Genomic DNA, 57,671 nt, shown 5'->3' with positions numbered 1-57,671 from the left:
TCCACGCAGGTGCCTGTCAGGGAGCACGCAATGGTGCTTGCCGGGAAGTGCACCGGCGTCCAGCCATTGGTCTTCTGCTGCCTTGTGGCTAATAGTGGGGATACATTTTGTTAACAACTGTATATTTTTCTTTAAATTCAACTATATAAAAGCTAGATGAGGTTGTGTATAAGTTGCGGAAAAGACGATGATAAGTGGTTGATTAACTGTGAGTTAATGCCCAGCGATAATGAACAGTAAGCTGTCGATCAGCACTTGGAATATCTATCAATTCGACACCTGAAAAGTTTTCCACAGCTTATTAAAACGCCCCAGTCCTGTGTGGATAACCACGCCGTTGGACGCTACAATGGTCGGCCTTTTTCAACCGATGGTGAGATGTGTGTCACTCGCGCTTTGGCAACAGTGCCTGAATTACCTGCAGGACGAGCTGAGTTCGCAGCAGTTCAACACGTGGATACGTCCACTGCAGGCTGAAGATAGTGAGGCTAACGAGCTGCGCTTGTTGGCGCCTAACCGCTTTGTGCGCGATTGGGTGAGTGACAAGTACGCCAAGCGGATTAGCGAACTGATGCGCGAGCTTGCCCCTTCGAAACCTCCCAAGGTTAGCCTCACGGTAGGTAGTCGACGGCCAGCAGCACCTGCCCCCCAACCCCGTGATCTGGGTAATCCGGTCTCGGCCTCTCCGGCACCGCGTGCGTCGGCGGCTGTTCATACGCCGCCACGGGGCGATATTGCTGACGAGCGTGAAATCGATCAGCTACGCGAGGAGGGAAGTGGTTCAGACCGGCGTTCGAACGAGCGCCAGGTTCAGGTTGAGGGTGGGCTCAAGCATACCAGCGGGCTAAATCCTAACTTTACTTTTGATACTTTCGTGGAAGGTAAATCCAACCAGCTCGCGCGCGCGGCTTCTCGCCAGGTTTCCGAAAATCCGGGTGGGGCCTATAACCCGCTATTCTTGTATGGCGGTGTTGGTCTGGGTAAAACCCACTTGATGCATGCCGTTGGTAATGGTCTGGCGTTGCGCCGTGAAAATGCGCGTGTGGTCTACCTTCACTCAGAGCGTTTCGTGGCCGATATGGTGAAGGCACTACAGCTCAATGCCATCAATGACTTCAAGCGTTTTTACCGTAGTGTTGATGCGTTACTCATTGATGATATTCAATTTTTTGCCGGTAAAGAGCGCTCTCAGGAAGAGTTCTTCCATACCTTTAATGCGTTATTGGAAGGCGGTCAGCAAATGATTCTGACGTCGGATCGCTACCCCAAGGAAATCAGTGGTGTCGAAGAACGCCTGAAATCACGCTTTGGGTGGGGCCTTACTGTCGCTATTGAGCCGCCTGAGTTGGAAACCCGTGTGGCTATTTTGATGAAAAAAGCGGATCAGGCCAAAGTCGACTTGCCCCATGATGCGGCGTTCTTTATTGCCCAGAAGATTCGATCGAACGTGCGCGAGCTTGAAGGTGCCCTCAAAAAAGTGATTGCTGACTCGCACTTCATGGGCAAGACCATTACCCAGGACTTTATACGTGAGTCGCTTAAAGACTTGTTGGCGCTACAAGACAAGCAGGTGGGCGTCGACAATATCCAGCGAACGGTAGCGGAATATTACAAAATCAAGGTTGCCGATTTATTATCCAAACGGCGTTCCCGGTCGGTTGCAAGGCCCCGTCAAGTTGCCATGGCGCTTGCCAAGGAATTGACCAATCACAGTCTGCCTGAGATTGGCGATGCGTTTGGCGGTCGTGATCACACGACGGTGTTACATGCCTGCCGCAAGGTGAAAGTGTTGCAGGAAGAAAACGCCGATATTCGCGAAGACTATAAGAACCTGTTACGCCTACTGACCAGTTAATCAACCAGGACGGACCTGTTTCAGCAGGTCTTTCAGGATAGACAACGGAGTATTGATGAAATTTTCGATTTCCCGAGAGGCGCTGCTACGTCCGCTTACCTTGGTAGCAGGGGTGGTAGAGCGCCGTCAGACATTGCCTGTTTTATCGAATGTGCTGATCCAGGTAGACGGTGACCAGGTGGCCCTGACGGGCACTGATCTGGAAGTCGAATTGGTTGGCCGCACTGTCGCCAGTCAGGTGGATCAAGAAGGCTCGGCAACCGTGCCGGCCCGCAAGTTGATGGATATTTGTAAGTCGCTCCCTGATCAGTCAGATATACAGCTAGCGGTTGAAGAGGGTCGCGCTGTCCTGAGGAGTGGTCGGTCTCGCTTCACACTGTCGACGCTTCCCGCCGCTGAGTTTCCATCTATTGAAGATGCCGAAGGCAGCCAGGAATTGAGTGTTCCGCGTGGTACACTGAAACACCTGATCGAAGCGACATCCTTCGCCATGGCCCAGCAGGATGTTCGCTATTATCTGAACGGTATGCTGCTCGAGATTCAGAGCAACCTCCTGCGCACCGTGGCGACTGATGGGCATCGCCTGGCGATGTGTTCGCGGCCGGTGGACGTGACCGTTGATCAGTCACAGAAGCTCATTGTTCCCCGTAAAGGGATTCTCGAATTGTCCCGTTTGCTTGACGATAGCGATGAGCCGGTGAGCCTGACATTAGGATCCACGCATGTGAGGGCGCACACCGGTGATTTTACGTTCACGTCCAAGCTGATTGATGGAAAATTCCCCGACTATGAGCGTGTGGTACCGCGCAACGGTGACAAGGTTTTAATTGCTGAGCGCGCCGAACTCCGCCAAGTGCTTTCCCGCACCGCTATCCTGTCCAATGAGAAGTACCGTGGTGTACGCCTTTATCTCGAGGAAAATAACCTCAAGGTAATGGCCAATAACCCTGAACAGGAAGAAGCGGAAGAGAACATTGCCGTTGAATATACGGGCTCGGCCATGGAAGTTGGTTTTAACGTCGGCTATCTGGTCGATGTGATGGGCGTACTGGATGAAGACCGCGTACAAATCACCCTTGCAGACCCCAATAGCAGTGCGCTTCTGGAAGAGCCGGGTGGGGGTGACGCACTCTACGTTGTCATGCCGATGCGTCTATAAAGTCCTCAGTTGGCGATAATTTACCGAGTGACGGCGTATGGGCGCCGTCGCTATGTTTCAGGGCGCACAAAATAAGTGACGGGTGAATGGGTCTTCTTCAGCTTAATTTCGATGGTCTTCGCAACTTGCAGCCTGTGGATATGGCACCGTCGCCCGGTATCAACGTGATTAATGGCGTTAACGGAAGCGGTAAAACAAGCTTGCTGGAAGGCATTCATATCCTGGGCATGGGCAGGTCATTCAGGACACGTCAGCTCAAGCATGCGATTCAAACGGATGCGCCCCACGTAACGCTGTATGGCCGTTTGTCCGGAGAGCCTGATGTTGCACTAGGGGTCCGTCGCTTGCGCGCCACCAGCGAGCTGGAACTGCGTATCAAGGGTGATAAGAACGCCCGCCTAGCGGATCTGGTGGAAGCCATGCCGCTTCAACTCATCAATCCTGATGCTTTTCGCCTTTTGGAAGGTTCCCCCTCAGGTCGTCGTGAATTCCTGGACTGGGGTGTGTTTCACGTGAAACATGGTTTTCTCGAAATATGGAAGCGAACGCGTCGAGCGTTGAAACATCGGAATGCCTTGTTGAGGCATGGTAGAATAGAGCCTCAGGAGTTTGCCATCTGGGAGCAAGAGTTTGCTAACTGGGGTGAGCAAATAGATACGCTAAGACGGGACTGGTTCGCTGAGTTTCTCCCTGTATTTGAAGAAACCCTCGAATGGCTACTCCCACTACCCGGTTTAACGCTTCACTATGCGAGAGGCTGGGATAAAAGAAGGTCGTTGGTTGATGTACTGCAGGCTAGCCGTTCAACCGATCAGCAAATGGGCTTTACGCAGCAAGGCCCTCAGCGAGCAGACTTGCGCATCAAGCTTAATAAGCAACCTGCGATAGAAGTTCTTTCCCGAGGCCAACAAAAACTGGTGGTGAGTGCGCTCAAGCTAGCGCAGGGTCGGCTTCTGGAAAGAGCGTCACAGCGGCATTGCATCTATTTGATTGACGACTTGCCCGCCGAGCTAGACAAGTTGCATCGGTTAAGGTTTTGTCAATTACTGGAAGATATGCAGTGCCAAGTATTTATTACCAGCGTCGAACCTGATGCTTTAAGGCAAACATGGCAGGCTCAAACCCATGTAAGGATGTTTCACGTGAAACATGCGGATAATGGATTGAGTCAGTTAATGCCTGAAGGGTAGACGACACGGATAGAGACAGACTTCACGACGGAGTGGTCAATGAGCGAGCAGGCTTACGATTCATCAAGCATCAAGGTGCTCAAGGGGCTGGATGCGGTACGCAAGCGTCCAGGCATGTACATCGGCGATACAGACGACGGCACCGGGCTGCACCACATGGTCTTCGAGTTGGTGGATAACTCCATCGATGAAGCCCTGGCTGGCCACTGCAGCGAAATTCGTGTGGTTATTCACCCTGATGAATCCGTCACGGTCAGCGATAATGGACGCGGTGTGCCTACCGAGATTCACGAAGGTGAAGGCGTATCGGCCGCTGAAGTCATCATGACCGTCCTGCACGCAGGCGGTAAGTTTGACGATAATTCGTATAAGGTTTCCGGGGGGCTCCATGGTGTGGGCGTTTCCGTGGTCAACGCCTTGTCCGAAGAGCTGCGGCTGACGATCTGGCGCCAGGGAGACGTTTTTGAACAGGTTTATCACCACGGTGTTCCCCAAGCTCCCCTCGCCGTTGTGGGCACGACAGAAAAGAGTGGTACGCGAGTGCATTTCCGGCCTTCACCGGAGACGTTCACCAGTATCGAATTCCACTATGATATTCTGGCGAAACGGCTAAGGGAGTTGTCCTTCCTGAATTCTGGCGTTGCCATCCGCTTGATGGATGAGCGCAGTGGCAAGGAAGAGCTTTTCCATTATGAAGGTGGTTTGAAAGCGTTTGTTGACCACCTCAACCAGAATAAATCAGTGCTCAACCCGGTGTTTCACTTCAACGCGGTTCGTGAGGACGGTATTGAAGTGGAAGTGGCCATGCAGTGGAACGATACCTTTACAGAGAGTATTTTCTGCTACACCAACAATATTCCCCAGCGCGATGGCGGTGCGCACCTGGCTGGCTTTCGCGCGTCGTTAACGCGGACGCTGAACCATTACATCGAGGCTGAAGGTCTGCTCAAGAAGGCCAAGGTCAATACCTCGGGTGATGATGCGCGAGAAGGCTTGACCGCGATTATTTCAGTAAAAGTGCCTGACCCGAAGTTCTCCTCACAAACCAAGGACAAGCTGGTCTCCTCGGAAGTTAAGACCGCGGTAGAACAGGAAATGGGCCGTCTATTTTCTGACTACTTGATCGAGAAGCCCAACGAAGCCAAAGCAATCGTCAATAAGATGCTTGATGCAGCACGGGCGCGTGAAGCGGCTCGTAAGGCGCGGGATATGACACGCCGTAAAGGGGCGCTGGATATTGCCGGGCTGCCTGGCAAGCTCGCCGACTGCCAGGAAAAAGACCCCAGCCAGTCGGAGCTGTATCTGGTGGAGGGTGATTCGGCGGGTGGCAGTGCCAAGCAGGGCCGTGACCGTCGCACGCAAGCGATTTTGCCGCTTAAAGGCAAGATACTGAACGTCGAAAAGGCGCGTTTCGACAAGATGCTATCGTCAGCGGAAGTTGGCACGCTAATAACCGCGCTGGGCTGCGGTATTGGTCGCGAAGAGTTTAATCCCGACAAATTACGATATCACTCCATCATCATCATGACAGACGCTGATGTTGATGGCTCGCATATTCGAACGCTGCTGCTTACGTTCTTTTTCCGTCAGATGCCCGAGCTGATCGAGCGCGGTCATGTGTTTATCGCGCAGCCACCGCTTTACAAGATCAAGCGTGGCAAGCAAGAGCTTTACCTCAAAGACGAGCAGGCGATGGTTGATTACCTGACGACCACGGCCCTTGACGGTGCTGGGCTCCATGTCAATGCCGATGCGCCGGGTATCGCCGGGTCGCAGCTTGAATCGTTGGTTAACCAGTACCGCAATGTGATGAAGCGTATTGATCGCCTTGCACGGGTATACCCCATCGAAGTGCTCAAGCAGGCTGTTCACGCCACCGCTCTTGAGGGTGAAGCAAGCCTTAAAGATCGCGTTACCATGGAAAACTGGATTGCCGAGCTGCAAAAAGCCATGGATGACATGGTGGCCTATGAAGGCGGCCCGCGTTATCAGTTCTATCTCAACGAAGACACGGAGCGTGATCTTCACCTGCCCGCCGTATCGCTCATTGCTCATGGTGTGACGACCGAGTATGTATGGGGTCTGGATTTCTTTGAAAGTGCAGATTACCGCGCCATTGCGGCGCTGGGTGGCACGATTAACGGTCTTCTTGAAGAAGGTGCCTATATCGCTCGAGGCGAGCGCCAGAAGCCGGTTGCCCACTTCTCTGAAGTGCTGGCCTGGTTGATGCAGGAAGGTCAGCGTGGCCTTTCTGTGCAGCGTTACAAAGGCCTTGGTGAGATGAACCCGGAGCAACTCTGGGATACCACGATGGATCCTGATAGTCGTCGTATGCTGCGGGTCACCATTGAAGACGCGGTGGCGGCTGACATGATGTTCAACACCTTGATGGGTGATGAAGTTGAGCCGCGGCGTGACTTTATTGAATCCAATGCGCTGACGGCGAATATCGATATCTAGCACGCTGTTTCACGTGAAACAGTCGGTGCTTTGCCTGATGAAAAACGCTGCCCGCTCAGGAGCAGCGTTTTTTTATGGCTGAGGAACTATCTGTTGTTGGTCACACAGCCAATCAGCAAACTCTGCCAGATCGCGGTAGACCAGTGCCTTCTCCAGACCTATATTCCTGGAGAGCGTTTTTTCCCCTTTGCCCGTTTTGACCAGTACCGGTCGACAGCCAACCGCTTCACCTGCTTGAAGATCTCTCAGGCTATCACCGACCATCCAGCTGCCCTCAAGGCTCTCCAATTCCAGTTTTTCCTGTATTTCAGCAAGCAGGCCGGGTAACGGTTTGCGGCAATCGCAGTGATCGTCTGGTCCATGTGGGCAGTAGGCGATATGGGCAATTTGGCCACCTTTGGCATTTACCCGACTTTGAAGATGGTCGTGCATGGCTTGCAGCGTCGATTCATCGTAAAAACCCCGGGCAATGCCCGATTGGTTAGTGGCAATCGCAACCGTGAAGCCCGCGCGGGATAGCTTGGCGATGGCCTCGATAGCGCCGGGTAAGGGGACCCATTCACTCAAAGATTTGATGTAGGCGTCAGAGTCATGGTTGATAACGCCGTCGCGATCGAGAATGACCAACTGGTGAGCACTCGGCATAGGTATCCTTGGGTGATGGTGGTGCTTTCGCTTTAGCCTTAGATTAAAAGCGGATCAATAAAAGCGCGAATGTTTCACGTGAAACAGTGCTGTGGGTATAAAAAAGCCCGGCAACCTGGGTGCCGGGCTTTCCGTGTTTCAAACCGTATCAGATACTGGGGTGGCGTTATTGAGGCAATTGGGCGATGTCTGCCACTTCAAGGAATAGCGCCTGAAGACTGGCAAGCAATGCAAGGCGATTACGGCGAATGGATTCATCATCGGCCATCACCATCACCTGATCAAAGAAATTATCCACCGGCTCGCGCAACGTTGCCAACGCATCAAGCGCCTGCTGGTAATCACCAGCGGCAAACAGCGGAGTCACCTGCTGCTGGCTGCGGGTTACTGCATTGAACAATGCTTGTTCCGCCGGCTCTTGCAGCAGGCTTTGATCGACCTGAGTGCTGCCGTCATGTTCCTGCTTGCTGAGAATATTAGAAACACGCTTATTGGCTGCGGCCAGGGCAGCCGCCTCCTCACGCTGGGCGAAAGCTTTGACGGCACGCAGGCGGCGAGCGAAATCGAGCGGCTTGGTCACCGGGCGGGCGCGAACAGCCAGGTACATTTCGGCGGTGATGCCTTCTTCCTGGCCCCAGGCGCGGAAACGATCGAGCATGTAGGTCAGGACATCATCGATTAGTCCTTCCGCCTTGGGGAGATCCCGGTACTGTTCAGCGGCCACGTTAAGCAGCTCACGAAGGTCGAGATTGAGCTCGCCTTTGACCAGGATGTTCAGCACACCGATAGAGGCGCGACGCAATGCAAAGGGGTCTTTGGCGCCAGTCGGCCGCTGACCAATACCGAAAATGCCAACCAGGGTGTCCAGACGGTCAGCCAGAGCAAGCGCCTTGCCTGTCGCACTATGGGGAATGGCATCGGTCGCAAAGCGGGGCAGGTACTGTTCTTCAAGTGCCTGGGCAACGTCAGCGGGTTCGCCATCCTGCTCGGCGTAGTAACGCCCCATGATGCCCTGAAGCTCAGGGAATTCCAGTACCATCTCGGTCACCAGATCACACTTGGCAAGTGCAACGGCGCGTTGGGCATGGGTGACGTCACCGCCAATCCTTTCGGCAATGTGGCTTGCGATAGCACTGCTGCGGCGTGCCTTGTCGGCCAGGGTCCCGAGTTGCTGCTGGAAGACCACGCTTTCCAACTGGGGAATACGCAAAACAAGGGTACGCTTACGGTCGGTGTCGTAGAAAAACGCCGCGTCGGCCAGGCGCGGGCGAATGACCTTTTCATTACCTGAAATCACCTGCTGAGGATCAGCGCTGTCGATGTTCGAGATGGTAATGAAAAGTGGTTTGAGCTTGCCCTGATCATCCAGTAAATGAAAGTACTTCTGGTTGGCCTTCATTGAGGAAACCAGACATTCGGCGGGCACTTCCAAGAAGCGATCGTCAAAGCTGCCGGTCAGTGCCACGGGCCACTCAACCAGACCGCTGACTTCGACCAAAAGGTCTTCGTCGATTACCGCGTTGGCTTCCTGTACTTCCGCCTCTGCCAGCACCTGCTCGCGGATACGCTCCCGGCGCTGTTGACGGTCGGCCAGCACAAAGGCGTTTTCCAGTGCGCCAAGGTAAGCATCGGCATGCTCAAGCTGAATGGCATCCGGGGCGTGGAAGCGATGACCATAAGTGGTACGGCTGGCTTGCAAACCCAGTGCCTCGGCGGCAATGACATCGCTGCCGTAAAGGGCCACAAGCCAATGAACCGGGCGGGAGAACTCTATTCGCGAGGTACCCCAGCGCATGTTTTTGGGCACGGGCAGCGCGCTGATCGCTTTGCGCAGAATATCGGGCAGTAGCGTCTGTACACTTTCACCCGGCTGATGTTCGCGAAAGCCAAGCCAGGTGCCCTTGTCGGTTTCCAGGTGGATCAATTCATCCACGCTGACACCGCAGGAGCGCGCAAAGCCTTCTGCCGCCTTGGTGGGCGCTCCCTCTTTGAAGGCGGCTGCCAGGGCTGGACCACGGCGCTCGACTTCACGGTCAGGTTGTTTGTCGGCTAGGTTTTTCACCTGCACCGCCAGACGGCGGGGTGTCGCATAAGCCGTAACGCCCTGAAAGGGAATGTCAGCTTCCTGCAGGCCTTTTTCGATCCCGACCGCGAAGGCATCTGAAAGCGCATCCAGGGCCGTCGGCGGCAGCTCTTCAGCGCCCAGTTCCAGTAGAAGCGTATCAACAGCCATTATGCGTCTCCCTGATCGGCGAGTAGTTCGTTGCGCAGTGATTCCGGGGCCATGGGGAAACCTTCAGCTTTGCGCGACTCAAAATAGGCAGTGGCGACGTCCCGTGCCATGGTCCGAACGCGTAGAATAAAGCGTTGGCGCTCGGTGACCGAAATGGCGTGACGCGCGTCTAACAAGTTGAACGTATGCGACGCCTTCAGCACCTGTTCATAAGCGGGCAGTGGAAGTCTGGCTGCCAGCAATTTGCTGCACTCTTGTTCCTGATGGTCAAAGTTAGCAAATAACTGGTCAACGTCAGCGTGTTCGAAGTTATAGGCGGATTGTTCGCGTTCATTCTGCAGGTAAACGTCGCCGTAGCTGACTTCGCTGCCGTCGGGGGCAATGGCCCAAACCAGGTCATAGACGCTGTCGACGTTTTGCAGGTACATGGCGATGCGCTCAAGCCCGTAGGTCAACTCGCCGGTGACCGGGTAACATTCGATACCGCCGGCCTGCTGGAAATAGGTAAACTGGGTGACTTCCATGCCGTTCAGCCAGACTTCCCAGCCAAGCCCCCAGGCGCCAAGGGTAGGGGATTCCCAGTTGTCCTCGACGAAGCGCACGTCATGGATCAGCGGGTCCAGTCCTAGGCGTTTCAATGAGCCAAGGTACAGGTCCTGGAGATTGCTGGGTGACGGCTTCATGACCACCTGAAATTGATAGTAATGCTGCAGGCGGTTGGGATTTTCGCCGTAGCGGCCGTCTGTAGGGCGGCGAGACGGCTGGACATAGGCAGCGTTCCAGGTCTCCGGCCCAATGGCACGCAGGAAGGTAGCGGGGTGAAAAGTGCCTGCACCAACCTCCATATCGAGCGGCTGGAGAATGACACAGCCTTGTTCTGCCCAATACTGTTGCAGCGCAAGGATCAAGCCTTGAAAGGTCGACACATCAGGCGTCGATTGGTTTGTCGAGACACTCATCGCGGAAAGCACCGTTGGCCATGAATTCATAAGCCGTCAAGTATACAATCCCAAGCAGATAGGTTATAGGCACGAGAGCCAACAGAGCCGTTTTTGGTAAGGAGAATGAAATGATTGTCATAACAGGCGGTGCCGGTTTTATCGGGGCCAACTTGGTCAAAGCGCTGAACGCCCGCGGCCGGAACGATGTAATGGTTGTTGATGATTTGCGCGATGGCACCAAATTCGTCAATTTGGCTGACTGCACCCTGGCGGATTATCTTGATAAAGACGATTTTCTCGCCAGGGTAAAAGCGGCATTGCGGGGGGAGAGCGTCGATCTACCCAAGATCGATGCTATTTTCCATGAGGGCGCCTGTTCCGATACGACGGAATGGGACGGCCACTATATGATGGAAAATAACTTCGAGTACTCCAAAGTACTGCTAAATTACTGCGAGCTGCGGGGAATCCCCTTCTTGTATGCCTCATCAGCTGCCACCTATGGCGGTAGCGAGGTATTCAAGGAGGTGCCTGAGTGTGAAAAACCGCTCAACGTGTATGGCTACTCCAAGCTGCTGTTCGATCAACATGTGCGTACTCGCTGGGATGAGCTGACAACCCAGGTTGTGGGGTTTCGGTATTTCAATGTGTATGGCCCCAGAGAGCAGCATAAAGGCAAGATGGCCAGCGTGGCGTATCATCACCACCTGCAAATCCGTAATGGTGAAACCCTGAAACTGTTTGGTGCCTATGATGGCTATGAGGCCGGTATGCAGAGCCGTGACTTTGTGTATGTAGGCGATGTTGTCGACGTAAACCTGTGGTTTCTGGATAACCCAGGTGCCTCGGGTATTTTCAATCTGGGTACCGGCCGCGCGGAACCGTTTAAGGCGATTGGTGAAGCGGTCATCGATTTCTACGCCAAGGGGCAAATCGATTACATCGATTTCCCGGAAGAACTGAAAGGGCGTTACCAAAGCTATACCCGTGCTGACATAAGCAATCTGCGGGAAGCCGGTTGCGATGTCGAATTCAAAACGGTTGCCCAGGGTGTCAAAGCGTATCTGGAGTGGCTCAATGGCTAATTCCGCCATGCGGCTACTGGTTATCGGGCCTTCCTGGGTGGGCGATATGGTGATGGCCCAGAGCCTGTTCATGACCCTTAAAGCACGTTATCCCAATGCCACCATCGGGGTGGTCGCACCCGCATGGTCACAGCCTATTCTGGAACGAATGCCCGAGGTGGATGAGGTGCTGCCCCTGGCAGTAGGCCACGGCGAGTTTGGTCTTGTCAGTCGGCGCGAACTTGCCAATCGTCTGAAAGGACGTTTTGATCGGGCGATTGTGCTGCCCCGGTCCTGGAAAGCCGCATTGGTGCCCTTTATGGCACGTATTCCTGAGCGTATCGGATTTCTCGGAGAGCATCGCTATGGCCTCTTGAAAGAGCGCCGCAAGCTGGATAAGCAAGTATTGGATCAAACCGTGAAGCGATTTGTCTCGTTAGGGTTGCCGCTTGATGAGGCGGCGACAGGGGATTTTGCGATCCCCAAGCCGCGCCTGACCATTGACCGGGACAATCTGGTCAATTTACGACTGGCCAATATGCTTTCATCCCGTCCGGCGATAGGCATGATGCCGGGGGCTGAATATGGACCGGCGAAACAGTGGCCACTCGACTACTTTCGACAATTAGCCCAAAAGCTTATTGCCGATGGCTATGAAATACGTGTTTTTGGTGGTCCCAAAGACCATGAAGGCGCTGACACGATTGTGAAAGGGCTCCCCCAGGCCCACAATCTATGTGGTAAGACGGCCCTGGCAGATGCGGTGGACCTGCTTGCCGACTGTCGCCAGGTCGTGACCAATGATTCGGGTCTTATGCACGTAGCGGCCGCAGTCGGTGTGCGGATACATGCGCTTTATGGTTCTTCTTCGCCTGCTTACACACCACCGCTTACCGATAATGCGGTGATTCATTATCTTGAACTTTCCTGCTCCCCATGTTTTGAGCGTACCTGCCCATTGGGCCATACTAACTGCTTGAATAAGTTACACGTAGAATCCGTCTATCAGGCAATTTTGGCCGACCGGCAGCGTGAAAAAGTGATCGTTAACGCATAATGTCGACTTCATCGGTTCGGTCTGCCGGCGTTTCAATCACCTGCTCCTGTGGAGAGGGACTGGGTTCCTGACGCTGGGGTGCCAGCCCCTCCCACAGTCGGTGCTGCAGGGCGGTTTCCTCTCGTAAGTGCTCGTTCAAAGTATCCAGGCCATGACGCTCCACCAGGGTTTCCTGATCGCTCAGCAGCGAGACGCCCAGCCCCGCTCGGTGTCCATCCAATGTGAAGTCGAGAGCCTCAAGAATCGTGGGGAAGGCATCCAGCATGGTGGCATTTCGCTGAATTCGCTGGGGAGGCAAATGGTCACCCAGTAGCATGAAGGTGTTTTCACGATCCATCGTGGTCAGCTCGTCCCATACTGATACGCGCATGGTGAGGTGATCACTCATGATCGCCACGACGGTGTCATCCAATAACCCTTCATTGTTCAGGCGATTAATCAGATCGCGTGCCAGCCAGGCAGAGCACTCAACTGAGTAAAGAATGTCTTGCTCATCAAAAGGGCCCTGACGTTCGCGACAGCGCTGGGCAGGAAATCCGTTGGGGGCATGGCCTGAAATACTCAGCGTCACTACCCCCCAGGGGCCGTTATCTGCTTCGTCAAGCCGACGAATTTCTTCAACTGTCATGTCATAAAGGCTGTCATCGTAGATTCCCCAACTGTTGACGTAGTCCGGGTCATCGAGTCGCTGTACGAGCTCTTCCTTGCCTTGAACGCGTTGAAACTGATGGCCGCGGTAGAATAAGCCTTTGCCAGCAAACTCCGTGCTGGCCCCACCCAGGTAGCTGAGTCGGTATCCTTGGGCGGCTAGAATATCGCCCAGGCAGTCAATACCTGGAACAACACTCTTCAATGGTTCGAACTGACTGTCATGGAGAAGCCCCGCTGGCATCAGGGGAACACCGCATTGACTGGCGATCATACCGGCCATGGTCCAGCCGGTATTCTCCATTTGCTGAATACCCTCAAAGACAACGCCCCGTTCACCGAGGCGGTTAAGGTCATCGTAAGCATCGCCAAACTGGGTGGCATCATAAGTGCGCTCGATGCTTTCCAAATAAAGTACAAGCAAGTTAGGGGCTTCTTTCTGATTAGATGTAGGTGGGGCTACATAGCGCTGATCCAGCCAATCAGCGTTGTCGGCCACCACTGCCGCGCTGCGCTGGCCCAGCCCGAAAAGCAAAGGATTACTGGCGAGAAGCCCAATCGCCAGAAAGCGTTCTATCAATCGCCAACGTTGATCATGGCGGGACAGCCAGGTGACAGAAGCCAATACAGCAAGCATGCTCAGTGTATAAACAAGGGCGGTAATCATCTTGCCTGCACCGCCATGCTCAGCCATGCCTGCCTGGAGATGGAAAAAAACAGCCCCCAAGTCGACATTACCGAAGCTGTCTGCCAGGTAGATATAAACACCCCATAGACTTAACGGCGCAAGCGACCACGGCCATACTTTGCGGTAACGTGCATTGAGAGGCCGCCCCCAGCGTAACTTTATACCGACGCTTAACCAGGCGAGAGCAAACAGGAACAGCGTCCACAAGGGTAGGCGGGTTAGCACGGTGATCGCATAGCCAAGGGAGAGACCGATCAGGGTGATGGCAATGATGGCTAACCTAACGTTATCCAGTTTAGAGAAAAAGCGATAATGAATGATGACATTTACCTGATTTAAATAGTGAGAATCAAATTGAAGCGAGATCGGTGGATGTTAATAATAGCGTTAATGAGAGAAAAATTGATGGGTACGCTCGAAATATTTTTGCATAACCAATAGGCCAACCAAACGTTCTTTTTCGGTATCCATAAATTGATCTACGTAACGGTTGGCATTGCGAATAATCTCTTTTGCTTCGCAGGGGTGTTCCCGGTAGTAGATGATTTTATCTTCAAGGTCAGAGTAATCATCCTTGAGTAGCACATAGTGATATCCAGGCAGCAATGTGCCTTCCATGAACCATGTTTCAAAGCGTGGTCGTCTCATGAAGCACAGTGAGTTAGAGGCCATTATCCATTTGAGATTGGTTGCAACATCCTTGCCTTCGATACTCATCACAAATTTATACTTCAATTGCGCCGGGACCGACATGAAATGTTTATGCCAAGGCTGGCCAAGCGCATTTTTGTGAATGTCACCCACATTACATAGCGGATGATCGTAAAAGTCTCGGATGAATTGACGCCGATGCTCTTGATGGCAAGAACCACGCCATACCACGAGGTCAAGCTTGGCATCATAGCGGTAAGGATCTTTTACTGTGTAGTAATGACGAACGCGGTTTAACTTAAGTAAAACAGAGTTTTGATTGTGGTCACTGATGGGGCGGCTTTTAACCAAGGTTGGCACGTCGGGCACAGTGGTTACATCACCAAAGCGATGACAGAAGCGTAGCTCAGGTGGAAAATAGCGCAATACGCTGAGTAAATCCAAGTAATAAGTGCCACTTTTCTCACGCTTGAAACTAGATAGCGTTATGGCCTGCTCGGGAAGTTCAACGTTATCATTCAGTTGATTGCAGTAATTAACACGATTAAGTATTATTTGCCGCTCGTCCTCTGAAAAGCTCTTAAGCTTGCGAAGCAAGTTTTTTCGTTGACGCTGAAGAAAAGCCCCTGGAATCAGGCGGTGAAAGGTATGTCGGGCATAAAAGCTAAGCTTGTGAAAGTTTTTATGTGCTTTTGCAGACGTTGCAAGCATAATGTTAATTCACTATTGATTGATAGAGATGCCAGTAAGATGCTGCCATTGACTGAGGGCTGTATTGATCCAAATGCTCAGTGGCCTCTTGAGCTAACTGTTGACGAAGAGCTGGATCTTCACGTAAACGAATAATCCCTTTAGCCAGCGATTCAGCATCGCTGGAGGGAATAAGTAATCCCGTATGCTCATGTTTGACGATATCGGGTATGCCGCCTACATCAGTGGCAATGACGGGGATGCCTAGCTGCATGACATCCAGAATAACAGAACCCAATCCCTCATTACGTGACGGAAATGCAAATATATCCAGGCCAGCCAGATAATTGGCAATATCGCTTTTAAATCCGAGCCAGGAGACATTGCCAAGCGACGACGACTCTGCTTTTAGTGCCTCTGCATCTTTACCATCACCTAAAAAAATAAAGTGTATATCCGGCGCTTGATGTTCAAGCATCTGCGCAGCCTTCAGTAGCACTCGCTGACCCTTATGGCTATCGACCACGGCGCCTGCGTGGCCTACCAAGAATTTATCCCTAAAATCCTCACGAAAACTGTTGGCGGCCTCAAGTTTAGGCGTCAAACGTGAATAGGCACTCGGTATCAACGTTACATTGCCCCACTGGCTGTCTTCCAGAAGGTGCTTTATAACTTGGGAAAGGGCAACTCGGGCGGATGCATGCGAGTAACTTTGCTGGTTAAACCACTTTTTCCTAACGGGTGCATCAACACGACGAGTAATTAAATAGGGTGTGCCTTTTAAACGATAGTGCAAATAGGCCCAATGAACGCCTTTTGCATCGTGAGCATGTACCAACTGAGTGTCGCCGAGATGAAAGTGTCCGGCCAACTGATGATCGGCCGTCTGAAACGTGAGTTTCGTTACGCCATGCAGGTGTTGACGCATGGGAGAGTCGCGACGGCAAACCAGTGTTTGTGAAAGGTCGTTGTGTGACTGCTCTGCCAATGTCTTGATTAATAACTCAGTTTGGCGCTCGCCGCCACGAAATCCGCGCGCCAAATTGACATGAGTAATGTGCATTGATCACCAAACCTTATTAAAATCTTCCGCTTCAAGCACTTTGGGATCACGTTGATACTCGAGTAGCTTGGCATACTTCAAATAGCTATTGAGCCCCGCGCTGACTGCAACGGTCATGCCATCAACCCCGCCCATAAAGCCGCGCTGTAATACATATTTACGCACAAAAGCATTCAGCCCATGTGCAAACGGTGAGAAAGCGTTAGCCCGCTTCCCTTTCTGGAACATGATTTTGGCCGCGCGACCACTGAAATTACGCCCTGGCTTGGCAAACAGTTGCCCAAGGTTATCAAAAGAGTGGTGTATCATATCCGCATCAAGTCGCTTTGGATTGGCGGCGATGACTTTTGCGTGCTGCTTGACGTCAGCAAAGCGTGCATGGCGATGGTTGTAGAGTCGAATACAGTAATCTGGATACCAGCCGCAGACCTGGATCCAGCGTGATCCAATCATGTTGCGTCGCCGAAAGGCAAAGGCGTCGTGCTCGGTTGCCGCGAGCTCAAGCTGACGAATCGCTTCTACCATCTCTGGGGTAAGACGTTCATCAGCGTCCAGACTCAGAACCCAGTCATACTTGACATATTCAAGTGCAACATTTTTCTGAATGCCGTCGCCCAAGTATGCCTGATGTACCACTCTGGCATCCAACTCGGTCGCAATCGCCACGGTTCGATCCTGGCTGCCTGAATCTACGACGACAACGTCATCACAAACCTGGCGAGCGGAAGCAATACAGTCCGCAATATTGGCTTCTTCGTTAAAGGCAATAATATTAGCCGATATCATGAAACAGGCATCTCTTGCAAAAAGGCAGAAGTAATGTGTGCTGGTGAAAAACGTTCCAGCCAACCTTCATCAATAGCGTAGCCGCCAGCGTCAAGAATGCCATCAACACGGGCTGCTAACGCCTCCGGTGTCATTTCACACAGGTAAGCTTCCAAATCACCGGTCATGATATCACGTACCCCGCCTGGACAATCGACCGAAACAACAGGGGTTTGGCAGGCCAGCGCTTCGAGCAGTACGATGCCAAGACCTTCATGTGCCGAGCTCAGGATAAACAAACGAGCATGGTGCATCCATGGGTAAGGATTTAATTGGCGGCCCGCAAAAATAACGTTCTCAGCAATTCCAAGCTCAATGGCAAGCGCCTCCAGTTCTTTGCGTAATGGCCCCTCGCCGACAATCACAAGCGGGAGGGGCGTTTTCATTTTGGCATACGCCCTCAGCAGGAGGTCATGGTTCTTTTGCGGTACTAAGCGGGCCACGTTGAGTAAATAAGGGAAATTGGGTCGCTCCGGGAAGTCATCTTTCATGGCCTGCTGGATGGCGGCTACAGGGCAGGGATTTGTGATGGTTTTCAATGATAAAGGCTCTACCTTTAGCGCCTGCATTGTCGTCGCTATTTGTTTTTCGACCCCGTGAGAAACGGTAATTAGATGTTTATTATGAAATAGGCAGCGTGCTTTCAGTCGCTCCAACCAGGCATTGTGGCCTAAGGTTGGCTTGACGATATTTTCCAGAACGTAACAGGCGCGCGTGTCCTGGAAAGACCAAACCGTTTCGAAGGTGCCAATACCACGAAAGATAATTCGGTCAAAAGAGCCGTATTGGCGTTCTAGGCGGCGTATTTCGCGCTTAAACAGTTTTCCGCCCCACCATCCTGATAATAAAAAATAGCTTTTGCGTAAAACGCTATTGAACAGGCGTGCGGCGATCTCGATGACGCCGCCTATACCTGATGTCCACATGGCACGTGCAAGCTCGAAATGATGAACATTGACGTGGTCATTGCTCGGTTCCAACTGGGGTGGGCGCGACTTGAAATACATCAAGTGGCTCTCATGCCCCTGTTCTGCAAAGCTGTCTGCGAGGTTCACCGCTACGCGTTCCATCCCACCAATTTTTAACGTACGAACGACAATCAATACCTTCATGAAGGTGAATCCTTTTGGTGTAGCGGAGGTTGCATAATAGGGCTGTATTGGAGCCGCTGGGCGCATCGCGAATTGTGGATCGCGACAGCAGGTGTCTCAGAAATTGCAGTACAGATGTGAAAGATATCCTTGAGAACAGGTGCCAGGGCGTTAGCAAGTCATCAGGCTGATATCGGGAAGTTGCAGGAAGTATCTGTTAGCGTGCCATAGAACCAGCTTACACGAAACAAGCCCTCAGAAGGTTGGATTGGACGTCTATGTGCATAGTCGAGTATCAGGAGGGCTGGTAACTAACACTTGGGGATGGCAAGTTGAGAGTGGGAAGAGTGTTTTTTCTTTAAAAAGAAAGACAAATCCCTGATATGCATTGTTTATGCTACAGCCTGATACCCGAACCTTTTCGAGCCCCGGCAATCAATACTGTGGCGCCCTCATAACCCTAGGAATATTCTGATATGTCATTATTGCCTGTTGTCCTGGCGGGTGGTGTTGGGTCGAGACTATGGCCATTATCGCGTCAATTGCATCCCAAACAATTCCTGTCACTGGATGGTGGGCCTACCATGCTGCAAAAGACGCTAGGGCGTCTGGACGGGCTTGAAACACATGCGCCCATCGTCATATGCAATGAGGAACACCGTTTTCTGGTAGCAGAACAGTTACGCCAGATAGGGTCGGATAATCGTCTCATATTGCTGGAACCGGTCGGGCGCAATACGGCGCCCGCGATTGCATTGGCGGCCATTGCCGCGACACAAGACGGCGATGACCCTTTACTGCTTGTGTTGGCGGCTGACCATCAGGTTCAGGATATTGTGCCGTTCCATGACAGTATCAAGAAGGCGCAGGCTCTCGCAGAGCTTGATTATTTGGTCACCTTCGGTGTGGTACCCACCTTCCCAGAAACTGGTTACGGTTATATTCAGCAGGGGACATCACTGGGGCAGGGCTTTGGTGTCAGGCGTTTTGTCGAAAAGCCTGATGCGGCGACGGCGACTGCTTACCTGGAAAGTGGTGAATATCTATGGAATAGCGGCATGTTCCTGTTTCGAGCGAGCTGCTACCTGCAAGAGCTGGAGCGCTTCCACCCCGATATGCTGCATGCTTGCCATCAGGCAATGGCTCAGCTAGAGAATGACCTGGATTTTACGCGCATCGACAACGAGGCTTTCGCCCGATGCGAGGACATCTCGGTCGATTATGCCGTGATGGAGAAAACACAGCATGCCGCCGTCGTGCCCTTGGCGGCGCGCTGGAGCGATCTGGGAGCCTGGGCTTCCATATGGGAGTTAAGCGATAAGTGTGAGGCGGGTAACAGCTATCATGGTGATGTTATCCAGGAAGATACTCGCAATACCATGCTGCGTTCCGAGAGTCGCCTGGTGGCTGCGATAGGCTTGGAAGACCTGGTCATTATCGAAACCAAGGATGCGGTATTAGTCGCTGATCGGCATAAGACGCAAGATGTTAAAAAAATCGTCGAGCGACTCAAGGCTGAAGGTCGCGACGAGTTCAACAATCATCGCGTTGTCTATCGTCCCTGGGGGCGCTACGAATCGGTTGATAGGGGCCAGCGTTATCAGGTCAAGCGTATTACGGTGAATCCGGGTGCCAAGCTCTCGGTACAGATGCATCATCACCGGGCAGAGCACTGGATATTGGTATCCGGCACGGCGGAAGTGACTAACGGAGAGGCGACCTACCTTGTGTGTGAAAACGAGTCGACCTATATCCCCATCGGCCAGATTCACGCGCTGAAAAACCCCGGCACGCTGCCTCTCGAATTGATCGAGGTTCAGTCCGGCAGCTACTTGGGTGAAGACGATATTATTCGCTTCGAGGATCAATACGGCCGCGTTTGATCAACTCGTAGCGCGATATCCTTGCAGAATAGAGGAGATCGATAGACTGGAATCAAACTTGTGAATGGACCTCTCAAGCCTCTCCAGATTGGCGCTCTGCCACTTCCCCGGTTGGCGCAACCGACAGCGGTCCAGGTCAATCAGCCATGGCGTGCCGCTGGCATCGACCAGAATATTGCGGGCGTTCAGATCGACATGATCAAGCTTGGCACGGTGAAAGCGTCGAATCATGGCACCTACGCGTTGCAAGAGCGCTTCATCTGCCAGGTGGCTGACGATCAACTCGGCGAGCGCTTTTGCGCCGGTGATGCGTTGCGTGATCAAGGCGGCTTCGTAGCTGAGTCCATGGCGAACCACGCAGGTGGCGATAGGGCGTGGAACAGGTAAACCCTGCTCGAATAAATTGGCCGTGAGGCGCATTTCCTGAAAGCCGCGGGTGCGCTCAGCACCTAGCCAGAAATAGCGTTTTTGGCTTAGTTTGGCGACTAGACCGCCTCGCCGGTAAGGGCGTAAAACCCATTGCTCTTCAGGGGAGGCCTGTAAAAAAAGGCTGCTGCCCCGACCAGGGGCTTCGCCGACCACTAAATCGCGGGATCGCCAGTACTCAGCGCTGAACAGGGCGGGATCGGGTTGGTGTGACGTGGCAGCGTCACATAAACTGTCTGCATCATGTAAAATCAGATTATTTCCTTGCCGGAGTGCCGCTAAGCGCATGAAGCCCTCTCTGCCTGCTCAACCTAACCATATTGCGATTCTGCGCCTCTCGGCGTTAGGAGACGTCTGCAACCTTGTGCCCACCGTGCGAGCGTTGCAGCGCCAATGGCCACAAGCGCGCATTACCTGGATCATCGGCAAGGGTGAATACAGTTTACTGGCCGGCTTGTCCGGGGTCGAGTTTGTTGTGTACGACAAAGCGACGGGGCTCAAGGGGATGCGCGCCCTATGGCGCGAGCTGGCGGATACGCGTTTCGATGTGCTTTTGCATATGCAGCAAGCCATTCGGGCGAGTATTTTATCGCTTGGTCTGAAGGCCAATGTGCGTGTGGGCTACGACAAGGCGCGGGCCAAAGATGCCCAGCACCGATTTACCCAACTGCATATTGCGCCCAGGACCAATCCTCATGTACTGGAATCTTTCATGGACTTCGCGCGTTTGATGGGTGTCGAAGAGGGGCCCCTGGAATGGAATTTGGCGGTACCTCCTGCCGCTTATGATGAAGCGCGTTTGATCAGCGGTGAAGCCCCTTATCTGGTGATTAATCCATGCAGTAACGTGCGGCTGCGTAATTTCCGTAACTGGTCGGTGGAAGGGTATGCAAGCGTCATTGAATATGCGTGGGTACAGCACGGACTGAAAAGCGTGTTGACTGGAGGAGGCAGCTCCCTCGAGCGGGAGATCGGGGAGCAAATTGAAATGCTCTGCCAGCCAGGCAGCGTGATCAATGCCATTGGTCAGACGTCGTTAAAAGGTCTTTTAGCGTTGGTTGATGGCGCGCGTGCGGTGGTTTCGCCGGATACCGGTCCTGCGCATATGTCTAACGCCATGGGGACCCCGACACTAGGACTTTACGCGACGACCAACCCGCAGCGCGCGGCGCCCTATCTATGGCGAGATTTCGCCGTTAATGCCTACCCGGAGGCGCTGTATACCTACCAGCAAAAATTGGTGGAAGAGGTAAGCTGGGGACAGCGCGTTCGCCATGCCGACGCCATGGGACTCATCAAAACCGATGACGTGATTGCCAAGTTCGAGGCACTGCTGACACATACGGCTGCGCGCCCAACAACAGGAACCACCGATGAAAGTTGATTTAAACGCCCTGGAGCATGCCCGCGTTCTTGTGGTGGGTGATGTGATGCTAGACCGCTATTGGCACGGTGGCACATCGCGCATATCGCCGGAAGCGCCTGTGCCGGTGGTGCGCGTCGAGGATGCGGATGATCGTCCCGGCGGAGCGGCGAACGTCGCGTTGAATATTGCGGCGTTAGGGGCACGGGTTGGCCTGGCAGGATTGGTGGGCGCAGATGAAAATGCCGAGTTGCTTTCGCATCAATTGTCGGCTTCGAATGTAAGTACTCACTTTCAGTATAGCGGAGAGATACCCACGATTACCAAGCTTCGGGTCATGAGTCGCAACCAACAGTTGCTGCGCCTGGACTTCGAGGAGCGCCTGGACGGTGTCGATACCACGGATTTGCTGGCCCAGGTGGAGCAGGCGCTGCCTGATTGCGACGTGATGATTCTGTCCGACTACGGTAAGGGCACCTTGAACCAGGTGGAGAAGCTGATCGCCCTGGCGCGAGCCCAAGGTAAGCCGGTGCTGGTCGATCCCAAGGGTAGCGATTTCAGTAAGTACCGCGGCGCCAGCCTGATAACGCCGAATTTGACGGAGTTCGAGACAATAGTCGGCCATTGTAGCAGTGATGCAGAGCTCTCAAAGCGTGGTGAAGCATTGCGCCTTGAGCTGGCGTTGGACGCGCTATTGATCACGCGCAGCGAAAAAGGCATGACGTTGATTTACGAGGGGCATGAACCGTTGCATTTACCGACCCGTGCTCAGGAAGTCTTTGATGTGACGGGCGCCGGCGATACCGTGATTGGCCTGATGGGGTTGGCAATGGCGGCAAACCATGAGTTGCCCGAGGCCATGATGCTGGCCAATCTGGGGGCAGGGTTGGTAGTGGCCAAGCCGGGTACTGCTACGTTGTCGATCGCCGAGCTTTATACCGCCCTGCACGGCGATAAGCTTGCTGAATTCGGGGTGATTGAGCCAACCCAACTGGTAGAGGCCGTACAAGCTGCCCAGACCCGGGGCGAGCGAGTGGTCATGACCAACGGCTGCTTCGATATTTTGCACGCGGGCCACGTGGCCTATCTTGAACAGGCAAAACGGTTGGGGGATCGGTTGATTGTGGCAGTCAATGACGATGCCTCCATCGGCCGCCTAAAAGGCCCGACGCGGCCTATCAATCCACTCCATCGCCGTATGCAGGTACTGGCAGGGTTGGGGGCGGTGGATTGGGTCGTCCCCTTCAGCCATGACACCCCACAAGCGCTCATCGAAGCCGTACTGCCGGATATTCTTGTCAAAGGCGGCGACTATCGGCCAGAGGATATTGTCGGTGGAAAAGCGGTGATTGCCAATGGCGGTGAGGTGAAAGTACTGGGCTTTGAAGATGGTGTCTCAACCACAGCGATGATCAGCTCGATCCTGGATCGCGAGCGCTAATGGCGGCACCCAACTGGCCTCGGCTTGCTTACTCAGCGGCACTGTATGCCCTTTCGCCATTGATCATGTGGCGTATCTGGCGAGAGCAAGTACCTACTTACTCCCGTTTGCAGCGCCTTGGTATGTGTCTTGATCCACTGCCTTCAGCGCCGCGCCTCTGGTTGCACTGCGCCTCGGTGGGCGAGGTGCGTGCTGCCCGCCCGCTGATAGAGGGCTTGCTGGAGCGCTATCCCCGGCACAGCCTGCTGATCACTACCATGACCGCCACGGGCGCTCAGCAGGCCCAGGCGCTCATCCATGAACAACCTGAAAGCGAACAGAAGCGGCTTGTTCACCGCTTCCTGCCGCTCGACTATCCAGGCGCGGCCAGGCGTTTTGTCGATCGGGTAAAACCCGCGATGGCGCTGCTGTTTGAAACCGAACTCTGGCCCAACCTGCTACACGCCTGCCGTTGTCAGACAGTGCCTGTGGCCGTGGTCAATGGTCGGCTATCGTCTGGCGCCTACCAGCGTTATCGGCGCTGGCGACCCTTGATGACTGACGCCCTGGCTAACGTTAGCTGGCTGGCTGCCAAGTCACCGGAAGATGCCGAGCGCTTTAACGCGCTGGGTTGCCGCGCTGAGGTAACCAGCGTGGTGGGGTCGCTGAAATTTGAAATCCCCCCTCAGGATAAGGTTTTCGAGGAGGGTGAGTACTTACATCGTCAGTGGGGTGGGCGCCCGGTATGGGTAGCGGGCTCCACCCGTGATGGTGAAGAAACACTATTACTCGAGGCGCATGCTCAGTTGCGTAAGCGCCATCCAAACGCGCTTTTAGTTCTGGTGCCCCGCCATCCCCGGCGGTTTGATGAGGTTGCCTACCTGTGCCGCGATGAGGGCTGGTTGCTCAGCCGTCGCAGCGAACAGCAAGTCGTAACGGAGCAGACCCAGGTCTACCTGGCGGATACGCTGGGGGAATTGGCGCTGCTCTATGCGGCGGGCAGTGTGGCTTACGTGGGAGGCAGTTTGGTCCCCCTGGGCGGCCAAAACGTGCTGGAGCCCGCTGCCCTGGGCAGGCCTGTGTTGAGCGGGCCCTCAATCGAAAACTTTACTGACGTGGCCGAGCCACTGTTAGCCGCCGGCGCCCTCGTTCTAGTGGATAGCCCCGATGCCCTCGCCGAGATGCTGATGAGTTATTTTGACCATCCCTGTGATGCGCAACAAAAAGGCCAGGCTGGCCTGGCGGTAATCAATGCCCAGCAGGGCGCCCTCAAGCGAACCCTGCACGGGCTTGGTAAGCTCGTACCCCAGTCGCTAGCGGTCTCTCCAGATTAACCCTTGCTGGGTTGCAGCATAAACGTTTGGTAAGTCAAATGTTCAAACTCATGGTCCAGTACGGCCAAGCCAACTAAAGATGTAAAAAGAAGCGATAGTGCGTATCCATAACCGTAGAACACTGGGCCGAGAAGTTGACTGAGTAGCGTGAATACAAGGTTGCTTAACAAAAATAGCAGGCAAAGCCAAAGTGCCGGTTTGAGACGGTCAAGATAAAATAGCACGTTCAGGATGGCCATCAGCAGTACTTGGATTCCCACGGCCACAATATCGATATTGAAAAGCGGCAAGTACCAGTGGGAAAACCCCAGCCAGGTAAATAATAGTGGGCCGCTGAGTAGCAGTCCGGCCACCGTGATGCCCTGTACTTTAAAAATATCGTAGATACCGTGGCGAACGCTGGCGACCATTTCACCGCGCAGTGTCTCAATATGTCCCAGTGTGTCTCCACCTCTTATGGCGTCGTAATAGGCATGGCATCGCTCGGCAAAGTCGGTTTCCATGCGCATGATGAATACCGCCATTCCCGGCACAATGGAAAGATAGGCCAAAAAGATAGGCAGGTCGTAAATCGGCGAGGCGCGCAGCGGGCCAATAATGGGCTCGGATGTGGCCGGGTTGAACCAGAACACCAGCTTGTCTGCCCAAATACCGGCCTGATAGAACAGCCCAATGGCGATCAACGAACGCTGGCACTGCCCGGCACGGTGCAACTCGAAGGCCCACAGTCGATCACTTGGGTAATGTCGAATTACCATGGCCAGTAGCATGAAAAGCAGCAGGCTCTGGCCAATCACAAAGCCACCCAGCAGGCCCTCAAGCCCATAATCGTTGAGCAGCATGCCGCCAACAAACGTGGCCCCATAGCCAACGGCAAACGCCAGTAGTACCTGACGGTAGGCTTTTATTCCTGCGACAAACACGGTGACGCACCAGATCATGCAAAGCACCACAAAGCTGACCAGCATTTCCAGTTGATAGAGCCAGGGTGTCTGTCCGAAAGTCCACCACAGCAGGGCGCTACCAACGGAGGCGGCTACCAGCATGACCAACGTCAGCAGCCCCATCACGTTGGGCAGGATCGTGGCATCGCGCTTTTCAAACAGCCGGTCGGCAACAAAGCGGGTAAACAGCAACTGTACCAGTGATGTCAGCAGTAGCGACCCGGCGACAAGCCAGGTGACAGACACCAGAAACGCTGTCACATGGGGGGGGTTGGCGGGGCTAGCTGCTGCTGACAAGATGCCCAGTGCCATGACCGCCAGAATGGACAGCACCCAGGGGCCGGAACTGATCAATCCCGCGTAGCCATAGGCACGCAGCAGGCTGAAATAGCTATCCTGGCGTAGCAACCGCCGCAGTTCAAAACCAATGCCGGCCATCTATATGATCTCCCAGCGCCAAGGGGTTAACGTGCAGTTAATGTTGATAGTGGGCTGCCCGCGGGTGCCGATGAATCGCTGGCGGCTAAAGAGGGTTGCATGACATCTTTATACAGCTGCTGGTAACGCTCCATCATTAAAATATCGGTGTACTGGGCCTCAACGCGGGCAATACCTGTGGCGCGTGCACTGTGCCATACCGCCGGATTAGCAAGCAGATAATGCATGGCACTGGCCGTCGCCATGGGGTTGGCGATCGGTACGATTTCTCCTGCCGCTTGGTGAATATCCTGATGGCCCATGACCAGTTCGCGGCAGGCACCGACATCGCTGCACACCACGGGTACGCCCGCAGCCATGGCTTCGAGCACCACCAATGGCTGTGCTTCGCTAATTGAGGTCAACACTACCAGGCGCACTTGGGCAAGTATGTCTTCGGTGCGTTGGAAACCCAGAAACCGCACGTTCTTTTCCACGCCCAGCTGTGCCACCAGGTCGCGGCATTCTTGGGCATAAGTCGGATCCTCGCTGTCCGGCCCGACAATCCAGCCTTCGGCGTCAGGCAATTGACTGATCAACTGGCGCATAGCGCGGATAAACGTCTTGATATCCTTGATCGGCGTGACGCGACCCAGCAAAGCGACAATGGGCGCTTGGTTGCACGCGGTGGCATCGCGCAACGGGGCAAAGCGCTCAATGTTAATGCCATTGGGGATCAGCCGGGTACGTGCCTCAGTCGCCCCATCCTGCAGTTGACGCAAGCGGTTGCCTTCATGGAGCGTGGTGATTTGCGCGGCACTGGCGTAGGTCATTCGGCCAAGCCCCTGGAAGAAACGGATCCACATCTGGCGAATATAGCCGGTATCGATCTGAAACCCGTGGGACAGCGCATCCCGGGATGTTTTAATCCACTTGGCTTCGAGCAGGTCTATTTGACGCTCTTTGGTATAGATACCGTGCTCGGTGATCACCAATGGCCGCTGATGGATATGGTGTGCCAGCGCGCCTAAGAATCCTGCATAGCCGGTAGAGATGGCGTGTAGACAGTGGCTTTTTGGTAAGGCGTTGGCAATGCGCGCCAACATGAAGAGCGGCGCGTGAATATTGCGCACTGACCAAAAGTAATCGATAAATGAGGGCTCTGTCACATGCTCGAGGTAGTGATCGACAATGTATTGCCATGCTTCCTGGCTGTGAAGAAAATCCTCCTGACTTAAGCCACCCCGCTGGCCAATCATCCGGGCAACGTCGCATAGTGCCCGCTGTTGGTCACTCGCCATTGGTTGACGCAACGTGTCGTGAAGTTCACGGACCTTGACAAAGGTGCTGGCTCGACCTCTGCTAGCTTTGATGGTGCGACGCGGGGACAAGTCTTCCATTAAGTAATGGCATTCTAGATGCACCACATTGGCGGGACGTTCAAACAAAATGCCGTGGTAATGGTCGCGGCTCCCGCCCAGGAAAACCAGCGCGAAACGAAGGTGTGGCAGACCACGAATCAACTGGTCTACCCAGGCACTTACCCCTCCCCGTACCATGGGATAGGTACCTTCCAGCAGCAAAGTAACATCCGCCGGGTCGTCATGTTGACTCAGTGTCGGCCAGTTCATCGCCAGTACTCCATTAGAGGGTGCAACACAGGGTGCTGCTGGGCCGTAGGGCTCAGTCGTGACAAATGATCGCGTAGCATATGGTAGTTGCGGGTTTGAAAGGCCTGTTCGGCGCGATAAGGCGCGAGGTCATCGTCGTGCATGTCGAGCATTTCACATTGGCGAAAGGCCTGTTCGGCGCTTTGCTGATCCTTCAAGGCCAGGTATATACGGCCGCGTAAGAGCTGTCGATGAGCGTGATTGGCTTGGCCGATGGCCTGATTGATGTAGTCAAGAGCTTGGGATAAATAGAATCGCGTCGTGCTGCCTTGGGCGAGGGTAAGGTAATCATATTCCCAGTGGAGGGTCGCCAATGCTTCGGCGAAATGCCCATGCGGGTCACCATCGCGCTCGCGGTGCTGAACGAGTCGTTGGATACGTTCGTCGACATCGCGCTCAATGCCACTGAGCATGGAATAGGCCAGCAGCCTTACGTCATCGGTCGGGTCAGCCAGGCCTAGACGAAGCAGATTGATCGCCTGGCGCCGTGGTAGATGTCGGCAGGCCAGAATGGCTTCCTGGCGCAGCACTGGGCTATCGGAATAGCTCAATATACTGGCTAAGCCTTCCCGCATGGCAGTGGTCTCAGGGCTGGGCGGGGAGAGCGGCTGGTAAGGGAGAGGCGGTAAATTCAGTGCCTGCCAAGACACGTCACGTTTTGGGGTAGCCCCATAAAGTGCGGGAACCACGGCCATCAATAAACCCAGTAAGCCGATACCCGGCAACAGGAAGAGTAATAAAAACAGCAGTAGAAGATTACCCATCAAGGGCTGCTGGTAGCCTGAAGGCAATAGTTGTCGAATACCTTCCGCCATCAGTAGCGCGCCAGCGCCATGTAGCAACATGATGGGTAAAGAAGGCACACTTGCCGTCGCGAACCACATGTGAGCACCCCAGGCTTCAGCACCAAAGCCCGCGGCCAGCCAGAGCATGCCGATTGATAAACGTCTTGCAGGACTAGGCGTGAGCATGGCTTGCCTCGGGGCGAGTATTGGTCGAGAGCAGCTTCCTGGCCGAACGCCGACCGTCAATGACCTGGTAGCTGACATCAATGTATTGGCAGGCCTCGCCGATACCCGGCTGCGCGGCCATGGTTTCTTTTAACCGCTCGGCATACATCGCAAAGGCCGTTTGTTTTGTTAACGGCAGCAGTACATAGAGTCGCTGCGAACCGTCGTCTTTTGGAGTGACCCAGCTACGGTCGAGGCCGCGTTGCGCACTGACGATGCTATCCTTGGCGGAGGTTATCTGGATGTCGCTGAGCTGGGTTGAGAAATCAATGGTGATGAGCAGCGAGGTCAGTTGATGATCGCGGGCGTGTCGAACCCACTGGGCGACGATGGCGCGATGGTCAGTGCTTTCTCCCTGCAGTGTGTGTTGGGTCTGTTGCAACAGATCACCCAACTGAGCCCCCAGCACGGCCAGCAGGTGTAAGTGGCCACGATGAAAATCGATGAAAGGCATAGCGGTAATAGCTACAACAGCGTAGATGCGTTGCTCGACATCAATGAGAGGCACGACGGCAAGCAGTGGCGCGTTATCAATGTTAATTCCTTGATCCATTGCGCTTTTAAGGCAGATCATGCGGCGTTGTTCAAGGCAGGCCAAGAGCATCGGGTCGTTCCACGGAAGCGCAATATCGCCGCCATACCATGTGACAGACTGTGGCTGTAATCGCTGTTGGCGATCGACGGGTATCAACGCTGCCTTTTGGACCCTGGCATGCAGGGCCAGGAAGTTCAGCAGTTCGTTGCCGTGTTGCCTGAGAACATCGACGCCAGGCGCAAGTGCTTGGTACTTGGCTTCAAGGGCTTTCAGGGCATCACGCAGCGTGAACGGGTTGGCCGCCAAGCGCTCGGCCAGTTGATCATGGGAAACGCGCAATAGCTGATAGTGGCGGATAAACTCCTCTAACCGCGTCGACTGAGCACGGTGGACAACCGTCATCTGATGTAAACGCCGCCGCCAGTTATCGGCCATTTCACCTGCCACCATGCCTACCAATATCAGCGCGATGGCCACTGGCAGGCGTTGTGACGAGTCGTTTAGCAGGTCACCGTGGTACCACCATCCCTCAAGCCCCATCAATACGACGCTGACCAAGCCACTACTGAAACCCAGAGCAAAGCCATAGCGCATGCCCACCAGCAAGGGGGCGATAGCCAATAGCCAGGTTAAGCCACTGCCCAGTAGCAAGGGGTCATCTGGGTTGATGAGCCAGCCGATAACCGGAAACCCGAGAGTGATGACGGCGGTTTCTAGAAGCCTTAACCCGCGGGAGGGCAGTGCAGGCTGACGTTCATCGGTCGATAGGATCATTGTGGCCTCACTGCTGTACGGGCAAGGTGTCGACGAGATCCGCCATCAGTTTCTGTGCCACGCCGCTGGTGGTGCTGAAGCCCCAGCCAGACCGTGCGCCGCTGGCGCTCCATAAAATATCCCCTGTGTTGACATCCACTACGCGCAAACTGATGCCAATAGCGGGTTCGCCATCCAGACCGGTTTTGTAATGCCACTCATCCACCGACCCCGTCACCCCATAGCGCGCCCCTTGCTGCTGCGCCCAACTGAGAGCCGCTTGATAGTCCTGCTCACTGGGCAGCGCCAATAAATTTTGCTGGGGCGGGCGAGGCGCCTGGGTCAGGGAACTGATGCCTTGCTGATGCAAAAGCGTCGTAAGGCTGGCTTCCGCCTTCTGCCCTGCCAGCGGTGTTTCCGAATGGTTGGCAATTGGCAGTAATGCCCATTGCGCCTGGCGGCTTAGCGGTTCTGAGCGGTGAACATCCGTGACCGCGCAGCCACTGAGTAATATCACGCCAACAAGAAGTGCCAGCTGTGCCAACGGCCTCAAATGATGAATACGCATCGCTGTATCTCCAGGGCGCTAGCTCGGCGCCTCAAGCAGTGGTGGGGTAACGGCGTTGCCGTTGGGTCGCCCGTGGCATGTTCAGTGCCCCAGGAAGTATTGATAAGTGAGTGAAACGCCCAGGTTAGTGTCGCCATCATTCCCCGTTCCCTGGTCAGCCTCCAGGCTCAGGCTGAGTGCGTCATTACCGAAAAGTCGGCTACCCAAGGCAAAACGGGCGTTAAGGCCGATATCTTTTTCGGGTAGCTGGTAGCCCGCTTCCAACGCTACCTCGAAACTCGGTGAGGCCAGCAAAGGGGAAGTGCTGGCGGGTTCCCCGCGTCGCAGCGCGACGCCGACCCCTACAAAACTCGATTGTTCGGTGAGCAAGTCATCAGCTTGAAAATTGGCTGGTAGTCGCTGGCGGATATCGTCAGGCAACTGGCCGATGGAATAGTCGGCATGATTGGCCAACAAACTGAGATCCAACTGGCGGGTAGCCCCTTTCAGCAGCGCATGGCGTAGCTCGGCATCTACCCGATAGCCATCGCCCAATGTCTGCCGTGTTTCGCGGCTGCGCAGATTCACGTGACGAGTGTCCAGGGTCAGAGTGTCTCGGGCGGTAGGGGTCCATTCCATGCGAATGCCAATCTGGTCTTCGACGGCTAGCAGTCGCATCGAGTCGCTAATATCGGACACATGGCTTATTTCGCCATACAGCGTGCCTGCCAGGCGTGAGGTGGCCTGCCAGCGTTGAGACACGCCACCGTAAAGCCGGTTATTACGGTCAGTGTTTAGCTGGCCCAGCGATAACTCGGTATCAAGGCGCGTACCGTTCCGGCCCACGGTTAATTCGACGGCTTGTTCATCGCGGAGGTCTTGGCTATCGACAGCGTCGTCGTGGTTATCTAGCTGACGACGAACCAGATCAAGCTGGCCCCAGAAACGCTCTCCACTTAGCTGATATGACACGTCCTGTGAGGCGATATCCAGGTCGCCCAAGCGCCGATATTTAGCCGAAGTGGCCAGCCGGTGAGGCATGTCGGCGGCTAGCTCGACGACATCACGCCGTCGGTCCACGCCCTTCGCGGTAAGCCGTTCGGCGAGCGCCCAGGCGTCTTGTCGACGGTCAAGCTGGCGCATAATGGCTAAGCGATCGGTGGCGGAAAGCGCGCGACCCGCATCGCTATCCAATAACCCTTCTAGTGTATCGCGATCGTTTTTTTCTAAGGCCACAGCCAACGTTTGCCAGGCGGGACTGACATACCCCTGTGACTGGGCGCGGAGCAGCAAATAGCGGGCGTGAACGGGCTGTCGCATAGCCATGTGTGCATCGAACAGCCACTCGCTGTCGCTGGGTTGGGGGGGCGTATCGGCAAAGGCGTCTGTCACGAGCTGGTGGTACCAGCTGCGCACGCTCTCAGGGCCATGTCGGTTGGCCACTATTGCCATTGCCTGAGTATGGTCGCGGCGCTGCGCCTCGCTCAGAGGAGACGCTAGCGGTGAGGTAAAGGTTGGCGACAGCTCGTCGAAGGCGGCCAAGCGCATGTTAAATGCCAGCGCTACTTCACCGCGCTGACTGAGGGCATCGGCGTAGTAAAGCTGCTGCCAGGCATCCAATACACCTGCGTCGCTTGCCAAGGCGTACCAGACAAGTGCTTGATCGAGGTTGCCTGAAAAACGTTCCGCGTCGGCCATGGCGCTCATCATGGAAGGCGTCTGAACGGCCTGCTCCTGCCACTCTGTGATGCGCTCGCGTATTGCTTCATCATCCCCTGAGGCGATCAACGCGTATAGCATGCCTGCGCGAAGACCAGGGTCCTGGGGTGAGTGCTCCAGGGCGCGTTGGTAAGCGTTGATCGCTTCGTCAGGTTCTCGCCGGAGCAGCGCTTGCTGTGCCGACGCAGCCCAATAATCCGACGAATTAGCGAATCTTTCAGGGGTTTGTTCTGCCATCGCCAATAGCGACTGGGTCAATGCTGTCTGGCGTTCTCGTTGGGCCAGATAGAGCATTTGAATCAGGGCATCGCCGTCACGTGCCTGGGCCCAGCGGTACTCGGTCACCCGCATGGCAAGGTCGAGGTTGTCATTATCAGCAGCGGTTTGTATGAGCCGGGAGGCGCCTTCTGCGTCCAGGTTATCCTGTTCAAATAACCTGCGATAGGCCGTCATGCTGGCCTGGCTATCGCCTAGCTGCCAGGCTAGCTCGGCGCGTTGCTTGTCATTGCTGGCGCCCATGCTGATGCCATCCGTGGGCGAGCCTAATAGTTGCAAGGCACGATCCAACTGCCAGTTTTGGCTCATCAACTGGTTTTGGGCCTGGATGAACTCAGGCTGTGACCCGTAGCGGACATTGAGTGCCGCCCAACTGTCAGCCGCTTCATCCAGGCGTCCGGTTTGCCCAAGCCAGGTGGCCAGGCGAATACCTAGCGCTTGGTCGTGAATGCCGGATGCCTGCCAGGCTTGGATCTGCTCAATCGCGGCGTCGGGCTCGCCCAATTGTTCAAGCAAATCGGCCCATAAACGACGGTCTTCCAGCGTCAGTTGGCCTTGGCCATCAAGGCGGTTCAAGGCGCGTATGACAGAAGGTCGGTCGCGGACACTCAGTGCCAGCGAAATGACCCAGCGATTATGGCTTTCCTCGCCGGTTTGACGGGCGAGTTGATCAGCGTTTTGCAGTGCGCCCGCGGCATCGCCGGACCACTGCTGAGTTTGGGTCAGTTGCTCCAGGTAAGCGGTGTTGTCTGGGTCTTGGCGGCGTAGCTGGTCGAGCGCCCCCAGCGCGCTGGCTAATTCGTTAAGGCCCAGGGCGATGTTGACGTGGCGTTCTAGGTTCGCGATGTCCGGTTGCTGGTCGATGAGTCGCTGTGACCAGCCAAGCGCCTGCTGAGGCTGGCCGTGGGCCAGTGCGAGGCGAATACCCAGGTCGAGCAGCTCGCGGTCATTGGGAAACGCGGCCAGGTATTCGCGGGCGTATTCGACACCATCGTCCTGCTGGCTCTGTTGGGCGGAGCGTAGCGCTTCCAGAGCTGCAGATCGGCGCGGCGATTCGGCGCTATCATCGCCTTGTTGGGCGTGCGCTGAGGCAATCAGCCAGGAAAGCCAGCCCAGTGTCACCCTGGGCATTTCCGCGACTCGGTAAGCGCGATGCCAGGCGGCGGCCGAGCGCTCCGGGTGACCGGCGCGAAGCCACCAGTAGCCGGCCAGTGATAACCAATGATATTGGCTGTCGACCTGCTGCTCAGCAAGACGCTCATAAAGTGTAGCGGCCTGTGAAGGGGTCTCCGTGGCCAGCCAGTAGTCCGCCATGCGTTCTAAATACGCCGCAGGCAGATGGGCGTTGGTCTGGAAAGCCTGCAGGATGGCTTGAAACTGCTGCACGGCTTGCTGACGGTCTGGTTGCTCCACTTTGATCGCCGCGAGCAATTGCCACTCGATGGACAGGCGCAGCCATTGAATCGTCTTGTCTTCATTGTCATGCAGAGGCATCAGGATAGTGCGAGCCAACGGCGCGTCGCCCACCTGGAGCAGTTTGCTTGCAAGATTGACGCGTAGCTCGACGTTATCCGGGTTGGCGTTTAACAGTGCCTGGGAGTACAGCAGTGAAATACGGCTCGGCATGCTGTCGCTGCTTTCGAGGGTCAGCAGATGGTGGGCAGGAAACAGCAATACCAACATCAAGGCGATGACCAATGCCACCAGGCGCAGGGTCAACGGTCGGATCAGGCGCCTTTGACGCAACACAGTACCGGCTTTGGGATTAACGCGTTGCACAGCGCACCTCGATACGCTCAGCATCAGCGCGGTCAAAGGCTAGTAGAGTGGCGTTATCACGTTGTTCAATACGCGCCCCAGGGGCAGAGACTTGACAGTTATGGGTGTTGGCTAGCGCTACCTTTAATGGTACCTGTTCGGCGGCAAGGCCTAAGCTTAGCTGCCCGGACGACCCTGTCTGCCACTCGGTGATGCGCCCGTTGGCATAGCGCAAGTGAGGTACTTGCGGTTGACTAGTCGTCACGTAAAGGGTGGCGTTACGGTCACCTGAGAGCGCGATATAGCGACCCGAATTGATGTCGCGCACGCCCGCAACGCCTCTAGAGCGCTCGAGATCAGGCCAGCCCATGTCCGCGGGTAAACGTAGGGTACGCATGTGGTTAGCCCCTTTGATCTGCCAGCCACTGTCTAACTGCTTGGCGATACCGGTGTGGTACCACTGGGTGGCGACATCACTCCACGCGCTGGTAAAAAGCGGCAACGTCTCTTGTGTGAGTACGTACTCATATACCTGATGGAGCGCACGCAGTGCCCCGGGACTCGCAGCAGAGTAAAAGTGATAGTAAATATCGATAGGCTTTAAACGGCGCGGCTGGTCGGTGAGCTGGTAGGTCTCAATCGCTCGCCGATAGCCCCAAAGTGGGCCAAGCATGTTGTTGGTATATATATTTTCATTAATCTGCGGGGCATAAACCTGAAGGTAGCGGCCCAGCGGGCGCAGCATGGGCGACACATTGGTCATGGTCGGGTTGCTTTGGGTAACGCTGGTGTTGCCGCCGTTAATATTGCGTAGCCCCAACTCGTCGGCAATCGCCAAGGCTTTTTCCGGCGGTAGTGCGTTACCCGTCCATAGCACCACCTTGACCGGCTTATCGGCGGGTGCCAGCTCACGGTTGATATAGTCGGTTGAGCCTTCGATTTCGCGTCGTAGCGAGAAGCGATAGCCGGGAATCGGAAGGTTGTAATTGAAATTGGCAAGAGTTACACCCTGGCCCGCCAAGTCGTTTTCATTGAGGCTTTCCCACTCGAAAGGGTGGCTAAAGGTGTGCGTTGCGACTTCCACCCAAGGGAGACTGAAAATACGCCGGGCTAGCGGTTCTAACGTAGCGCGGTGCTGGGGATAAAGGCCCTCAGGACCTATCTCGCCTTCAATAATCGACACCGTGGTAGGCACCTGATAGCGCCTTAAAATGTCCGACAGCATCAGTTCGCCTGTGAAGGGCGTGCCCGGCATGTCGGCGCGGCTAACAAAAGCATCGCCGTCAATCTGGGTCATCCAGTAGCGGGCGCCATTTTCGGTGGTGGCGTCGGGGATCGGCATGTCCGGGAGTGCTAATGCGCGCTTTAAGAAGGCAAAGGGATCAAGATTCCAGCGTATTTGCGTTTCGCTGGCCTGCTCGAAAATCCACGGGTGGCTTGCAAGACCACCCCAAGGGCCGGTGATGATCGGTGAAAAGCGCCGCTGCTGGTCATCGCTCAGCGTCAGATGTGATGTGTTGGCGCTGTTGAGTATCTGGTAGCTGGTCTGCGGTGCGGGGGACGGGTGTGGAAACCCTTCGAAATCAACCAGGTTGTCATGTTCCAGTGGTGTTAACGAGGAAGCCACAAGACCGCTGACTTCACGCAGCCCCATTAAAGTACCCAACGAGCCCGAGAGCGGTATGCCTGGATCACCGATGATGACTGCACGCAGGCCATTCTCCATTTGATGCTGTAGCCAGGGGGCATAATGTGGGGCATTCGTTAACGACTCGTTAAACCATGTGACCACGCCGGCATAGCGGCCGTGCAGGGTGTCGCTGGGCAGCGGCTCATTGACGTCGCGATACTCGGCGCCGTAGCCAAGGTACTCAAGGGGCATTGCCAGGTAACGATGGGCGTTGGTGTAGGCCAACTCGCCAGCTTCCGTCTTGGCTTTATCAAACAGGATCAGCACTCGCCGAGGCATGGCCTCGATCAGCCCGATACCCATTTGATTGAGTTGTGGAACACTCACCCAGGGAATAAACCCTTCGTCATGAATGCGCTTGGCGGTGTCTCGCGCTAACGCGCGGTTATTGGCGGGCACATAGTCGATCGCAATCGCGGGCAGCTGATAGTCATCCCTAACGCGGGCAAGCTGTGCGTAAAGCCAGGCCTGGTCATCGTCAGGCACTGCCCCGTAGACCTTGGTGCTGGGGTTCCAGCCGCGATAGAGCGACTCTGCGGCCACCCCGGCAACATCACTGTGAACGCGGTCAAGGATTTCAAAGCCCCGGTTGAACACCAGTTGCATATCGGGGAACTGACGTTTGATCTGGGTAACGATCTCCACCAGCGCGTCTTGCTGGCGCTTAGCGGCGTCTCCCTCAGGGGCAAATAGGCGATAACTATCCAAAGTGTCGAGAAACAGGCCACGATAACCCGCATTCCACAATGGTCGAATGTGTTCCTCAATCAACCATCGTTGCCACTCGGGGGCGGTCAGGTCGGCGACCTGGCTATTCCAGGCGTCGTTGCGGGTGACCAGCGCATCTTCGGCAACAAGTGTCTTGGCTTCCCGCCATGCGTCGAGTTCACCAACACTGACGTAGGCAAAGACTTGCCCGCCGTGCTGTCTAAGTTGACGGGATTGGTCATGGTCAATATTGGCCGCCTCGACCACGATCCAGTCGAACTGCGAGAGAAGCTCGGTGGGGGCGTCATTGCCGTAGTAGAACGCAACGCTGGGTTGGCCGGGTGTTGTGGCCGCATACACCAGGGCACTGCTTAGCATGTTGAGTGCTAAGAGTAGTCCACGGAAGAGAGAAGTCGCCACAGCATCACCTTTATATTGGTATTGACCATTCGCATAATGCGCTTATCAGGCGCTCACCTTCAGTGGGGAGGCTGACTCCCTGGCGATGGTGTGGCGATAGTCTTGAATGAGTTCGCTCAGGCCTTCGCTTAGCGTCCATTGCGGACTCAACGATAGCCATTCGGCCAGCCGCTGAGGGTCCCCGTAAGAATGTTGAATATCTTCGGCCTTGGCGGGTAGGTGCTGGGCGGGTAATGAACAACCGGTGAAGTGGTTAAGAAGGTCGATCAGTTCAAGCAGATTAATCCGCTGACCGGTAGCCACGTTGCAAATACCACACTGTTCGCTGAACAGCGCGGTAAGGTTGGCGCGGGCCACATCGCCGACATAGATAAAGTCGCGTGATTGGTGTCCATCGCCATACACGATAGGCGCTTGATGGGCAAGCAGTCTGTCGATAAAGCGCGCCACAACCCCCGCATAGGGCGAGTGCGGATCTTGGCGTGGGCCGTAAACATTGAAATAACGCAGCCCTAAACTGGGTAAGTTGTGCAGGCTTGCCAGCAGGGCGGCATAGCGTTCATCCACCCATTTTTCCAGCCCATAAGGCGATAGCGGCTGCTGACATGACTCTTCGGTCAGGGGCAGCTGTGTTGGCACACCGTAAACGGCGGCAGAAGAAGCGTAAACGAGTTTCGTGACCTTTGCCTGGGCTGCCGATTGCATCACGTTAAGCGCCCCTAGGATATTATGTGTGGCAGAGTCGTAAGGATCTTCAACTGAGCGTGAAACGGATACCTGAGCGGCCAGGTGTAGGCAATGAGTGATTCCCCGCATTGCGGCTGAGACGTCCTCGCGGGATCGGATATCACCTTGCATAACGTCAAGATGTTTGTGTTCAGGCAGGTTGGCCTGGCGACCACTTGAAAAATTGTCCAGCACGCGCACCGAGTAACCGCTTGCCAAAAGTAGGTCGACCGTATGGGAGCCTATAAAGCCTGCACCACCCGTCACAAGAACACGCTTATCGTTGTGATCCAACATGATGTTCCCTTCCCCTTTATTGGCTGATGACGTCTTCGTCACAAGACGTTAATCAGCGCTTTTTTTGCAACAGTTTGTATCCTTATGTTTAATTCTAATTACAATTAGAAGCAATAGTCGGACTAATGGATTTGCTCACTAACACGGCATGCTTTTCGTCATACTTTGAGCATGGGTAAGGGTATGGGCCTGGGGACGAGTAGGGTGAGAAGAGAGGTGGAGGGGGTGTTATTGTTCGATAAAACAAAGGCCAGCGTAAAAACTGGCCTGGCTAAGGATGAGCAAGCTACAAAATTATTAGCGTAGCGTGATCCGCTCAACGCCCTCCGGGTTGCCTAATAGCAGGATGTCGGCTCCTCGGTCGGCAAATAGACCATTGGTGACCACGCCCACAATGGCGTTGAGCGTGGCTTCCATGGCGACCGGGTCGTCGATCATGAATTCATAGCAGTCGATAATCTGGTTGCCATTGTCGGTAACCACGCCTTGCCGATACACCGGTTCAGCCCCCAGGGCGACGAGTTGGCGGGCAACGTAGGAGCGTGCCATGGGAATGACTTCCACCGGCAGTGGAAAGTGCCCAAGCTGGCTGACATATTTGGATTGGTCGGCGATGCAAATGAAACGCTCGGCGCAGGCAGCCACGATTTTTTCCCGGGTGAGTGCCGCTCCGCCGCCTTTGATCATTTGTAAGTGAGCATTCACTTCGTCAGCGCCGTCGATGTAAAAGGGCAGTGTTCCAACGCTATTCAACTCGAACACCTCGATGCCCAATGCTTCCAAGCGTTTGGCACTGGCCTCAGAGCTTGCCACCGCTCCCTTGAACTGATCACGTAGCGGCTTTAAGCGGTCGATAAACAGGTTGGCCGTCGAGCCGGTGCCGATTCCCAGCACGGTGTCTTTTTCCAGCCAGGGTTCAATTTCACTGATCGCTTTATCGGCGACGGCGGCCTTGAGTTCGTCTTGGTTCATGGTATGCCTTTTCGCAGGGAAGATTGGACTCGGTGACCATTATAACGGCCTAAACGCGGCCTGCCGATCAAAACGCTGCTGGACGTCGAACGGCGTAATCTGCTACCAATAGGAGCTTTCCCCGCACCCGTCAGGGTTATGTTCTTTCTTGGAATTTTCCGCATGCTTGAAGCTACCGTCAAAAAGATCCTCCAGGCCCACGTTTACGAAGCCGCTTGTGAAACGCCCATTTCACCTGCTCCTTTTTTGTCGCGTCGTTTCAATAACCAGATTTTAATCAAGCGCGAAGACCTGCAGCCGGTTTTCTCGTTCAAGATCCGTGGGGCCTACAACAAGATGGCCCAGCTCAGCGAAGAACAGAAAGCCAAAGGCGTGATCGCCGCGTCGGCGGGCAACCATGCCCAGGGGCTTGCCATGGCCGCCAAATTGATGGGCGTCAAAGCGGTGATCGTGATGCCACGGATTACCCCAGAGATTAAAGTACAGGCGGTCCGCGCCCGGGGCGCCAAGGTAGTCCTCAAGGGGGATGCCTTTGCTGCCGCCGCTGAGCATGCCCAGGAGCTGATCAAGGAGCACGGCTATACCTATATTCCCCCCTTCGATGATATTGATATTGTCGCCGGCCAGGGCACTGTCGCGGTGGAAATCCTGCGCCAGCAGGCGGGGCGTCTTGATGCTATTTTTGTACCGGTTGGCGGCGGTGGACTGATTGCCGGGATCGCTGCCTACGTTAAATATCTGCGCCCGGATATCAAGGTGATCGGTGTTGAGTCCGAAGACAGCGCCTGCCTGAAAGCGGCATTGGAGGCCGGTGAACGGGTAGTGCTGGACCAGGTGGGTGTTTTTGCTGAAGGTGTTGCCGTGGCGCAGATTGGCGAAGTGCCCTTTTCGCTGGTGAAAGACATTATCGACGATGTGATTACCGTTACCGCCGATGAAATGTGCGCCGCTGTCAAAGATATCTTTGAAGATACCCGCGCCGTCGCGGAAACCTCGGGCGCGCTGTCGCTGGCCGGGTTGAAAAAATATATTCAGCAAACCGGCGCGGAAGGCGAAACCCTGCTGTGCATCAATTCCGGCGCCAACACCAACTTTGACCGTCTACAGCATATTGCCGAGCGGACCGAGCTTGGCGAGCAGCGGGAGGCGATCCTGGCGGTAACGATTGCCGAAAAGCCAGGCAGCTTTAAAAAGTTCTGCCGCACGCTTGGCAAACGCATGGTCACGGAGTTCAGCTACCGCTACGCAGATAACAGCGAAGCGCATATTTTTGTCGGCGTGCAGGTTAAACCCGGCGGCGAAGATCGCCAACTGGTCATCGACAAGCTTCGGGACGGGGGGTATCAGGTCGAGGACTTGACCGACAACGAGCTTGCCAAGTTACACATCCGTCATTTGAGTGGCGGCCGCCCCAGCGAATACTTTGAAGAAGAGCTGTATCGCTTTGAATTTCCTGAGCGTCAAGGGGCCCTGATGAACTTTCTCACCCAACTGCCCCATGACTGGAATATTTCGCTGTTTCATTATCGTAACCACGGGGCCGCTTATGGCCGTGTTCTGGTGGGTATGCAGGTACCTAATGGTGACCGCTCTCACGTCGCCGAGCATCTGGATGCGATTGGCTACCGCTATTGGCGGGAAAGCGATAATCCCGCCTACCGGCTGTTCATGGCTTGATCTTGCGTCGCCAAATATGTGAGCGGTTACTTACAGCGCAGCCCTTCACAAGTCAGTTTGTTAAGAAACAGTGTGCGTTTATTTTTTAATGTCATATAGGGGGTTAAGCCGTTGTCAACGATAGCCTATTGGCCCTATAGTCACAGGCGATATTGATGAAGGGCGTCATCAGGGCAGTATTAGGCTGCTCATCAACGACAGGTAACCAGGATGACGCCTTAAAGTTGACAACTTTAAAGGGGCTGGAGAAGCACTATGCGGCGTAAGAAACCCGATATGGTACTGACACTAATGATTGTGTTTGCGCTCGGGGTATTAGCCACCGGCTACGCGCAGGCGCTTTCGGGAGGTTAAGCCGTAGCGCTGGGGTACGAAAGCGTCACCGGCTCAATGGGCTGGCCCTTACGGGCCAGCCCATTTTTTTAGGTAGCTTATCCTGGGCGAACGATATGCTGGTCACTCACCACGGCGTTTAATGGTATGTCCCAGGGCTCAACAGGGAGGGTATCTACCTGTTGGCAAGCGTGGGCAACACCCAGCAGCGTCGGTTTGGGGCCAGGGCGGCGCATAAAGGCAAGGCTGCGATCGTAAAAGCCGCCGCCCATGCCCATGCGATTGGCCCGGGCATCAAAGCCGACCAACGGTAAGATCACTGTATCCAACGCCCATGCGGGCAAACGACGCTGATGTTTGGCCGCAAAACGGGTATCCGGCTCGGCGATGCCAAAGCGGTTTTTGATCATCGGCGTGTTGGCATGGTAGGCGACAAACCAGAGCGTATTGGCACTGAATGGCCGTAAAACGGGTAGATAAACCGACACTCTTCGTCGACGCAACCAGGGAAGTAGCGGGGTCGGGTCGATTTCACCCATGACAGGTAAGTAAAGACTGATGCGTCTTGCGCGGTGAATTTCGGGAAGGCGCTTAAGCTGCTGACAGAGACGGTGGGCTGCTTCGCGTTGTTCACGCAGCGAGAGCGATTGACGCCGCCGACGCAGTTCACGTCGCAAAGCGCGTTTTTCTTCAGCGCTGTGGAGGCTGTTCATCATTAGTGTTCCCCAGAGTGCCGCTGTCGTTCTGGCCCTGAACCTACTGGTTCAGGTGGGTGGCCGCAGCCAAGCCGTCAGGCTTTCCGACGCACGGACATGCACACGGGCCTGGCTAGCATTTGGCCCCCTAGGTATTACGCATAGGCTCGAGGGACTGTAACGACTGGCGCACACCCCAGAGAACGTCATCATCCTAACAGAGCGGGGCCCAATGCCAAAGGCATGCGTTAAACGGTCTTTACGGCGTGCGGGTTTGTGACAAAGCGTGCTCAAGCCGCTCGTTAAGCCGGTTCAGGCTGGCTTCTCCGGCGCGATGTTCGTCCATGGCTTCAAGCAGCTCGTGGGTAATGTTAAGTGCCGCCATGATCGCGATACGTTCGCTTCCCAGCAGGCTGCTTTGGGCTTGAATCCCTTGCATGGCGCGGTCCAGGTAGCGTGCGGCCCGTTCTAGTTTGGCTTCTTCACCGGGGTCGCAGGCAATCACGTAATCACGCCCTAACAGGCTGATTTCGGTAGTAGGCCGTTTAGTGTTACTCATGACAGGCTCCGGCACGGGTCAAAAGGATGCCCAATGCGTTAACATCACTGCATAGGAAGGACGATGTCGCTCACTATAAGAGAGCCGCTTGCGCGGGGTCAACGCGCAAGCCCGAGCGACCCTAAACCCATCAACGAGTGAAGACGATGTCGCTAATAGACGAACGCCAGGATTTCTCGGATATCGCCGATGTTTTTTTGTTGCACGGGAGTATGCAGTCGCCCGCCTTTCTGGACGGCCGGTTATGCGCACTGCTCGCGCTGCGTGATATGGATGCCCAGGCTTGGCTGGAAGAGGTCTGCTTAAGCCTGGGGGTGGATCAGCCACGCGATTCGGCGAGTGCTGAACGTCTGTTGGGCTGGCGACGGCAAACCCTGGAGGCGCTAAGCGCCAGTGATATGAACTATGCCCCCCTGCTGCCGGATGAGCTGTTCAGCCTGGCTGAGCAGGCCCAGGGCCTGAAGGAGTGGACGCTAGGCTTCATGGAAGTGGTCGACGAAGTGGCCGATGACGCACAGCGAAAGCATTGGTCGCAAACCCTGCGTGAAGCGGTAGAAGACCTTGCCGGGTTAGGCCAGATCGAGACGGATATCGATGATTCCCCGGAAAATGAAAATGACCTCTTTGCGCTGACCGAGCACGCGCGTATGGCTGCCATGCTGCTGTATACCGAGCAACACCCCGGTCAGCCGCAGGTCGAGCAAACTGATACCCCTGTTCATTAATCTGTTTTGGAAAACGCTATGTTGCCTGATGTACTGCCTCGCCCTCCGGCTATCCCGTCAGCGGAATACCAACAGCGGCGCGAGACCCTCATGGCCCAACTTCCGCCGAATGCCGCCGTTATTGTGCCCGGCGCATCGTTGGTAACGCGTTCTCATGACAGTGAGTATGCGTTCCGGCAAAGCAGCGATTTCTACTACCTGACCGGTATTGGCGAGCCGGATGCCCTGCTGGTGCTGTTACCCGGGCGCGAAGCGGGGCAAAGCGTGGTGTTCTGCCAGGACCGTGACCCCACCATGGAAGCCTGGACAGGGCGGCGATTGGGCGCTCAGGGAGTCGTGACAATGCATGGCGTCGATCAGGCGTTCGAGAACGCCGAACGCGAGACATTGTTGCTTGAGCTGTTAGCGGGTCGTGAGTGGCTCTATTTACCGCTTGATCAGGGCGATGCCCTCGATATTGCCGAAGACGCCCTGTCCCAGGCCAAGGCGGGTCAACGTCGCGGTCATCCCATGCTGAAAGGCTGGATGGATATTAGCCCGCTGATACATGCCATGCGTCAGATTAAGAGCGAGTCGGAAATCGCCTTGTTGCGGCACGCCGCGTCAATCTCTGCCCGTGCTCATGTGCGCGCCATGCAGGTAGCGCGCCCTGGGTTAAGCGAATATCAGCTTCAGGCTGAGCTGGAGCATGAGTTTGTCTGGCAGGGTGGCAGCGGACCCGCCTACAGCACGATTGTCGGGAGCGGTGCCAATGCCTGCGTGTTGCACTACATTGAGAACAGTGCACCCCTTGCAGACGGCGAGCTGGTGTTGATCGATGCCGGTGCCGAGTTTGACCTTTACGCGGGCGATATTACCCGCACTTTCCCGGTTTCCGGGCGCTTCAGCGATGCTCAGCGAGTGCTTTACCAGGTGGTGCTTGATGCCCAGGAGCGGGCTGTTGCGGCTGTTCAGCCTGGCACCACCCTCGCCGAAATCCATCAGGGCGTTGTGTCTGACTTGACCACTGGATTGATGGAACTGGGTCTGCTGGAAGGCGATCTGCAAACCTGCATCGACGAGCAGCGCTACCGGCGGTTTTATCTTCATTCGACATCGCACTGGCTGGGGCTGGATGTGCATGATGTGGGCACCTATCGCCTGGACGCAGAAACCCCGTGTCCACTTGAGCCCGGTATGGTGCTGACCGTTGAGCCGGGGCTTTATATTCCCGATGAAGCTGACATTCCGGCCGCGTACCGCGGTATCGGCATCCGTATTGAGGATGACGTGGTGGTTACCGCCCAGGGGCGTGAGGTACTGACCCACCAGGTCCCTAAACGGGTAGCCGATATTGAAGCTCTCATGGCGCCTGATTAAGTCGTTGCAGTGCATTATGTAATTTACGTTACGCAATAAGCGTGGTCCTGTGTCACCAGCGGGAGAGAGTCAATGCAAGCGTCTGGGCAAACGGTAACCCATGACATTGTGATTGTGGGGGGCGGATTAGTCGGCGCAAGTCTGGGCTGTGCTCTGGCGCCCTTGATTGAGCGTTACGGCTGGAAAGTCGCCATTATCGAAGCGGCGCCGTTACCGGCCAAATCACTTGATGAGGCCTGGCAACCCAGTTTCGACGCTCGTGCCAGTGCCATTGCGGAAGGCTCGGCCCAGCGCTTTCGTCAGCTGGGCGTATGGGAGGCAATGCAAACCGAGGCAACGCCCATCAAGCGTATCCATATCAGTGAACGGGGGCGGCTCGGGGCAACCCGGCTCAGTGCCGATGAACTGGGCGTGGATGCGCTGGGTCACGTGATTCCCAATGCCTGGATGGGGCGCGTGCTGCATCAGCGGCTGAATGCATTACCCCTTGAATGGCACTGCCCGGCCAAGGTCGACAACATCACGCCGACGCCCCAAGGGCACGACTTGATGCTGTCTGATGGCAGTCGGCTCCACGGCGCCCTGACAGTGCTGGCGGACGGCGGGCGGTCGGGTTTAAAGGAGCAGCTTGGCATTGGCAGCCGTCGCGAGGCCTATCAGCAAACGGCGCTGATTGCTCATGTGGGCGTTAGCCAGCCACATCAGGGCGTGGCCTATGAGCGGTTTACCCAGGCCGGGCCTATCGCTCTGTTACCCTTGCCAGGGCAGACGATGGAGTTGATCTGGACGCATTCCACCGGGCATGAACAAGCGCGCCTGGATCTATCCGATGGAGACTTCCTGGCGCAGCTGCAAACGGCCTTTGGCGACAGGGTCGGGCGCTTTACCCGAGTGGGCCAGCGCCACAGCTATCCATTGACCTTAATCACTGCCGAGGAGCCCGTTCGGCCTGGGCTTGCGGTGCTGGGCAATGCAGCCCATGCGCTGCACCCGGTGGCCGGTCAAGGCTTTAATCTGGCCCTTCGTGGGGTAATGGACCTGGTCGAGGCACTTGAGAAAGGCGAGTTGGCGAAGCGGCCGTTGGGTGACATGACCACGCTTCAGGCGTTCGAGCGGCAGCGCGCTCAGGACCGAGCCAATGTGATTCGCTTTAGTGATGGCCTGATTCGCCTGTTTGGCATGAACTTACCCTTTTTACCCCATGCCAGAGCCGCCGGCCTGGTGGGGCTCAATATCATCGGGCCATTACGTAAAGGTCTGGCGCGCCGGGCGATGGGACTGGAGCGTTGAGTGCCCCCGGGGCTGCCAGCAGAAGGAGTGTTATGCAGACATCCAATGAGTCAGGTGCACCGGCGGAGAACGGCTTCGACGCCATCGTTGTCGGCGCCGGCATGGTGGGCTCGACGTTGAGCTGGCTATTGGCCGACGCCGGCATGCAGGTGGCGCTGGTAGAAGCGCAAGCACAGCCCCCCTTGCACGAGGTGAGCGGTTTGCCGTCGCCCCGGGTGAGTGCTCTGACACCGGTCTCGCAGCGACTGTTAACCCATATCGGGGCCTGGCCATTAATGGTTAATGCCCGGGTGACCCCTTATCGCTATATGCAGGTATGGGACGCCGAGGGTAGCGGCGAGATAAGCTTTTCCGCCGACGAAGCGGGCGTGTCCGTGTTGGGGCATATCGTCGAGAATGACGTGACGTTATCGGCGTTGCACACAACGCTTCAAGACCAGGGCCGGGTCAGCATATTTTTCGGCACGTCGGTAGATGCCCTGGAGGCTTCAACGTCGGGGCGTCAGTTGCGCTTGGCGAATGGCCAATCGCTGCATGCGCCGTTGGTCGTTGCGGCGGACGGTGCGCGTTCGGTCTTGCGCGACATGGCGGGCATCGACGTGGTCAGCGAGGCGATGGGCCAGGAGGCGCTGGTCACCACGGTGCGCTGCGGCTATCCCCATGGCGATACCGCGCGGCAAGCGTTTATCGACGGGTGTCCGTTGGCATTTTTGCCGCTAACGGTGGAGGGGGACCCTCATTACTGCTCGATTGTGTGGTCGACCACCCCCGCGCATGCCGAAGCGCTGTGCCAGCTTTCCCGAGAGGCGTTGGGGGAAGCCCTGGGCCACGCCCTGGGGGAGCGAATGGGCGCGGTGAGCGTCTGCGATAAAGCGCACCGTTTTGCGTTGGTCCAACGCCATGCAGTGCATTACGTGCAGCCGCATTTTGCACTGGTGGGTGATGCGGCCCATAGCCTTCATCCCCTGGCGGGGCAGGGGGCTAACCTGGGGTTGATGGATGCCGCCGTTTTAGCCGACGAGGTCACCTCGGCCTGGCGGCGGGGGGCACCGTGGGGTGAGCTAAGCACCTTGAGCCGCTATGCCCGCCGTCGGCGCGGTGACAACCGCGCCATGCTGGCACTAATGAAAGGCTTTAAAACCCTGTTCGGCAGCCATGATCCGGCACTGACGCTGGTGCGTAACCTGGGCATGAGCGGCTTGCACCGGCTTACTCCGCTGAAGCGCATGGTAATGCGGCAAGCCACCGGCGAACGCGGCCGCTTGCCGGCTTCGTGCCGTTAATGACGGCGGCGGTCGACCACGTTCAGCGCTTTGAGCAGATTAAGTGCTTCGCTCAACTGGTAGTCTTCGCGCAGGCGCTGTGACACCTCTTCCTGGTCACGCGGGGCCTGTTGGGACTGTAAATGGCCTTCCAGGTCGGATTCGCGGATTTCGCGCCTGCCTTCGGCGACTTCCAGGCGCCCGCGAACCACATCAACGTCGGGTTCGATGCCCTGGGCCTGAATGGAACGGCCTTGCGGCGTATAGTAAAGCGCCGTGGTAAGCTTCAACCCCTCACCATTGCCCAGCGGCATGATCTGCTGTACCGATCCCTTACCGAAACTGTCGGTGCCCATGATCACGCCGCGGCGCTGATCCTGAAGGGCACCGGCGACAATCTCCGCGGCGGAGGCGCTACCGCCATTGATCAGCACGACAAGCGGCACATCCTCTGCTGGCGTATCAGCCGAGGCGGAGAATGATAGCTCGTTGTCGGGAATGCGACCCTCGGTGTAGACAATCAGCCCTTCATCCAGGAACAGGTCCGCCACGCCAACGGCGGCCTGTAAAACCCCGCCGGGGTTATTACGTAAATCGAGCACCAGGCCATCCAGCGGCTGTTCACGGGCCATGCGCTGCAGGGCTTCCCTGGCCTGCTCAGGCGTGCGTGACTGGAACTGGCTGATGCGTAAATAGCCATAGCCGGTTTCCAGCAACTCGTGTTTGACGCTTTCGCTACGGATAATCTCGCGGGTAAGGGTGAACTCGCGAGGGGACTCTTCGCCTGCCCGTAGCACGGAAATGTCCAGCGTTGTATCGGGGTCGCCACGCATCAAGGTCACGGCCTCTTGCAGGGACATGCCCTCGGTGGGGGTGCCATCGATACTGATGATGATATCCCGGGACATCAGCCCCGCCTCTGAGGCCGGGGTATCGTCGATCGGCGTTATGATCATAAGCTGGCCGTTTTCCATACCCACTTCGATGCCGATTCCGCCGAACTCGCCCTCGGTGGATTCGCGCAGGCTTTGATATTCTTCTTTATCCAGATAGGCGGAGTGAGGGTCCAGCTCGCTCAGCATGCCGCGCATGGCGTTGCGGAGTAGAGTGCGGTCTTCGACGTCTTCGACATAGGCGCGCTTGATGCGCTCAAATACCTCGGCAAACGTCTGGATTTCTTCAAGCGGCAGGTCGTCGCTGACGTTATCAACTGTCCCGTCGCTGTCACTACTGGGCTGAGCCAGAAGCGGTAACGGGACCGAAAGTAAAGCGATAGGGAGCAGGGTTGCCAAGAGGCGTTTGGCAAGGGCCGATCCCTCGGTAACAGATAGCGTCATGCAGACTCCGCGAAACGATATTGGTGGGCAGCGCGCGCCGCTACCCCAATGACAACAAGAATTACCCAGCTTATCCCGTCAGCGGCGTGCAATCCAACGTTGTGGGTTAATTGGTTCACCACGCCTGCGGACTTCAAAGTAAAGCGCACTACGTGGCTGACCACCGCTATCGCCAACCCGACCAATCTCGTCGCCGCGCTCGATCTGCTGACCGGGGCGCGCGGTGAACTGCTGCAGGTGGGCGTAGAGCGTCATGATTTGATCACCATGGTCGATAATCAATAAATTGCCAAATCCACGCATCCAGTCGGCAAACACCACACGACCAGGGTGCACGGCGCTAACCGAGGTGCCTGCCGTGGCCTGAATGACGATGCCGTTGTAATGGACACCATCACGGCGCTGAAAAGCCGCCGTGATATCGCCCTGGACCGGCCAGGGCAGATCCCCCTGAGTACGGGCAATATGGGTCGTCGGCGCAGGCTCGTCAAGGCGTGCCAGCTCGGCCTGAATCTCGCGCAGTCGCTGTTCGGCCTGCTCTCGGTCATCATTCAGGGCGGCCAGACGCTCGGCTTCACTGCCATAGCGGTCATCTAGGCTGTTTACGACGCCGCGACGTTCCTGGGTGCGTTCGGCGAGCCGTGCACTTTCGGCTTCCAGTTCTTCGGACAGAGCGTCCAGTCGGTCCTCGCGCTCGGCAAGTGCTTGTTGGGTGTCGGCCAGCGCACTATCCAACCGGGCTATCTCGGCCATGCGCTGCTGACGCGCCTCGGTAAGCCGATTCAAGTAAGCCTGCATGCGGTCAAGTTCGGCGGGGTCGCCCTGATTTAACAGCAGTTTGAGTTGGGGAGTCGGTCCCAACCGGTAAAGCGCTGCCAGCTGTTGGCCGAGGGCATCTGATTGAACTTCGCGGTCTGCCTCAAGGCGGTCGCGATGCTTGCGAAGCTGATTGGTTTCCTCATTGAGCTTGCGGCGCTCGCTTTGTAGCTGATCGAGCCGTTGATGGGTCTCGGCGAGCTCGGTTTCAACCTCGCGCAGCTCGCGTTTGGCCCCTTCGCGAGCTTCATCGGTTTCGCTCAAGCGCTCGGAAAGCGCCTCGATCGCCTGGCCGAGGTTATCCAGTTGCTGGCGTGCCTGGGTTTCGCTGGGCTGGGCAGCGCTGTGCGTAGCGTATAACAGCGCTATCCCAGCCGCTATGCTGACAAGTCGTCGCATCAAGCGGATTAACCGAAGGTGATCAATGGGTGGCCGGTCATCGCTTGAGGAACCTCTTGATTCATCATGCGCAAAAGCGTCGGGGCAAGATCACATAGCCGTCCATCCTCCAGCGCCCCTGGACGTTCTCCAATGTAAACCAGTGGCACCATAAAGGTGGTGTGGGCGGTTTGCGGTGCGCCGGTCTCGGGGTGGACCATCTGCTCGGCGTTGCCATGATCGGCGGTAATCAGGCAGGCCCCGCCCGCGCGCTCAATGGCTTCGACCACGCGTCCCGCGCAGGTATCGACGGTTTCTATGGCTTTTACTGCGGCGTCAAAGTCACCGGTGTGGCCCACCATATCGCCGTTGGCGTAGTTGCATACCATCAGGTCAAAGCGGCCGCTATCGATGGCCTCAACCAACTTGTCGGTAATCTCGACGGCGCTCATTTCGGGCTTTTCGTCGTAAGTTTTCACGTCGCGCGGTGAGGGGACGAGAATACGCTCTTCGCCTTCATATTCGGCTTCATTGCCGCCCGAAAAGAAGAAGGTGACATGGGGGTATTTTTCAGTTTCGGCGATGCGCAGCTGTTTCAAGCCGCGTTTGGCCACGACTTCCCCCAGAGTGTCGTTCAGGTCCGAGGGCGGGAAGGCGGCTGGTGCGGGAATATCGGCGGCGTACTGGGTCATCATGACCAGTCCATCGCCCGCGAGCTTGGGACAGACGCGCCGCTCGAAACCATTGAAGTCAGGCTCGACGAAGGCGCGGGTCAGTTCGCGAGCGCGGTCCGAGCGGAAGTTAAGGAATATTGCCGCGTCGCCATCCTGTAATGTGATGGCCTTGTCTTGGGAGCCGTCACTCAGCGGAATGCTACTGGCGGCCACAAATTCATCGGTTTCACCACGGTCGTAGGCATCGCGCAACGCCGTTTCAGCGCTGGTGGCATAGTAGTCGGCGTGGCCGTCAGTGAGCAGGCGGTAGGCTTGCTCAACACGCTCCCAACGGTTGTCGCGATCCATGGCGTAAAAGCGACCGATGATCGAGGCAACAAAGCCGTTGTCAGCCCCTACCAGCTCAGCCAGACGGGCGTTGGCACGCTCTATGGAGCGCAACGCGCTTTGTGGCGGCATATCCCGGCCGTCCAGGAAGGCGTGAACATAGATACGCTGGGCGCCGCGGCGGGCCGCCAGCTCCGCCATGGCGATAAAGTGGTCCTCGTGACTGTGAACGCCACCGGGCGAAAGCAGCCCCAGCAGGTGAACGGGACGTCCGTTGGTCACTGCCTCGTCGATGGGCCGGGTCAGCACGTCAATGGTGTCCAGGTCGCCGTCTTCAATTGCCTTGGTGATGCGGGTAAAGTCCTGGTAAACAATGCGGCCGGCACCCAGGTTCATGTGGCCCACTTCGGAGTTCCCCATTTGCCCGTCAGGTAGCCCGACGTGGCGCCCATCCGTGTGGACAAAGGCATGTGGTCGGTCAGCCCAGAGTTTATCCATTACCGGTGTGTTGGCGGCAGCTACTGCATTGTGCGCGTTGTCGGGGTTGTGGCCGTAGCCGTCTAAAATAATTAACGCGACGGGGCGGGGAGTGCTTGCAGTGTCCATAAAATTTCTCCTGATGAGTGGCGAACCGGACGGCATAAAGCCAATCGGGGTCGCGACTAATGCATGCTTGGGGCATCATAACGCAGCCAGTGGCTGAGCGTCATGAATAGGGCCTGTTGACGTTTCACGCATGGCCGCGCTGGTGCTCGTTTTTATTCGCGGCCTGCGCGCGCTGGCGTCAGACGTGTATACTTGTCGCGTTCTAATGGTGGCAATGCCGCTTTTTTCTGTATTGACCAAGAGATTGTGTCGCGATGATCGATCAGCTGTTCGAATTCGTAATGAATCACCCCCTATTGGTAGGGGCGTTTGTGCTGGCGCTGATTGCGTGGATTGTGTACGAAACACGCAGCGCCTCAACCCATGCGCTAACGGCCACTGAGGCCACGCAGCTCATTAACCGTGAAGACGCCGTTGTACTGGATATCCGTGAAAGTAAAGACTTTAAAACGGGGCATATTGCCGGTGCGCGGAATATTCCCCAGAGCAGCCTTGATAGCCGCATGAATGAGCTGAATAAAGTGAAAGACAAGCCGATCATTGTGGCGTGTAAACATGGACAAAGTTCAGGTGCTGCCCAGGCGAAGCTTGCGAAAGCAGGCTTTGAACGCGCCTTTAAATTAAAAGGTGGCATGGCGCAGTGGCAGGCTGACGGCCTTCCGGTGGTTAAAAAGTAAGCGTCGATACGCACGTTACTTATTGCATGAACGATTGCACTGACTATTGCATCAACAACGAGGAGTTCTCACATGGCGGAAGATAACAACACCCCGCAGGCTGGCGCGCAAGCCGACGACAAACCGCAGCTCAAATTTTCGCTGCAACGTATTTACGTAAAAGATATTTCGTTTGAAGCGCCCAATTCGCCGTCGGTGTTCCAGGACGCGTTCAAGCCCAAGGTCAACCTCGACCTTAATACCAGTAGCAAAAAAATTGCCGATGACCAGTATGAAGTGGTCGTTAAAGTGACGGCGCAGGTTAACGACAAAGAAACCGGTACGACTTCCTTTTTGGCGGAAGTTGAGCAGGCAGGCCTGTTCCGTATCTCCGGTATCGAAGGTGCCCAGTTGGATCAAACCTTGGGTGCCTTCTGCCCGAACCTGCTGTTCCCCTACGCCCGCGAATGCGTGGATAATCTGGTCAACCGTGGTGGCTTCCCGCCGCTGATGCTGGCGCCGGTGAATTTTGAAGCGATGTACGCGCAGCGTAAGCAACGCGAGAAACAACAAGCTGACCAGGCTGAAGCGAATACGCACTAAATGATGTTGGCGACCGACTGGTACGCCCGGCACGGGAAAATGCCGCGCCTTTATGTCCCCGGGGTGTTTCGCCCAGGCGATGAGGTGGTGCTCCCGGAAGGCCCTGCGCGACATGTGACACGGGTGTTGCGGTTGGGTGAAGGCTCGCCCCTGGTGCTGTTCGATGGCAATGGCCATGAGGCGGGTGTGCGCCTTGTCGACGTAGGCCGCAAGCAGACAACGGTGGGTATTGAGGCTGTTTGGCCGGGTAACGGTGAATCGCCGCTGGCCGTGCATCTAGGCCAGGCAATTTCCAAAGGCGACCGGATGGATTATGCCATTCAGAAGGCCGTCGAGCTTGGCGTGTCTGCCATCACTCCGCTGTATACCGAGCGGGGTGATGTGCGCCTTAAAGGCGACAGGGAAGCCAAAAAGCTGGCCCATTGGCAGGCGGTGGCTGCCAGCGCCTGTGAGCAGAGCGGGCGTGCGTTCGTGCCGCCGGTCAACCCGCCCATCACCCTCAAGGCATGGCTTGAGGCGCGCCAGGAGCCGCTGCGTTTAATGCTGCATCTGGCGACTGGCCATGCCTTCGATCGCCAAGACCGTCCCACGTCGGCTGCATTGCTTATCGGCCCGGAAGGCGGTTTGAGCGAGAGTGATATTGATGCCGCCCAAAATGCTGCCTTTAAACCGCTAACACTCGGCCCACGGGTTTTGCGTACGGAGACGGCGCCGGTGGTGGCGTTAACCCTTCTTCAGCATTACCTAGGCGATTTGTAAGCCTTCCTCTCTACTACTTTGCCTTGCGTTACCAAGCCCCCATAATGAAAGCCTATTTATTGTAAGGACGGCACCCATGGTCCGTGAGCCTCACTCTTCCTCCCGACCCGCCAGCGATGCATCTGCTCAACTGGGTGAAGTGGCCTACTTAACCGTTACCGCGGTGAACAACACTGGCGCCTTTTTGCGCTGGGGGCCCTCCAAGGATGTGCTGCTGCCCTACAGCGAGCAGCGTTTTCGCCCCGACCCCGGCAAACGCGTGTTGGTTATGCTGTATAGCGACGATCAGGGGCGGCCCGTGGCCACCATGCGCCTGGATCGGTTTTTAACCGATGATGCCTGGGCACTGGATACGGGTGACCAAGTGGCCGTAGTGGTCGCCGACCGCACCGATCTGGGCATGAAAGTCGTCGTCAATCACCGCTATTGGGGGTTGATCTACCAGGACGATATCAGCCAGCCGCTGCGTCGCGGCCAGTCGTTAACAGGGTATGTCAAGCAGCGTCGTGAAGACGGACGGGTGGATATTTCGCTGCTGCCGCCCGGCGCTGCCCGCTTGGACGTGGTAGGTGACCAAGTGCTCAAGGCGCTGCGCGAGAGCGGCGGTTACCTGGCATTGGGGGATAAAAGTACCGCTCACGATATCAAGGCGCGGCTGGGTGTGAGCAAGAGCGCCTACAAGCAGGCGATTGGGCGACTTTACAAGCAACAGCTGATTACGCTTGAGCCTAACGCCATACGCCTAGTGCCCGGTGCGCTCAGCGAGTAATACGTCTCGCGGTTGGAGCCTGAGAAGCAGTGCGGCATACTGCCCACCTATATGTTCATGTATGGATTGTGCCCCGATGAGTCAGTCAACATTGCACCTTGGTGTCGTGATGGATCCCATCAGCGACATCGCTTACAAGAAAGATACCACCATGGCGATGCTATGGGCGGCCCAGGACCGCGGCTATACGTTGCATTACATGGAGCAGGAAGATCTTTTCTTGAATGCAGGGCAGGCATACGCGCGCATGCGACCGCTGACGGTTTATCGAGATCCCGCGCATTGGTATGAACTGGGTGAACCCTCAGCCCGGCCGATCAATGAGCTTGACGCGGTATTGATGCGCAAAGACCCGCCGGTGGATGCGGATTTTACCAACGCGGTTCATCTGCTCGGCTTTGCTGAACGAGAGGGCGTGTTGATTGTCAATCCGACAGATGCCCTGTTGCAGTGTAATGAAAAGCTATTTGCCCAGCAGTTTCCGCAGTGCTGCGCGCCGACGCTTGTGGCCAGCCGGGCCGACGTGTTGCGCGCCTTTCACGCCGAGCATGGCGATGTGATCTTCAAGCCATTGGATGGCATGGGCGGTACCGGTATCTTTCACATTGGTCCCGAGGGGCGCAATATCGGTGCCGTGATCGAGCAGCTTACCCTGCGCGGCCAGCGCCAGATCATGGCGCAGCGTTATCTGCCCGCCATCAAGGAAGGCGACACACGGATTCTGCTAGTCGATGGCGAACCGGTACCCTATGGTCTGGCCCGCATTCCTTCAGCGGGGGAAACACGCGGTAACCTGGCTGCCGGTGGGCGCGGCGTGAGTCGCGAGCTGACCAGGCGAGACCAGTGGCTTGTTGAGCAAGTGCAGCCCATGATCCGCGAAAAAGGATTGATGTTCGTCGGTCTGGATGTGATCGGCGATTATATTACCGAGATTAACGTGACAAGCCCCACCTGCGTGCGCGAAATCGACGATCAGCGTGGCACGGATATCGCAGGGTTGCTGCTGGACGCCATAGAACGTCGCCTTGCTGCATAAGCGGCTCTTTATTGCTCTGTCGCGACTTATTTACTGATTTTTTAGGCTGGCTGATGTTGTCAGTTGGCCGCAGGAGACGCATGCAAAGTTTAAAGCATCATTTCTTGATGGCGATGCCGCACCAGGACGATCCCAATTTTGCGGGGAGCCTGATCTACCTGTGCGACCATGATCACAATGGTTGCATGGGTGTGATTGCCAACCGCCCCTTGGAGATCACCCTCGATGCGCTCTTCGAGCAACTGGAATTAGGGGGAGATAATAGCCCCTACCGCAACTCGCCGGTGTATTACGGTGGGCCGATGCATAAAGATCGCGGCTTTATTCTCCATACCGGGGATAGTCAGGCATGGGATTCCAGCCTTCAGGTTGAAGACAACATTTCGCTCACGACGTCGATGGATATCTTGCAGGCATTGGCGAACGGTGAAGGCCCTGAACAGTTTCTGGTCTGCCTGGGTTGTGCCGGCTGGGAAGTGGGGCAGCTTGAAGAAGAGTTAAAAGAAAACGCCTGGTTGACGGTGGAGGGTCAGGCATCCGTACTATTTGATACGCCACCTGCCGAACGCCTCGCCGCGGCGGCAGGCATTCTCGGGGTGGATCTTAACCTGATGACCCGTGATGCAGGCCACGCCTGATGGTTGAGAATAATGACTGAAAGCGGTCAGCGCCTTGTGCTGGCGTTTGATTTTGGTACACGGCGCATTGGCGTGGCTGTCGGCAATGAGATGCTGAACAGTGCTCGTGAGCTTGCTCCTCTCACCGCACGCGACGGTATTCCCGATTGGGAGCTGGTGACGCGCCTTGTCAAGGAGTGGCAACCCGATCTGTTTGTTGTCGGCTTGCCGCTCAATATGGATGGCACCGAGTCGGCCATGAGCCTTCGCGCGCGCAAGTTCGGTAATCGACTTCACGGGCGCTTCGGTAAACCTTGTGAAATGGTCGACGAGCGTGGCTCTACCCAGGAAGCGAAGCACATCGCCCGCGCGGCGGGACACCGTGGCAACTACCGTGAAGAGAGTGTCGACGGTATCGCCGCGGTGTTGATTCTGGAAGGCTGGTTTGCCCACCAGGAAGGACTTCCCGGTGGGCGCATATCCCGCTGAAGGTAGGCTAACGGTCGAGCGTGCCCGTCTGGGCGGGGACAAACCAACGTACGGGGCGCATTTCCTTTTCAACCAGCTCGTCAACCTCAAGTAGCGTTGCGAAGATGGCCATGCGCATGGGAATGCCGTTATCGGTTTGGCGGAAGATGGCTAGCCGAGGATCGCCGTTTAGATCCACGTTCAAGTCATTTGCTCCAGGGCGGCTATCGCGGGGCAGCGGATGCATGACGATGGTGTTGTCGCTACAGCGCTGGTCCAGGAAATCGCGGTTAACCATAAAGTCATTCGAAAGGCCCTGAAAACTCTCGTTCATCTCGTCGGTAAAGCGCTCCTTCTGAATCCGGGTAGCGTACACCACATCCAAATCCGAGAAGTCGCTGGCCAGCGAGTTGCGCTGTTCAATACGGTGGCCACGAGATGTGACGAGGTCTACCAGTTGTGCAGGCATTTCAAGGCCCGGCGGCGATACCAGGGTAATGCGTAGCGGTCCGTAGAGTGACAAGAGCTTGATCAGAGAGTGCACGGTACGGCCGTACTTTAAATCGCCGGTGAGCAGAATGTGGGCACCGCTCAGTGATTTACCCAAGCGCTGAAACTCTTTATCGATGGTGTAGATATCCAGTAGCGCTTGGCTGGGGTGTTCACCGGGACCATCGCCGCCGTTGATCACAGGGACATTTGTCGCCGCAGCAAATTCTGCCACAGACCCCTGGTCCGGGTGGCGCATGACAATGGCGTCGCAATACCCACTCATCACGCGGCTGGTATCGTACAGCGACTCTCCCTTGGCCATCGACGAAAAGGTAAAGCCGGTGGTGTCGCACACGCTGCCGCCCAGCCGGCAAAAGGCGGCATTGAAGCTCACGCGGGTACGCGTACTGGCCTCAAAAAACAGGTTGCCAAGAACTGCCCCCTCTAAAACACGGGTAACCTGGCGGCGCTGTGCAATCGGCTCCATACGTGCGGCAATGCGCAGTAAATGGTCAACGCGTTCGCGATTTAATGAATCGACAGTTAACAGGTGCTGACGCTGGCTCATCACGGACCTCGGCAATAAAGTAAATGCCGCTAGTGTAACCGCCAATTGGCCTGTCGCCGAAGCGCTTTCACGGCGGATAGTGTCTAGCCATAAAACTTTTTCGTATAATCCCTTGCGTCCTCGTCAGCAAAGCCGTAAAGTACGCATCCGCTGCCGGGGACGCCAGGCGTTGCCAGCGGTGAATGAGGTGTAAAAACCTCGGTTTGTCAGTAAGTTAGGCAAATAGCAGGAAGGAAAGTTGAGTTAAACATTTCCTTCGCTTCTGCCAAACAGCCGTTGACAAACATTGGAAAGTGCGTAGAATACGCCTTCCTCGCTTAGCAGCGGCCACGTCAGGTTTTGAGGCCCGCAAGCGAAACGCTCTTTAATAATGTGATCAGGTAATTCATGTGGGCGCTTGCCGATGAGGGTGATAAATCACCAATTATCAAGGCAAGCGACTCGTCCAAGGTCTTCGGATCTTGAGAGAACGTTTGAAAACCTTGAGCCAAGTTTGATCCGCTTTTGTTACTTTCGAGTGACAAGTAAGGATCACAA

Annotated in this window: 47 protein-coding genes and 1 other RNA gene; 22 read left to right on the top strand and 26 right to left on the bottom strand. The window is 55.9% G+C overall.

The genetic code is table 11. The annotated features are described in order from the left end of the window. Nucleotides 1–382 precede the first annotated feature (382 nt). The 4 genes from dnaA (at nt 383) to gyrB (ending at nt 6,664) form a co-directional block, all read left to right on the top strand. On the top strand, nt 383–1,855 hold the full coding sequence (dnaA, locus tag R3F64_RS03840) for a chromosomal replication initiator protein DnaA (RefSeq protein ID WP_199284380.1): 1,473 nt from the start codon (nt 383–385) through the stop codon (nt 1,853–1,855). 55 nt (nt 1,856–1,910) lie between these two features. Beyond that, nucleotides 1,911–3,014 carry a DNA polymerase III subunit beta gene (gene dnaN, locus R3F64_RS03835; RefSeq protein ID WP_066315588.1) on the top strand — a complete coding sequence of 368 codons (1,104 nt, stop codon included), beginning with the start codon at nt 1,911–1,913 and terminating at the stop codon, nt 3,012–3,014. An 86-nt stretch (nt 3,015–3,100) separates the two neighbouring features. Then, nucleotides 3,101–4,204 (top strand): DNA replication/repair protein RecF, encoded by a 1,104-nt coding sequence (recF, locus tag R3F64_RS03830; protein ID WP_085919165.1) that lies wholly within the window; start codon nt 3,101–3,103, stop codon nt 4,202–4,204. A 39-nt stretch (nt 4,205–4,243) separates the two neighbouring features. Continuing rightward, nucleotides 4,244–6,664, top strand: coding sequence for a DNA topoisomerase (ATP-hydrolyzing) subunit B (gyrB, locus tag R3F64_RS03825; RefSeq protein WP_332609879.1), 2,421 nt, complete (start codon nt 4,244–4,246; stop codon nt 6,662–6,664). A 72-nt stretch (nt 6,665–6,736) separates the two neighbouring features. Here gyrB and gmhB read toward each other — a convergent pair whose 3' ends face one another. From gmhB to glyQ, 3 genes are all read right to left on the bottom strand, one after another. Beyond that, nucleotides 6,737–7,309 carry a D-glycero-beta-D-manno-heptose 1,7-bisphosphate 7-phosphatase gene (gene gmhB, locus R3F64_RS03820; RefSeq protein WP_332609877.1) on the bottom strand — a complete coding sequence of 191 codons (573 nt, stop codon included), beginning with the start codon at nt 7,307–7,309 and terminating at the stop codon, nt 6,737–6,739. A gap of 166 nt (nt 7,310–7,475) precedes the next feature. Beyond that, nucleotides 7,476–9,542: a glycine--tRNA ligase subunit beta gene (gene glyS, locus R3F64_RS03815; RefSeq protein ID WP_332609875.1), complete on the bottom strand. Its 2,067-nt coding sequence runs from the start codon at nt 9,540–9,542 to the stop codon at nt 7,476–7,478. Continuing rightward, nucleotides 9,542–10,501: a glycine--tRNA ligase subunit alpha gene (gene glyQ / locus R3F64_RS03810; RefSeq protein WP_085919161.1), complete on the bottom strand. Its 960-nt coding sequence runs from the start codon at nt 10,499–10,501 to the stop codon at nt 9,542–9,544. Before glyQ ends, glyS begins: the two co-directional genes overlap by 1 nt. A 110-nt stretch (nt 10,502–10,611) precedes the next feature. Between glyQ and rfaD the strand changes: the two genes are divergently transcribed. Together rfaD and waaF are read left to right on the top strand one after the other, a co-directional pair. Continuing rightward, nucleotides 10,612–11,568 carry an ADP-glyceromanno-heptose 6-epimerase gene (gene rfaD / locus R3F64_RS03805; RefSeq protein WP_199284384.1) on the top strand — a complete coding sequence of 319 codons (957 nt, stop codon included), beginning with the start codon at nt 10,612–10,614 and terminating at the stop codon, nt 11,566–11,568. Continuing rightward, entirely contained in the window at nt 11,561–12,604 is a 1,044-nt protein-coding gene (waaF, locus tag R3F64_RS03800) for a lipopolysaccharide heptosyltransferase II (protein WP_085919159.1), read from the top strand. Before rfaD ends, waaF begins: the two co-directional genes overlap by 8 nt. Here the strand turns inward: waaF and R3F64_RS03795 are convergent. From R3F64_RS03795 to R3F64_RS03775, 5 genes are all read right to left on the bottom strand, one after another. Next, the gene (locus R3F64_RS03795; RefSeq protein WP_233337316.1) at nt 12,594–14,165 is read right to left on the bottom strand and encodes a sulfatase-like hydrolase/transferase; all 1,572 of its coding nucleotides are present in this window, start codon (nt 14,163–14,165) and stop codon (nt 12,594–12,596) included. The two genes, waaF and R3F64_RS03795, sit on opposite strands and share 11 nt — an antisense overlap. Before the next feature lie 162 nt (nt 14,166–14,327). Then, the gene (locus tag R3F64_RS03790; RefSeq protein ID WP_199284385.1) at nt 14,328–15,302 is read right to left on the bottom strand and encodes a glycosyl transferase family 90; all 975 of its coding nucleotides are present in this window, start codon (nt 15,300–15,302) and stop codon (nt 14,328–14,330) included. Nucleotides 15,303–15,306: 4 nt separating this feature from the next. Continuing rightward, on the bottom strand, nt 15,307–16,344 hold the full coding sequence (locus R3F64_RS03785) for a glycosyltransferase family 4 protein (protein ID WP_199284386.1): 1,038 nt from the start codon (nt 16,342–16,344) through the stop codon (nt 15,307–15,309). Nucleotides 16,345–16,347: 3 nt separating this feature from the next. Continuing rightward, nucleotides 16,348–17,130 (bottom strand): glycosyltransferase family 2 protein, encoded by a 783-nt coding sequence (locus tag R3F64_RS03780; protein ID WP_332610607.1) that lies wholly within the window; start codon nt 17,128–17,130, stop codon nt 16,348–16,350. After that, on the bottom strand, nt 17,127–18,281 hold the full coding sequence (locus R3F64_RS03775) for a glycosyltransferase (protein ID WP_199284387.1): 1,155 nt from the start codon (nt 18,279–18,281) through the stop codon (nt 17,127–17,129). Before R3F64_RS03775 ends, R3F64_RS03780 begins: the two co-directional genes overlap by 4 nt. A gap of 455 nt (nt 18,282–18,736) precedes the next feature. On the opposite strand from R3F64_RS03775, the gene R3F64_RS03770 reads away from it, so the two are divergent. After that, complete coding sequence (locus R3F64_RS03770) at nt 18,737–20,143, top strand: mannose-1-phosphate guanylyltransferase/mannose-6-phosphate isomerase (protein WP_332609866.1); 1,407 nt, start codon at nt 18,737–18,739, stop codon at nt 20,141–20,143. On the opposite strand, the gene R3F64_RS03765 is transcribed toward R3F64_RS03770, so the two are convergent. Beyond that, nucleotides 20,144–20,857 carry a 3-deoxy-D-manno-octulosonic acid kinase gene (locus R3F64_RS03765; protein WP_085919153.1) on the bottom strand — a complete coding sequence of 238 codons (714 nt, stop codon included), beginning with the start codon at nt 20,855–20,857 and terminating at the stop codon, nt 20,144–20,146. It abuts the gene before it with no gap. Between R3F64_RS03765 and R3F64_RS03760 the strand changes: the two genes are divergently transcribed. From R3F64_RS03760 to waaA, 3 genes are read left to right on the top strand one after another with little or no spacing between them, the layout of a single operon-like run. Further along, the gene (locus R3F64_RS03760) at nt 20,856–21,953 is read left to right on the top strand and encodes a glycosyltransferase family 9 protein (RefSeq protein ID WP_085919152.1); all 1,098 of its coding nucleotides are present in this window, start codon (nt 20,856–20,858) and stop codon (nt 21,951–21,953) included. The genes R3F64_RS03765 and R3F64_RS03760 overlap by 2 nt on opposite strands. Next, nucleotides 21,943–23,373: a bifunctional D-glycero-beta-D-manno-heptose-7-phosphate kinase/D-glycero-beta-D-manno-heptose 1-phosphate adenylyltransferase HldE gene (gene hldE, locus R3F64_RS03755; RefSeq protein WP_199284391.1), complete on the top strand. Its 1,431-nt coding sequence runs from the start codon at nt 21,943–21,945 to the stop codon at nt 23,371–23,373. The genes R3F64_RS03760 and hldE overlap by 11 nt, the downstream gene beginning before the upstream one ends. Then, on the top strand, nt 23,373–24,686 hold the full coding sequence (gene waaA, locus R3F64_RS03750; RefSeq protein ID WP_332609861.1) for a lipid IV(A) 3-deoxy-D-manno-octulosonic acid transferase: 1,314 nt from the start codon (nt 23,373–23,375) through the stop codon (nt 24,684–24,686). The genes hldE and waaA overlap by 1 nt, the downstream gene beginning before the upstream one ends. Here waaA and pelG read toward each other — a convergent pair. From pelG to rpiA, 9 genes are all read right to left on the bottom strand, one after another. Beyond that, nucleotides 24,683–26,068, bottom strand: coding sequence for an exopolysaccharide Pel transporter PelG (gene pelG / locus R3F64_RS03745; RefSeq protein ID WP_332609859.1), 1,386 nt, complete (start codon nt 26,066–26,068; stop codon nt 24,683–24,685). The two genes, waaA and pelG, sit on opposite strands and share 4 nt — an antisense overlap. A gap of 26 nt (nt 26,069–26,094) precedes the next feature. After that, nucleotides 26,095–27,678, bottom strand: coding sequence for a GT4 family glycosyltransferase PelF (pelF, locus tag R3F64_RS03740; protein ID WP_085919148.1), 1,584 nt, complete (start codon nt 27,676–27,678; stop codon nt 26,095–26,097). Further along, nucleotides 27,675–28,688 carry a HEAT repeat domain-containing protein gene (locus R3F64_RS03735; RefSeq protein WP_139839370.1) on the bottom strand — a complete coding sequence of 338 codons (1,014 nt, stop codon included), beginning with the start codon at nt 28,686–28,688 and terminating at the stop codon, nt 27,675–27,677. The genes pelF and R3F64_RS03735 overlap by 4 nt, the downstream gene beginning before the upstream one ends. Then, the gene (locus R3F64_RS03730) at nt 28,675–30,036 is read right to left on the bottom strand and encodes a PelD GGDEF domain-containing protein (RefSeq protein WP_199284393.1); all 1,362 of its coding nucleotides are present in this window, start codon (nt 30,034–30,036) and stop codon (nt 28,675–28,677) included. Before R3F64_RS03730 ends, R3F64_RS03735 begins: the two co-directional genes overlap by 14 nt. Nucleotides 30,037–30,043: 7 nt before the next feature. Beyond that, on the bottom strand, nt 30,044–30,583 hold the full coding sequence (locus R3F64_RS03725) for a hypothetical protein (RefSeq protein WP_085919145.1): 540 nt from the start codon (nt 30,581–30,583) through the stop codon (nt 30,044–30,046). 81 nt (nt 30,584–30,664) lie between these two features. Next, nucleotides 30,665–34,336 (bottom strand): tetratricopeptide repeat protein, encoded by a 3,672-nt coding sequence (locus R3F64_RS03720; protein WP_199284394.1) that lies wholly within the window; start codon nt 34,334–34,336, stop codon nt 30,665–30,667. After that, a complete protein-coding gene (locus R3F64_RS03715; protein WP_254902925.1) occupies nt 34,323–37,133 on the bottom strand; it encodes a bifunctional glycoside hydrolase 114/ polysaccharide deacetylase family protein in 2,811 nt (936 codons plus the stop codon). The genes R3F64_RS03720 and R3F64_RS03715 overlap by 14 nt, the downstream gene beginning before the upstream one ends. Before the next feature lie 45 nt (nt 37,134–37,178). After that, nucleotides 37,179–38,156, bottom strand: a complete 978-nt coding sequence (locus R3F64_RS03710; RefSeq protein ID WP_085919142.1) for an NAD-dependent epimerase/dehydratase family protein — start codon at nt 38,154–38,156, stop codon at nt 37,179–37,181. A 297-nt stretch (nt 38,157–38,453) separates the two neighbouring features. Next, complete coding sequence (gene rpiA, locus R3F64_RS03705) at nt 38,454–39,128, bottom strand: ribose-5-phosphate isomerase RpiA (RefSeq protein ID WP_085919141.1); 675 nt, start codon at nt 39,126–39,128, stop codon at nt 38,454–38,456. Between the two features lie 162 nt (nt 39,129–39,290). Here rpiA and ilvA point away from each other — a divergent pair, with 162 nt between their 5' ends. Next, nucleotides 39,291–40,805: a threonine ammonia-lyase, biosynthetic gene (gene ilvA / locus R3F64_RS03700; protein ID WP_332609848.1), complete on the top strand. Its 1,515-nt coding sequence runs from the start codon at nt 39,291–39,293 to the stop codon at nt 40,803–40,805. Nucleotides 40,806–41,236: 431 nt separating this feature from the next. On the opposite strand, the gene R3F64_RS03695 is transcribed toward ilvA, so the two are convergent. The 3 genes from R3F64_RS03695 to R3F64_RS03685 all read right to left on the bottom strand — a co-directional run bounded on the left by R3F64_RS03695 (nt 41,237) and on the right by R3F64_RS03685 (nt 42,392). Continuing rightward, nucleotides 41,237–41,851, bottom strand: coding sequence for a 5-formyltetrahydrofolate cyclo-ligase (locus tag R3F64_RS03695; RefSeq protein WP_085919230.1), 615 nt, complete (start codon nt 41,849–41,851; stop codon nt 41,237–41,239). A gap of 5 nt (nt 41,852–41,856) precedes the next feature. Beyond that, nucleotides 41,857–42,039, bottom strand: a non-coding RNA gene (ssrS, locus tag R3F64_RS03690) — 6S RNA. A 53-nt stretch (nt 42,040–42,092) separates the two neighbouring features. Further along, nucleotides 42,093–42,392, bottom strand: coding sequence for a cell division protein ZapA (locus R3F64_RS03685; RefSeq protein ID WP_085919140.1), 300 nt, complete (start codon nt 42,390–42,392; stop codon nt 42,093–42,095). Between the two features lie 146 nt (nt 42,393–42,538). Here R3F64_RS03685 and R3F64_RS03680 point away from each other — a divergent pair, with 146 nt between their 5' ends. The 4 genes from R3F64_RS03680 to R3F64_RS03665 all read left to right on the top strand — a co-directional run bounded on the left by R3F64_RS03680 (nt 42,539) and on the right by R3F64_RS03665 (nt 47,049). Continuing rightward, nucleotides 42,539–43,117: a UPF0149 family protein gene (locus R3F64_RS03680; RefSeq protein ID WP_085919139.1), complete on the top strand. Its 579-nt coding sequence runs from the start codon at nt 42,539–42,541 to the stop codon at nt 43,115–43,117. Between the two features lie 18 nt (nt 43,118–43,135). Next, nucleotides 43,136–44,476: a Xaa-Pro aminopeptidase gene (gene pepP / locus R3F64_RS03675; RefSeq protein ID WP_085919138.1), complete on the top strand. Its 1,341-nt coding sequence runs from the start codon at nt 43,136–43,138 to the stop codon at nt 44,474–44,476. Nucleotides 44,477–44,548: 72 nt separating this feature from the next. Further along, the gene (gene ubiH, locus R3F64_RS03670) at nt 44,549–45,766 is read left to right on the top strand and encodes a 2-octaprenyl-6-methoxyphenyl hydroxylase (RefSeq protein ID WP_085919137.1); all 1,218 of its coding nucleotides are present in this window, start codon (nt 44,549–44,551) and stop codon (nt 45,764–45,766) included. 32 nt (nt 45,767–45,798) lie between these two features. Beyond that, nucleotides 45,799–47,049, top strand: coding sequence for a UbiH/UbiF/VisC/COQ6 family ubiquinone biosynthesis hydroxylase (locus R3F64_RS03665; protein WP_332609842.1), 1,251 nt, complete (start codon nt 45,799–45,801; stop codon nt 47,047–47,049). Here the strand turns inward: R3F64_RS03665 and R3F64_RS03660 are convergent. The 3 genes from R3F64_RS03660 to gpmI all read right to left on the bottom strand — a co-directional run bounded on the left by R3F64_RS03660 (nt 47,046) and on the right by gpmI (nt 51,166). After that, nucleotides 47,046–48,365 carry a S41 family peptidase gene (locus tag R3F64_RS03660; RefSeq protein WP_085919135.1) on the bottom strand — a complete coding sequence of 440 codons (1,320 nt, stop codon included), beginning with the start codon at nt 48,363–48,365 and terminating at the stop codon, nt 47,046–47,048. The two genes, R3F64_RS03665 and R3F64_RS03660, sit on opposite strands and share 4 nt — an antisense overlap. A 78-nt stretch (nt 48,366–48,443) precedes the next feature. Further along, a complete protein-coding gene (locus R3F64_RS03655) occupies nt 48,444–49,580 on the bottom strand; it encodes a murein hydrolase activator EnvC family protein (RefSeq protein ID WP_085919134.1) in 1,137 nt (378 codons plus the stop codon). An 8-nt stretch (nt 49,581–49,588) separates the two neighbouring features. Next, nucleotides 49,589–51,166 (bottom strand): 2,3-bisphosphoglycerate-independent phosphoglycerate mutase, encoded by a 1,578-nt coding sequence (gene gpmI / locus R3F64_RS03650; protein ID WP_085919133.1) that lies wholly within the window; start codon nt 51,164–51,166, stop codon nt 49,589–49,591. Between the two features lie 254 nt (nt 51,167–51,420). Here gpmI and R3F64_RS03645 point away from each other — a divergent pair, with 254 nt between their 5' ends. The 7 genes from R3F64_RS03645 to ruvX all read left to right on the top strand — a co-directional run bounded on the left by R3F64_RS03645 (nt 51,421) and on the right by ruvX (nt 56,095). After that, nucleotides 51,421–51,843, top strand: a complete 423-nt coding sequence (locus tag R3F64_RS03645) for a rhodanese-like domain-containing protein (protein ID WP_085919132.1) — start codon at nt 51,421–51,423, stop codon at nt 51,841–51,843. Nucleotides 51,844–51,915: 72 nt separating this feature from the next. Continuing rightward, nucleotides 51,916–52,425, top strand: coding sequence for a protein-export chaperone SecB (secB, locus tag R3F64_RS03640; protein ID WP_085919131.1), 510 nt, complete (start codon nt 51,916–51,918; stop codon nt 52,423–52,425). A 3-nt stretch (nt 52,426–52,428) separates the two neighbouring features. Then, on the top strand, nt 52,429–53,184 hold the full coding sequence (locus R3F64_RS03635; protein ID WP_085919229.1) for a 16S rRNA (uracil(1498)-N(3))-methyltransferase: 756 nt from the start codon (nt 52,429–52,431) through the stop codon (nt 53,182–53,184). A 76-nt stretch (nt 53,185–53,260) separates the two neighbouring features. After that, nucleotides 53,261–53,953: a CvfB family protein gene (locus R3F64_RS03630; RefSeq protein ID WP_085919130.1), complete on the top strand. Its 693-nt coding sequence runs from the start codon at nt 53,261–53,263 to the stop codon at nt 53,951–53,953. Between the two features lie 76 nt (nt 53,954–54,029). Then, nucleotides 54,030–54,989 (top strand): glutathione synthase, encoded by a 960-nt coding sequence (gshB, locus tag R3F64_RS03625; protein WP_085919129.1) that lies wholly within the window; start codon nt 54,030–54,032, stop codon nt 54,987–54,989. Between the two features lie 80 nt (nt 54,990–55,069). Continuing rightward, complete coding sequence (locus R3F64_RS03620) at nt 55,070–55,627, top strand: YqgE/AlgH family protein (protein WP_085919128.1); 558 nt, start codon at nt 55,070–55,072, stop codon at nt 55,625–55,627. Between the two features lie 12 nt (nt 55,628–55,639). Continuing rightward, the gene (gene ruvX / locus R3F64_RS03615) at nt 55,640–56,095 is read left to right on the top strand and encodes a Holliday junction resolvase RuvX (RefSeq protein WP_085919127.1); all 456 of its coding nucleotides are present in this window, start codon (nt 55,640–55,642) and stop codon (nt 56,093–56,095) included. A gap of 7 nt (nt 56,096–56,102) precedes the next feature. Here the strand turns inward: ruvX and R3F64_RS03610 are convergent, their stop codons facing one another. Then, on the bottom strand, nt 56,103–57,179 hold the full coding sequence (locus tag R3F64_RS03610) for an aspartate carbamoyltransferase (protein WP_085919126.1): 1,077 nt from the start codon (nt 57,177–57,179) through the stop codon (nt 56,103–56,105). A gap of 287 nt (nt 57,180–57,466) precedes the next feature. Then, a partial coding sequence (locus R3F64_RS03605; RefSeq protein WP_332609836.1) for a hypothetical protein occupies nt 57,467–57,671 on the bottom strand: 205 nt, incomplete at its 5' end.

The sequence above is a fragment of the Halomonas sp. 5021 genome, from assembly GCF_036663435.1.
GTDB lineage: Bacteria > Pseudomonadota > Gammaproteobacteria > Pseudomonadales > Halomonadaceae > Vreelandella > Vreelandella janggokensis.
This window is presented reverse-complemented; position numbering and strand designations above follow the sequence as displayed.

Coding starts and splice junctions, on each gene's coding strand:
- R3F64_RS03685 (WP_085919140.1), bottom strand. CDS start 42,392: ATGAGTAACACTAAACGGCCTACTACCGAAATCAGCCTGTTAGGGCGT.
- R3F64_RS03725 (WP_085919145.1), bottom strand. CDS start 30,583: ATGCGTATTCATCATTTGAGGCCGTTGGCACAGCTGGCACTTCTTGTT.
- rfaD (WP_199284384.1), top strand. CDS start 10,612: ATGATTGTCATAACAGGCGGTGCCGGTTTTATCGGGGCCAACTTGGTC.
- pelF (WP_085919148.1), bottom strand. CDS start 27,678: ATGAACTGGCCGACACTGAGTCAACATGACGACCCGGCGGATGTTACT.
- R3F64_RS03770 (WP_332609866.1), top strand. CDS start 18,737: ATGTCATTATTGCCTGTTGTCCTGGCGGGTGGTGTTGGGTCGAGACTA.
- gyrB (WP_332609879.1), top strand. CDS start 4,244: ATGAGCGAGCAGGCTTACGATTCATCAAGCATCAAGGTGCTCAAGGGG.
- ubiH (WP_085919137.1), top strand. CDS start 44,549: ATGCAAGCGTCTGGGCAAACGGTAACCCATGACATTGTGATTGTGGGG.
- R3F64_RS03635 (WP_085919229.1), top strand. CDS start 52,429: ATGTTGGCGACCGACTGGTACGCCCGGCACGGGAAAATGCCGCGCCTT.
- R3F64_RS03620 (WP_085919128.1), top strand. CDS start 55,070: ATGCAAAGTTTAAAGCATCATTTCTTGATGGCGATGCCGCACCAGGAC.
- R3F64_RS03760 (WP_085919152.1), top strand. CDS start 20,856: ATGAAGCCCTCTCTGCCTGCTCAACCTAACCATATTGCGATTCTGCGC.
- hldE (WP_199284391.1), top strand. CDS start 21,943: ATGAAAGTTGATTTAAACGCCCTGGAGCATGCCCGCGTTCTTGTGGTG.
- R3F64_RS03695 (WP_085919230.1), bottom strand. CDS start 41,851: ATGAACAGCCTCCACAGCGCTGAAGAAAAACGCGCTTTGCGACGTGAA.
- pepP (WP_085919138.1), top strand. CDS start 43,136: ATGTTGCCTGATGTACTGCCTCGCCCTCCGGCTATCCCGTCAGCGGAA.
- recF (WP_085919165.1), top strand. CDS start 3,101: ATGGGTCTTCTTCAGCTTAATTTCGATGGTCTTCGCAACTTGCAGCCT.
- glyS (WP_332609875.1), bottom strand. CDS start 9,542: ATGGCTGTTGATACGCTTCTACTGGAACTGGGCGCTGAAGAGCTGCCG.
- R3F64_RS03775 (WP_199284387.1), bottom strand. CDS start 18,281: ATGAAGGTATTGATTGTCGTTCGTACGTTAAAAATTGGTGGGATGGAA.
- rpiA (WP_085919141.1), bottom strand. CDS start 39,128: ATGAACCAAGACGAACTCAAGGCCGCCGTCGCCGATAAAGCGATCAGT.
- glyQ (WP_085919161.1), bottom strand. CDS start 10,501: ATGAGTGTCTCGACAAACCAATCGACGCCTGATGTGTCGACCTTTCAA.
- waaF (WP_085919159.1), top strand. CDS start 11,561: ATGGCTAATTCCGCCATGCGGCTACTGGTTATCGGGCCTTCCTGGGTG.
- gshB (WP_085919129.1), top strand. CDS start 54,030: ATGAGTCAGTCAACATTGCACCTTGGTGTCGTGATGGATCCCATCAGC.
- waaA (WP_332609861.1), top strand. CDS start 23,373: ATGGCGGCACCCAACTGGCCTCGGCTTGCTTACTCAGCGGCACTGTAT.
- R3F64_RS03630 (WP_085919130.1), top strand. CDS start 53,261: ATGGTCCGTGAGCCTCACTCTTCCTCCCGACCCGCCAGCGATGCATCT.
- ruvX (WP_085919127.1), top strand. CDS start 55,640: ATGACTGAAAGCGGTCAGCGCCTTGTGCTGGCGTTTGATTTTGGTACA.
- R3F64_RS03660 (WP_085919135.1), bottom strand. CDS start 48,365: ATGACGCTATCTGTTACCGAGGGATCGGCCCTTGCCAAACGCCTCTTG.
- gmhB (WP_332609877.1), bottom strand. CDS start 7,309: ATGCCGAGTGCTCACCAGTTGGTCATTCTCGATCGCGACGGCGTTATC.
- R3F64_RS03645 (WP_085919132.1), top strand. CDS start 51,421: ATGATCGATCAGCTGTTCGAATTCGTAATGAATCACCCCCTATTGGTA.
- R3F64_RS03785 (WP_199284386.1), bottom strand. CDS start 16,344: ATGCACATTACTCATGTCAATTTGGCGCGCGGATTTCGTGGCGGCGAG.
- R3F64_RS03665 (WP_332609842.1), top strand. CDS start 45,799: ATGCAGACATCCAATGAGTCAGGTGCACCGGCGGAGAACGGCTTCGAC.
- R3F64_RS03710 (WP_085919142.1), bottom strand. CDS start 38,156: ATGTTGGATCACAACGATAAGCGTGTTCTTGTGACGGGTGGTGCAGGC.
- secB (WP_085919131.1), top strand. CDS start 51,916: ATGGCGGAAGATAACAACACCCCGCAGGCTGGCGCGCAAGCCGACGAC.
- R3F64_RS03730 (WP_199284393.1), bottom strand. CDS start 30,036: ATGATCCTATCGACCGATGAACGTCAGCCTGCACTGCCCTCCCGCGGG.
- dnaN (WP_066315588.1), top strand. CDS start 1,911: ATGAAATTTTCGATTTCCCGAGAGGCGCTGCTACGTCCGCTTACCTTG.
- R3F64_RS03735 (WP_139839370.1), bottom strand. CDS start 28,688: ATGCTCACGCCTAGTCCTGCAAGACGTTTATCAATCGGCATGCTCTGG.
- gpmI (WP_085919133.1), bottom strand. CDS start 51,166: ATGGACACTGCAAGCACTCCCCGCCCCGTCGCGTTAATTATTTTAGAC.
- ilvA (WP_332609848.1), top strand. CDS start 39,291: ATGCTTGAAGCTACCGTCAAAAAGATCCTCCAGGCCCACGTTTACGAA.
- R3F64_RS03780 (WP_332610607.1), bottom strand. CDS start 17,130: ATGATATCGGCTAATATTATTGCCTTTAACGAAGAAGCCAATATTGCG.
- pelG (WP_332609859.1), bottom strand. CDS start 26,068: ATGGCCGGCATTGGTTTTGAACTGCGGCGGTTGCTACGCCAGGATAGC.
- R3F64_RS03680 (WP_085919139.1), top strand. CDS start 42,539: ATGTCGCTAATAGACGAACGCCAGGATTTCTCGGATATCGCCGATGTT.
- R3F64_RS03655 (WP_085919134.1), bottom strand. CDS start 49,580: ATGCGACGACTTGTCAGCATAGCGGCTGGGATAGCGCTGTTATACGCT.
- R3F64_RS03790 (WP_199284385.1), bottom strand. CDS start 15,302: ATGCTTGCAACGTCTGCAAAAGCACATAAAAACTTTCACAAGCTTAGC.
- R3F64_RS03765 (WP_085919153.1), bottom strand. CDS start 20,857: ATGCGCTTAGCGGCACTCCGGCAAGGAAATAATCTGATTTTACATGAT.